We start from the raw sequence: 57,671 nt of genomic DNA on the forward strand, positions 1-57,671 counted from the left end.
TTGGTGATTTCGTTCAGCTTTTCCATCTTCTGTACGAAATCCCCTTTGAGTTGATTACGGATGGCGGTCAGGTTGTCGAGGGTCTCCTGCAGGCTGTCGGGGAGGATTTCTTCCAGCACTTCGCGGAATCGCTTGGCGAAGGTGGGCGATTTGCCGTTTGTCGAGATGGCAATTTTGAGGTCGCCTTTTTTCACGACCGAGCTCAGGTAAAAGTCGCAGAGGTCCGGGGTATCGGCTACGTTGACCAGAATACGCCGGGCTTTACAATCGGCCTGCACCTGGCGGTTTACGGCCTTGTCGTTGGTGCCGACAATAACGAGGTCCTTATCATCGAGATGAGCGGGCGTGTACGGCTCCTCAACGAGCTGCACGTTGGGTGACTGCCGGGCTATATCCCGAATCTCATCGCGGATCTCGGGCGCTACCAGCGTAGTGCGGGTATCGGGGGCGTTACCGAGCAGGGCGGTCAGTTTCTCCAGCCCTACGTAGCCGCCCCCCACAATCAGGATATGCAGTTTCTCGGCCTTGACGAAAATAGGAAAGAGTGTGTTCATAAAAGCCGTAGTGGTTAGTCGATAGCGATTCGCTGCATTCCTGCAAACTTACCACTATTGACTAACCACTACCGGAATAAAGGCTGATTTTTAAAACTTAAAGCCCAGGTTTACGCCCAGCACCCTGCGCTTGGTGTTCGTAACGTCTTTCAGCACATCGGCAAAGCCGTAGTGGTACACGAAATCGATGAACAGCGGCCCCGCATCGAAGCCCAGGTTAGCCAGTCCGTTAACGGTAGCCGCCCGGAAGTCCCGCTGTTGAAAGTTAAATTCGTTGTCACCCACACCCAGCGGAGTGGCGTATTCAGCGCCGATCTGCAACCGAACGGCCGATACTCCCCGCTCCGACTGCGCCAGCTTTACGCCAATGTAGGCCGGAATGTGCAGGTACTTCTGATCAACGTTCGACGTGATATCTTCGATACTACCCACCTGTCCGTCGCCGGCGCGGTAGAAGTCCGAACTCGACGTTAGGTATTCGGCGCCGATCTGTCCGTATACGCGACCACCACCCCGCACGAAGATACCCAGTTGGTACCCCAGCCGACCGGCCAGGTCATTACCGCCTACGTCTTCGCCCTCGAACCGGGTCGAGTTAGCACCACCATACAGCCCAAACGTAAAATTCTTGTAGTTCTCCCGGCGCTCCTGACGCTCGGCCACCTCCACACTGCGCTGTCCGTCTTCGAAGCCTTCGTCATAGGCCTTACTCAGGTCGCGTTCGTCGTACCGGTTTTCGTTCCGGTTGCCCCGGTCCAGCCGCTCTTCGTAGCGATTGTCATACCGCCGGTCTTCATCATTCCGGCGCATAAACTCACGGCGCTCGTCGAAGCGGTCGTTCATGCGCCGATCTTCCATCCGCTCGTCCCGACGCGACGGGCGATCGTATCGATCATCATTGCGGTAGCGATCGTCGTACGAGTTTCGCTGCGCATACACGAGTCCTGTACTGCACACCCCCGCTACGAGCAAGGCTGTTTTTGCAAAAGTTTTCATAACGTGTTGAGTTGAGTATATTGACTGCTACCAATCAACGGGTAAACCCCTCCCTGACCGGAATGTTTGCATAACTAATCGTAGACAGAACGAAGCAGGCACAAAAAAAGGGCCGCTTCGTTTGAAACGGCCCCCGCTGTTGATGAAGAACGGCGGTTTAGAATCGGAAACCAAGGTTCAGCGCCAGGATGTTACGCTTGGTATCGTTGGTATCGAATACGTTCTGCAGACCGTGGTTATAAACGGCATCCAGCGTCAGCGGGCCGAGGTTGATACCAGCACCCACCAGTCCGTTCAGGATGGTCCGGTTGAAATCATCTTCGCCAATGCCAAAGCGGTTGTTCGGGTTCACGACCAGAGCCGACAGCTCGGCACCCGCCTGGATGCGCAGACCCAGCGCGCTACCGATTCGCAGACCTACATAGGCCGGGATGGCAACGAAATGCTGGTTGATCTGACCGCTGACATTGCCCGGCGTTGGGGTTGGCTGACCAGCACCCGACCGAACCAGGTTGGTGGTCGAGTTCCGGTATTCCAGACCGATCTGACCGAAAACGGTACCGCCCGTACGACCGTAGATACCAGCCTGCCAGCCGGCGCGGTAAGCACCATCCGGAATCGGCTCGTTCACGAAGCGCGAGAAGTTCACCCCGGCGTATACGCCAAATTTACCTTCTTTGCCCCAGGCTTTGTCATCACCATCCTGACGGGTGGTCGTGGCGGTGTTGGCGTCGGCATTGTAGGTGGTCGTCGTCGTGGTGGTCGTGCCGTAAGCCGGAGCCGCCGTCGTGTTCGTCGTTGCGTTGCTGTTCATCATCGAACTGTTATTGTTCATGTTCGATGTGCTGGTGGCGGCATTGGTGGTGTCGGTCGTTGCCGGTGTCGCGTTGTAGGTCGATGTCGTCGTGGTCGACGAATAGGTATTGGAGTTGGTCTGGGCCGTTGCCATACCCATGCTAAACAGGCATAAAGCCAATAGTGAATGTTTACGTTTCATAACGTGAATGTGTTAATCGTTGAGTTGTACAAAAAAAGGGTGTAATCGAAATTACACCCCATTAACAGCCCATCGGCTAGTATTGTTTTTAACTATTCCAACCTGTCTGTATTTTACTACTCAGTTGAAATACCTATCCTAGAATTTAAAACCGACGCTGGCGCTCAGAATACGGCGCTGCGAACCGGCAAAGCCCGTGTTGTTCACGGCCTCGATCGAATTGCTGAAACCATGGTGGTACGTCAGGTCAATAAGCAGAGGACCAATGTCGAAGCCCAGCTGACCCAGGCCGTTGAACGTGCCGCTCTTGATCTCTGAATTAGACAGATTGAAGTCACCGCTGTTGGAGTTAATCCGGTTGGCGTACTCCAGACCCGCCTGCAGACGGATGGCCGAAATTCCCCGATCCGACTCCAATAATTTATACCCGATATAAACCGGAATCTGTACGTACTGGATGTTGATCTGATCGCGGATCGTTCCCGCCGAGGTGCCGTCTCCGGCCGTAAAATAGTTCGAGCTCGACGCAAAATACTCGGCTCCCAGCTGACCGTATAACCGACCGCCACCCCGCACAAAGAAACCGGCCTGGTAACCCAGTCGGCCGCTTAGCCGATCGCCGTTAACGTCTTCACCCGCGAAACGGGTTGAGTTGGCTCCGGCATATACACCGAAAACAAAGTTTTTGTAGTCTTTCGTATCCCTGGGCCGGGTCGAAGTGCTGTACGTATCCGTCGTGGTGGTCGTATACGTGGGCGATGCGGTGCTGTTGGTCGTCGTGTTGGTGCTGCCGTCGGTCGTGTTGTACGATGAAGACGGTGACGAGCTGTTGACGGCGTTGGTACTATCGGTCGTTACCGGCGATGTGCTGTAGGTCGAATTTCCGGACGTTGACGAATAACTATTCGTTGTCGTTTGGGCCTGGGCCAGCCCGAGTGAGGCAATCCCGATTGCCAACAGTGAGACATGACGTTTCATTGCGTTTTTCAGTTGTTAGTTGAGTAATAAAAAAATGGGCGCAACCGAAGTTACACCCACTTAACAGGTAGAATACGTATGTTGTTATTTATTAGCCGAACTATCGGGTTCGGGCTGTTGCTTTCCGGCGGTGCGGGCTCTTAGTGTCGCATCGCTTTGAAGGCATTCATCAGCCCATTGGTCGAACTATCGTGGGTCGACACGGGCGCATCGTCCTTTAGTTCGGGCAAAATCCGGCTGGCCAGCTGTTTGCCCAGTTCTACGCCCCACTGGTCGAAGCTGAAAATATTCCAGATTACCCCCTGCGTAAAGATTTTATGCTCGTAGAGGGCAATCAGGCGGCCCAGCGTACGGGGTGTAAGCTTTTTGAACAGGATGGAGTTGGTAGGCCGGTTGCCGGTGAACATCTTGAACGGCGCCAGAGCCGCAATCTCAGCCTCAGATTTACCGGCCTGGCGAAGCTCGTCGGCCGCTTCGGCTTCGGTTTTGCCGTTCATCAGTGCTTCGGTCTGCGCAAAATAATTGGCCATCAGAATGGTATGGTGTTCACCGATAGGCCGCTGGCTAATGGCCGGTGCCAGAAAATCGCACGGAATCAGCTTGGTACCCTGGTGGATGAGCTGGTAGAACGCGTGTTGACCGTTTGTTCCGGGCTCCCCCCAGATGATGGGCCCGGTCTGGTAATCGACGGGGTTTCCGTTGCGGTCAACTGATTTCCCGTTGCTTTCCATGTCGCCCTGCTGGAAATAGGCCGCAAACCGGTGCAGGTACTGATCGTAGGGCAGAATAGCCTCCGTCTGCGCCCCAAAGAAGTTGTTATACCAGATACCCAGCAGCGCCAGGATAACCGGCAGGTTCTGATCCAGGGGTGCATCGCGGAAGTGCAGATCCATATCGTGCCCACCGGCCAGCAACTCTTCGAACTGATCGAAGCCGATATACAGCGCAATAGACAGCCCGATGGCCGACCAGAGCGAATAGCGGCCCCCTACCCAATCCCAGAAACCGAACATATTGGCCGGGTCGATGCCGAATTTCTCCACGGCCGCCTGGTTGGTCGAGAGCGCGGCAAAGTGTTTGGCAATGTCGGCCTCCGAGCCGCCGTTGTCCAGGAACCACTGGCGGGCCGTCTGGGCATTGGTCATGGTCTCCTGCGTCGTAAAGGTCTTGGAGGCAATCAGGAACAGGGTTGTTTCGGGCCGAACGGTTTGCAGGGTTTCGTAGATATGAACGCCATCCACGTTCGATACGAAATGCACGCGCAGCTTCTGATCGTCGGCATAGGGTTTCAGGGCTTCGGTAACCATGACCGGGCCAAGGTCAGACCCACCGATGCCAATGTTGACGATATCGGTAATGCCCGCGCCGGTATAGCCCGTCCACTCGCCCGACCGAATCCGGCCGGTAAACGATTTCATCCGGTCGAGCACTTCGTTCACGTCGGGCATCACGTCTTTCCCGTCGACCAGGATCGGCGTGTTGGAGCGGTTGCGCAGCGCTACGTGCAGTACGGCGCGGTCTTCGGTCTGGTTGATCCGGTCGCCGGCAAACAGCTTGCCAATGGCGTCGGGTAGTGCGGCCTCTCCGGCCAGTTGCAGCAGCAGGTTGAGGGTGTCGGTGGTGATCCGGTTCTTCGAAAAGTCGAGCAGGATATCGTCAAACCGACGGGTGAACGTGTCGAATCGGGTCGCGTCTTCGGCAAACAAATCCCGAAGGTGCCGGTCTTTCAGCAGGTCGTAATGCGCTTGCAGCTGGGCGTAGGCCGGCAGATCGGTAAAGCGATGGTTGGCGAGCATAAACAGGTTCTGGTTTTTGGTTTTCAGTGCGTAGCCTTCGGTTTACCGGCCATGTTGGCAACGGGCAAACCGAACACCGGAAGCAGGCACCGGTTGTCGGCGCGAATATCGGCAATCCCCGCAATCTTTTTTTCGGCTAATTTTGCGGGCTGGTATTACGATGAGATCAATCGTCTTATCGGCTAACTACTTCGGGTTGATGAATCAAAAACTATTTTATTCGCTACTGCTGGCTGGTTTAGGCGCCTTGTTCTTCCTGCCCTTTCTGGGGGGCGTCCGGTTGTTCGACTGGGACGAAATCAATTTTGCCGAAGCCGCACGGGAGATGGTTACGCTGGGCGACTACCTGCGTGTTCACATTGATTATCAACCGTTTTACGAGAAACCGCCTTTCTTTTTCTGGTGCCAGTCGCTTTTTATGAACCTCTTTGGCGTCGACGAGTTTACGGCCCGGCTCCCGAATGCGTTCTGCGGCATCGCCACCCTGATTTACCTCTATCACCTTGGCAAAAAACTACACGGTCACCGGTTCGGCCTGCTCTGGTCACTGGCCTACCTGGGCTCGGTAACGCCCCATCTGTATTTCCGGTCGGGCATCATCGACCCCGTTTTCAACCTGTTTATTTTCGTTGGCCTGGTCAATTTAATCTTCGCATCCTGGAAACGGGAGCGGCTGAGCAGTGCGCTGCTGGTGCCCAAAAGCGAGTGGACGTACCTGCTTATCGGCGGTTTCTCGCTGGGGCTGGCCATACTGACCAAAGGACCGGTGGCACTGCTGATCCTGGGGCTGGTAGTGCTGACGTACTGGCTGCTGAGCCGGTTGCGGTGGTTCCTGTCGATCTGGCAGGGGCTGGTTTTTGTGCTGGCGGCCTCGGTGCTTCCGCTGGCGTGGGTCGGGCTGGAAACCTACCTCCACGGCCCGGTTTTTGTCAGCGAGTTTCTGACCTACAACATCCGGCTCTTCAGCACACCCGATGCGGGTCATGGCGGCTTTCCGGGTTATCACGTCATCGTCCTGCTGGTGGGCTGTTTTCCGTCATCCATTTTTGCACTGCGAGCCTTTTCGCCCCTCTTCATCGAGCGCAACTACCAGCGTGAGTTCCGGCGCTGGATGCTGATGCTGTTCTGGGTGGTGCTGATCCTGTTCAGCATCGTGCAGTCGAAGATTGTGCATTATTCGTCGCTGTGCTACTTCCCCATCACCTACCTCGGCGCTCTTACTCTCTCTCAGCTCGAAGACCGAAAAATCCAGTTCAACGGCTGGCTGCGGGCGGGTTTGATCCTCGTTGGCGGCATTTTTATCGTGGCCACCATCGGAGCGCCCATACTGGCCCAGCGGATGGATATGGTGAAGTCGCTGGCCGACAAAGACCCGTTCACGCAGGGTAATCTCGATGCGGCCATCAACTGGACGGGTTGGGAAGCCCTGCCCGGCGTCTGGCTGCTGCTGCTGCTGGCGGTAACGATCTACTGGTTCAGCCACCGGCAAACGGCCCAGGCCGCGCTGGTTCTCTTTGTCGGCATGGCCGTATTCGTTACGCTCACGCTCTGGTTCTTCATCGGGCGTATCGAAGGAATCTCGCAGGATGCCGCCATGCGTTTTTTCGAGCGGTCGCAGGGGCAGGATGTGTACGTAAAGACCTACGGCTACCGCAGCTACGGCCCGTTCTTCTACACCCGCAAGCCGCCCGTCACCAACCCCAATTACTACAACGACGACTGGCTCATGCACGGCCGCATCGACAAAGACGTGTGGTTTATCCGCAAAGCCCAGGAAAACCCCACTCACCTCGACTCCCTGCCCGATGTCCGCCGAACCGGCGCCGAGAACGGTTTTATCTTCTACCTGCGAAAAGCCCGCTAGATTTCTGTACGACAAATCACCCCTGCTTGCCCCCCTGCCACCCGTTGCCGTGTCCCCACGGCAACCCATGCGTCAGCCCGACCAGCTGGTAAAGTGCCGCCTGCTGACCCCGGCAACGTCACGCCAACGGAGTAGCCGTCCAGCCCGATAGTCAGTAAAAAAAACTGTTCCCGGCAGAAACGGTTATGCTTGCATGAACCAGCCGCAGCCTCGTCATTTCGTCTCTTTCCGCCAGCTCGCCTTTACCATCGCCGTGATTACCAGTCTGGCGGCCTGCCGGGCGGGGGCCGGTTCGGGGAGCGCCCGACCCATGAAAGTAGCCGTTGGCGCCATCAAAGAGGTCACGATAACGGGCAAATCGGTGGTGGGTACGTCCGATAACCAGGAAGTGGTCGACGTAACGACGAAGCCCCTGTCATCGGCCGACAGCAGCGCCCGGTCGCAGGGCAAAGCCGTGGCCACCACCTTTCTGATCAAGGGGGTTACGGTAGGCGCAGCGCGGGTCGTCTTTGCCGAGCAGGCGGCCGACAGCTCGCCCGATGGCCGGGTTCGCCAGACCTATGCGGTACAGGTCGTGAGTCAGTAAAGCGCGCCCGGTTTCATTCCTTACGCCATACAGATCGGGATAATTAACGACCGGCCGGCTCTTTACGCCCTAAAACGCGTATCTTGCTTACGGTCAAACAACCCGTAATTCCTCACTCACCCCAACTGTATGAAGGTTAAACAGCTACCTGCCCTACTGGCGGCACTGGCCGGTCTCACTGTGTCGATTTCGCCCGTCGGGGCCCAGCAGATCGACGAGGTGTACAACCAGAAAATCCGCGAGTACACCACCGATCCGCGTTTCCTGCCCGCATCGGTCCTCAACCTGCCCGATGACCCCACGGTGCCCTCGCCCCGGAAACATTTCGGACAGATCATCGGCACCCCCGGCATCCTGCACCGTACGCCCGAGATTTACGGTTACTTCAAAAAACTGGCCGACACTTCGCCCAACGTCAGTATGGAGCCGGTCATGACCAGCGAAGAAGGGCGCCCCATCAACCTGATCATCATCGGCAACGAAGACGCCCAGAAACGACTCGACCACTACAAACGACAGCTGGCCCTGCTGGCCGACCCGCGCCAGGTAAACCCCCAGAACCTGAACACCATTCTGGGCGATACCAAACTGGTTTATTACCTCAACGGCGGCATGCACTCGCCCGAAATGGGATCGCCCGAGATGCTGATGGAACTGGCCTACCGGCTCGCTACCGGCCAGACCGAAGAAATCCGCACCATCCGCGATAACATTATCGTGATCATCAACCCCGTCTCGGAACCCGACGGCTGGGACAAGCAGGTCGACTGGTACTACCGCTATTCCAAAAACCGAAAAGACTTTAACGACGGCTTCCCTGGCGTACCGTACTGGGGCAAATACGTTTTCCACGACAACAACCGCGACGGCCTTCAGAACTCGCAGGCCATTACCAAAAGCCTCTACAAGATCTACTACGACTGGCACCCCGTAGCTTCCCTCGACCTGCACGAGTCCGTACCGCTGCTCTACATCTCGACCGGCACCGGCCCCTATAACGAAACCATCGACCCCATCACCATCGGCGAATGGCAGATCATGGCCCACCACGACATTACCTCGCTGGCGGCTCAGGGCCTGCCCGGCGTCTTTACCTGGGCGTTCTACGACGGCTGGTATCCCGGCTATGGCCTCTGGATTTCCAACAACCACAACTCGGTCGGGCGGTTTTACGAAACCTTCGGCAACGCCGGCGCCAGCACCTACCTCCGTGACCTGGCCGAGCAGAAATACGCCGGCGACCCCGCCACCAGCAAGGAATGGTACCGGCCCGTACCGCCCACCGAAAAAGTATACTGGTCGTACCGCAACAACATCAACTACATGCAGGCCGGGGTGCTGGCGTCGCTCTCCTACGGGGCCACCAACAGCCGGCTGATGCTGAAGAATTTCTACCAGAAAGGGCTGAACAACATCCGGAAAGGCACCGAAGAAACGCCCCGCGCGTTCGTAATCCGGAAAGATCAGCGCGACCCGGCTATGGCGGCCTACCTCGTCAACCAGCTACGGGCCCAGGCCATCGAAGTGCACAAAGCCGAAACCGGCAAAAACGCGGGCGATTATGTGGTGCTGCTCAACCAGCCCTACCGCAATCTGGCCATCTCGCTGCTGTCGAAACAGAACTACCCCAAAGAAGCCAAATTTCCGCCCTACGACGACATTGCCTGGACCCTCGGCTACCTCTACGGCGTTGACGTGAAAGCGCAGGACAGCGTGGCCTACGCCCCCACCGACCTCAGGATGCTGACCAGCGATATTCAGTATGCAGGCAACCTGACCGGCGAAGGCACCAGCTACGTCCTGAACTACAAAGCGCAGAACACCGTGCTGCCCGCCCTCTACTGGGCCAGAGCGCAGAGCAAAACCGCCAGGGCCACCGTCCTCGACGAGCGGGTGGCGCTCGACAAAGACACCCTCCAGGCCGGTTCGGTCGTGTTCAGCGGCCTCTCGCCCGAGCAGGTGCGGAAACTATCGACCCAGTTCGGGCTCGACCTGCAGGCCGTTAAAACCCTGCCCAACGGCAAACAGCACGACATAACCCTGCCCCGCGTGGCTATCTATCACAACTGGTACAGCACCCAGGACGAAGGCTGGGCCCGCTACACCTTCGACCAGCGCGGCATTCCCTACACCTCCATCGACAAAGACGACCTGAAAGGGGGCGACCTGCGCAAACGGTTCGACGTAATCCTGATGCCCCGTTCGCGGGGAACAGCGGCCGATTTCATTCACGAGATCGACAAAAAATACAGCCCGATGCCGTTTACCAAAACCGCTGAGTTTCCGGCCCACGGCCTGCCCGACGCTACGCCCGACATGACCGGCGGACCGGGTTTCGACGGGGTCAACCACCTGAAAGCGTTCGTGGAAGCGGGCGGCCTGCTCGTCACCCTCGACAACACCTCCATGCAGGTAGCCGAAGCCGGGGTCGTGCGTGAACTGCGCACCAATACCAGCGCCCAGGCAGCCGGTCTGTTCCACCCCGGCTCGGTCGTTATGGCGAAGGGCCGCAAAACATCGAGTCCGCTGCTGTACGGCTACCCCGAGAGCTTCCCCATTTTCCGGGGTATCGCGCCCCTGCTGCAGACCGAGAAGTACAATCGGGACCTGATGGTATTGCAGTATGGCAGCAAGCCGCTCAAAGACGAAGAAGAGTACAAAGGGCTGATTATGGGTATGCCCGACCGGAAGCCCATCAAAGAGCCCGAGACCAAAACCCCGAAGAAAGAGGAGCCTTATGTCCTGTCGGGTATGGTGCGCAACGAGCAGGCCATCATTGGCCACGGCGCCCTCTTCAACGTGCCGGTCGGCGCCGGTCGGGTCGTCGCGTTTACCTTCGACCCGCTGCACCGCTACCTGAATCACCACGACGCCCCACTGGTCTGGAACGCCCTCATCAACTGGAACCACCTCGGCCCCGACGCCAAGCCAGCCGCCGTATCGGCCCTGGGCAACGGCCCCAAAGCCAAAACCGGCGGTCAGTAAGTCCGTCGTATAAGAAGACTCGTTACCGAACCCGCCACAGCCTTTCTGGTTGTGGCGGGTTTCTTTATGGGTAATTCACAGTCTAAGCAATAGGACTGATACATAGAATACTATCAACTTGACAAACACAACCCAGCTTTGTTGACCGTATTGGTCGACACTGAAGAAGTAATTCGGATAGCTATTAATGTCCCCAAACCGAACTATCGAAGCTTGCTCAACTAAATACTTGCTTATTGTGTAAAAATATTAAAAAAATACGAATACTTACTTTCAAGTAAGTATTCTTTCTGTTTACTTTGGCCAAAGGTAACAGCATACTGAGCAAGTTATACTCAACAATCGTCGCGAAACTATAAGTAGCCAATTATGTGCAACTTATAGTTTCGCGACTTTGCGTACAACCCTAAGTTGATGCAGCGTACAGGCTTTTACTCGTTTTACTCGTAAGACGGGGCAGCGCGACTGCCGCCCTAAACGCCGAACAAATCAGCCTTTGAGTTAGCCCAAAACGCCAGTCTTGGATTTAGTTCAAGTGAGCTGATCAACGCTGCTCATTCGAAGCATGTATGTGCTATCATAACCTAAAACGTGTCCATCTATTAATATTTTACCTTCTTGATTTGTGAAAAGCAACAGTTGTATTATGTGGGGTACGCTGGTTCTGCTGGCAGGGTTTGGCCAGGCGCGGGGACAGAATCTGATTATCACCGGGCCAACCACCAATCTACCCAGTGAAAGCAGTCTAAATGTTATTCTAAACCCGTCTTGGACGAATCCCGGTTTAGGTGGTGGTAACAACACATTCGTTGGTCACGACGCGGGTAATAAACTAACGGATAGTTTCTCAAATACATTTATCGGAAAATCGGCAGGTGGAAACGCTACGACGGGTAGTTCGAACAACTTCGTTGGCTATTTGGCAGGTAACGGTACCACGACTGGATCAGGCAATGTGATGATGGGAAGCTTTACTGGCTGGCAAAACAACGGTGACAACAATGTCTTTGTAGGCGGTGGTGCAGGTTTAAGCAGTAAAGCTGCCAATTATAACACGTTCATTGGTATGCGCAGTGGCTTTGGTAATGTTAACGGATACAGTAACGTCTACGTGGGAATTTCCAGCGGAGGTAGTAACCAAAACGGCTCGAACAATGTGATGATCGGCGACTCGGCGGGATATTATAATACTGAGTCCAGGAATGTATTCATTGGCAGCAAAGCGGGTTTCGCCAATGACCTTGGCAGAAATAACACGTTCATTGGATCAAATTCCGGTTTTGCCAACGTGTCAGGTAACAGCAATACGTACATTGGGCAGCAAGCCGGAGGAAATAATATAGGTGGAACCTATAACGTCGCCGTTGGTACGAATGCAGGAAGATCCAACGTCCAAGGTGCTGCTAATACAATGATCGGCACGTATGCGGGCTTCAGTAACACCAGTGAATTTAATACATTTGTAGGCTACAATTGCGGCTACCGCAACTCAACTGGCCAATTCAACACGTTTTTAGGTAGTAGCGCGGGCATTGCTAATAAAACGGGTAGTATGAGTACATATCTCGGTAATGGAGCTGGGGCACAGGCACTCTCAGATTCCAATACGTTTGTTGGCTACCAATCCGGCTACAATACCACAACGGGCCGCAACAACACATTCTTCGGTGTTGCCTCCGGGCGGGGAAACACCACGGGGAGCCGCAATACGTTTGTGGGCAACGGCGCGGGACCGGCGGGCAGCAACGGCGACGATAATGTGTATATCGGCTTTACCACAGGTAACCGCGACGGTGGCTCGCGTAATACCTTCATTGGTACCGGGGCCGACGCCCTGGCGCAGAACCTGACCAACGCAACGGCTATTGGCGCCGGGGCGGGCGTGTCCATAAGCGATGCAGTTGTGCTAGGCAACCGGGTCAACGTAGGCATCGGTACCAGCGCACCCACCGCCCGCCTGCACGTTGTGAGCGACCAGCCCGACGACTCCGGTTTGCGGCTGGAGAATCTGACCATCAACAGCCCGGCCCTGACCCAAACCGACAAGGTACTGAGTGTAGACGAGAAGGGCGAAGTCATTCTGGCGCGACCAACGGCAGGCAAATTGCGCGTAAGTAGTGCCGTCAACTGGGCTGACCGCGTGTTTGAACCGGATTATGCACTTCGCCCGCTAAGCGAGGTAGCGCAATTCGTAAAAACGCACCAGCACCTTCCTAACGTACCATCGGCGGCCGACGTGGTCAGCAACGGCTACGACGCGGCCACGATGGACGCGCGACTGCTCGAAAAAGTTGAAGAGACGATGCTGTATGTAATTCAGATCAAGCAGGAAGTAGAGCAACTCCGAAAACAAAATCGACGGTTACAGCGGAACTTGAAACAGTTGAGAAAACGCTGAACATACTTACGGCAGGGCTGACTCCACATTTTGTGCAATGCATGAAGTTTTTCGCGTTTCATAAGTTTAACACCATTGTGGAGCGGGTTGAGTTCGATTACCCTAACCTGCCTAAAATCTACGCCATCGCCCTTTTAGCGAAAAGCATTTTACCAAAGGCTCATTTTCATACCGTTGCCAATCTACGGAGTGAAACGGGTGAAATCATTGATAATCAAATGACATTTATCACCGTAGAATTGGCTAAGTTTAACAAGCAAGTAGCTGAGATAGAGACTGACTTAGAGAAACTGGTGTACACCATGAAGACGCTTCACACAACCGAACCCACGCAATACCCCGCTTTCTGGAATGAGGAATGGCTGAAGCGGGCCATTGACGAGTTGGACACGCGCAAGATGCCCCCGGAAGAACGGGCGTACTTTGCTCGTGTGACAGCCGCCAACGCCGAAGCTGTTAAGGCTGAAAAGAAGCGGATTGAAGAAGCTGAAGAGCGCAGAGAAAACTTAGTAAAAACTGAAACTGTCAAAAATGCCCTTCAGATGGGTTTGACGGCTGAACAAGCGGCTAAATTGGCAAATGTATCGACTGAGTTTGTAGCTCAAGTTCAGAGCCAACTATCTGTCAATTAATATTCAGCGTCTCCGGCGACAGGCAGCGCGTCCCTTCTCAAGGTCCGACACCCCAACCGTCCATGTGCGTCAAAGCTCCTTACGTCGCCAGCGACACATGGGATCGTTGGGTGCGGGTCCATGCAATGAGTCAAGGCGGGTTACCGGCGACAGGCAAGCTTTGGGCTCGTTGGGTAGCTCCCGGTCGATAGGACTAGCGCCTGAGTTAGTCAACTTTGACAAACGTAGGCGGGTCGCGGTCGACAGGCCAACCACCCCGGCATTGAAGCTTGAGTAAAAGCTACAATAGAGGGCTAAATCAATGCCAAGGTTGTTGTAATATTGTGTTATACGCTACAATAGAATGAAAACACTGACTGTCAACGACAAGGATTACGCCAAAGCTCTAAAGCTGTTAATTGACAATGGCATTCAAACTGAGCCAGAACCCGAAGTTATGATTCCACTCCTACGCAAGAGTAACGCTAAATCTGGTGAGACTCCTGCCGCTTTCGGTGGTATTTGGGCTAGTGATGAACGTACTATGGCATCAATCCGGGCGAAAGCATGGCCAAAAAGAAGATAATCCTGTGCGATTCTAACGTATTGTTTGACTATTTTCGAGGAGTGCCCGTGATGGTTCAGGAATTGGATGAGCTTGGTTTTGACCGTCTGTTTCTGAGTGTAATTTCAGAAGCGGAAATGTATGTGGGTATGAAACGTAGCGCAAAACGGTCGAAACTATCAACAAGTTTAACGTGATTGGTTTGGACGCTGAAATCTCGCGTCGACTACTCAATCTGACTTGGGAGCATTATGCGAAACGACCGGGCATAGCCGACATGATTATCGCAGCAACCGCGTTAACATATCCGGTTGAATTGTTCACCTTTAACAAAAAAGATTTCGATTTTGTGGAGGGCATCACTTTTTACCCTCCCAAGTACAAACATCAATACGGACCTGAATCTGCGTAAATCAGCTCTCCGGCGACAGGAAGCACGTCCCAAAGTCTAGGTTCAGCAGCCCAACCTTCCGTGTGTGTAAAGATGTGAGTACGTGTGTTCAGTGGCGTTTCGCGCTCACCATCAACACCTGCGGGCGATGTGTATAAAGGCTCCCTACGGTCGCCAGCGACACATGGGATCGTTGGGTGCATTATACAAAAAGCGCTTACAAGGCAGGTTACCTGTTACAAATCACACGTCTCATCAGATAAGATTGGGGCTGGTCAGGCGGGTTGCAGTTGACAGGGTGAAGCCATTAAAAAGCAGGTCTCTACCCAATTTCAAGTTATCTGCAACAACGTAAACGCTTTGCCAGGGCTAAATCTTTTTGAGGGATGAACATTGAACACGCCTTAAATGACTTTTACGAGCAGCATGGCTATGGTGTAGGAGGAGGCATCAACAAAAAGTGGGACATGATTAAGTTTGGCCCCATTGCCTTGCCACTGCCCAATTTAGAATCCCGACGTAAAAACATTTATTTGCACGATATCAACCACCTAGTGACAGGATACGACACAACTTGGAAGGGCGAAAGTTCGGTTACTAGTTGGGAGATAGCCACTGGCGGATGGGGTAAGATATATTTTGCCTGGTGGCTTACCCTTTGGGGCATGGCTGTAGGGGTGATGCTATATCCTAAGCACAGTTATGATGCCTTTCAAGCTGGCTTGAGCATGAAGAGTGCCTTTACCAGTGGTCTGACAAAGCAAGAAATGTACTCTTTAACGATAGACCAGTTAAGAAGCCGACTGTCCCTACCCCAAGCCCACATAGTGACCCGCAGTTATTATGCGTGGGCAAGTTTAAGTTTGCTGGTTTGGTTTGGACCATTCTTACTAGGGATTGCCCTTTATTATGCATTATAATTTCGCTCCTGGCGGGCAAAACAGCACGTCCTGAAGTCGGGTTTGCAGCCCATCTAAACGAGGGTGTGAAGGACAGGTACGTGTGTTGAGTCAAGTTATGCGCTCACCATCAACACTCATAATCGTTGGGTGAACAGCAAAAAGGCCGACAACGTAGTGATTGACTTCGGTCGAGAGGTAGCACGTCTCGGCCGGGTAGGTTTTGGGCTTTCATTTCCGCGTTTCGTGCGGCACAGGAATGCCTTAATGATCTAGGTTAACACGTGTTAAATGGAGATTGAAACACAACATCACTGCCCAGTATGTGGAAGACCTAAGCATACTGATCCACGATATCCAAAGCATGTGTGTGGAGCCTGCGCGGAAAGAACCACTGATAAAGCTGGGCGACCAGTGAAATATTGCAACACCAATTTAGGGGGCGGATGTCAGGGAAGGTATTTGAATGGTGAAAAGGAGTTGTACCTTTCTGATATCTGCTACATTGATAACATTAGATGCGTGGCTGAGGAAGCCCGGTTCGGTGGTATTGCTATTCAAGTTGACGAGTTGGGTACTACAATAACTGAGTCAAATCCTCAGAAGATTAATCTACCAAAGCCAAGAGGATAGTGGATTGTGTTTCATCGCTGGCGGTCGTAGGGCAATAGATTTTCGTTCAGCGTGGTCGTTCTTGGAGTGACAGGACGCACAGTCCAACTCGAACAGGTGTGTAAAGAGTATGACTACCTCGTGTCCAGTTGAGTAACTCGCTCACCATCAACACCCGTTGGCGTTGGGTGGACACGACAGCCAATGACGAACTGGTCGGGCTTCGATCAACGAAGGGCATGACTCGACTAGCAACCGCCTTTGCGAGGGACACGTTTATACATTAGTTTACCATCCCGTTCTACATAATCGCCCGATAGTATTGGATAGTCATACTTGGGCGCGTGCGATACAGTATGGCTCCTTATAATTAGTCGGTCGTTCACTTTCAGGCTATGCAACGGCCGAAATTCGTTGGTCAGGTTTCCCGAACTTTTGTCAGTCTTCTCCGGTCCAAAACTAAGAATATAATCGTCATCGTTAATCCTGACCATCAGGCCGAAACCTAGTCGTGAGCCTGGCGGAAGAGAAAGAGAAGTGACAACGGCTTCCATAGTGGTAAAAGCATTTAGATGCTTCCTTATGTTAGCTTCACCGGCATATACTTTTTTACCTTCGGGCGACGCTTCCCATTTTTTGTACGCTATACCATCGGGGGTAGCCTCCCATCTTTTCAAGGCAGCTTTCCGTTCAGCAGCAGAGAGTGGTTTTGAGGCTGCCTTTTTAGACGCTTCGTGTTTACTTTCACGATCGGCAAATACCAGTCCGCTTACCACAATCAGCGGTACGATCAGCGCATAAATTATTTTTTTCATATGCTTTGTCGGTTTAAGAAATAAATCTGTATTCTGATACGATCAGGTCCATTTAAGGATTTCATCAAAGCTAAACGTTTCTGTTCCGCCGTCTGTCACTGATTAGTAAAAGAATGTTAACGACATGTAAAAGTTGCTTTTTACAGACTGATCTACATGTTAGCCTCTACGCAGCTGGCTATACTGTACTCGACAAATCAGGCTTACGTTTTAGGAATGCCCCCCTGCCAAGACGAAAGTTTCTGTAAGCAGGACTCGACATAAATACCGTTGCACAAACTACGCATTTCGCATTAGCATATTGAAAATGAGGCAATTGTCGAGTCAGCAGCCGTTTTATGATGCCACTCCAGGCCGATAATCTCAACTGATTTTCGTTCAGAAAGCTTGCGAAACCGAATGGTTGCGCATACATTTGCAACCATTCGGTTTCACGAAAAACCATATATGGCATGAGACGAGATATTTTTCAGGCAATAGCCGACCCCACAAGACGGGCCATCATCACCCTGATTGCCCTGCAGGCCATGACCCCGAACGCCATTGCAGAGAACTTCAATACGACCCGACAATCGGTTTCCAAACACCTCCGCATCCTCACCGAATGCGAACTGGTGAAACAGGAGCAGCAGGGCAGGGAGATCTACTACTCCCTCGAAGTCGAGAAAATAAAAGAGGTTGATCAGTGGGTGAGCCAGTTCCGGAAACTGTGGGAGACCCGTTTCAATCAACTGGACGATGTATTATCAACCCTTAAACAACAACAAAAATGAACGACTTCACCGTTGACAAAACAACAAAAACGGTAACCTTCTCCAGAGAGTTTGATGCCGACCTTTCGCTGGTATGGGATGCTTATACGAAGCCGGAAATCCTTGATCAATGGTGGGCTCCCAAACCCTGGACGTCAAAAACAAAATTTATGGATTTTGCCGTTGGCGGCCGACGGTTTTACGCAATGGTAAGCCCCGAAGGCGACGAGCGCTGGTCCATTCAAACATACACGTCCATTAGCCCGAAAACCAATTTCAAATTGCTGAATGCTTTCGCCGACAAAGATGAAAACCCAGAGTTGCCCGGTTCTGAGTGGGATTTGACGTTCAGCGAGCAAAACGGGAAGACGACCGTACGTGTCAGTATTTACAATGAATCGCTTGCCCGCCTGGAGAAAATGCTTGAGATGGGCTTCCGGGAAGGCACGGCTATGAACCTGAAAAACCTGGACGAATTATTGGCCACTTTATCGCAACAAAAAGGATAAATTGCCTTAAATCGACACTGGCAACAACCGAAAGGCCGGTTGTTGCCAGTGGTCAATCCCGACCCTGATCTTATGGTAAATGAAATCAACTTGATAATCCTGCTGCAAAACCCGGTTGATGGCCTCGTGTATGGACTACAGAAAGGCAAAGGCGTTCAGAACGAGATCGTACAGGTACAAATGGGCAAGGGGCAGGATCTGACCTTTCGGTTTGTTGTACACCTGAAGCAGCCCAACGAGTCGGGTCTTTCATTTACGGGTCCGTTCGTGCAGGGCCCGCCGGGAAACCGCTTTGTGTACATTACCATAGGCGGCTATGCCGGACAGGCCGGCACCACGTCTAATGGCCGACTGAAAGTTCCTCTTCCCGAAGGTGACTTCGAGGACGCGTTAGCGAGAGGCAGCGCGTATGGCTGGTCCTGCAAAGTCCCGGGCAGCACTAAAGATGGAAAGCCTGTTTTTGCCACTGTGAAGCCTTTTGGCGGATGGGTCATGGAAAAGCTCTCTGACCAGGCCGGCACATAGCCTACTAGTGCCCCAGGCAAGACTGACGGGCTGCCGATAGACTGACGAATACGCTGTAAACGACTTATCTTTACTCGGCTTCGGGCCTGCCAATCGCCTGCCTGACAATACGACTCGAACGTTGCAGAAGAGCAGCTACTTCCCGTTTCGCCTGACTACCACATGAACTATATGTTACTCGGCCTGCTGATTAGCCTTTCGTCACTGACCACTGCCCAGGACAAAATCTCTTTTTCGGGAAGCCGTTGTCTGGTGGTCGACAGTAAAAATAACGTGCTTGTGGGCATCAGGGATAAACTGGTCAAGGTGTCGAAGGTATGGTAGCAACGTTCATAAAGTAACGACCCCGGGCGACAGGAGACAGGTCGTAAAAAAAGAGCACGGCCTACGCCCTCTTTATTGCCTAAGCAACAGCAGGTAACCTTACCTGTCTGACACCTTTACCATATACCATTAAACCCTATACTCATGAAAATTAAGCTCCTGATCGTTTTAGTAGTTTTTGGCGCGTGCTTTTCCACATTGGCTCAACAAACGAGCGGCTCTGCATCCGGGAACAAAGCAGGTATTGCTGAAAAAGGCTTGATGAAAGTGTCGGTCATGTACCCCTACGCAGACGGCAAAACGTTCGACATGGATTACTACGAAAAAAGCCATATGCCCTTTGTTGCCGGGTTGTTGGGATCTAATCTGGTGCGCTATACCATAGAGAAGGGCGTTTCAGCTGGAATGCCCAACGCTCCGCTACCCTATATGGCTATCGGCACTTTTTACATCAAAAGTTTACCTGATTATCAGGCGGCTATCGCTCCGCACAGAGACGCCATACGGGCCGATTTCCCGAAATACACCAACATCAGTCCCGTGATCCTGATCAGTGAAGTAATCAGGTAGTTTCGCCTTTCCGAAACGCGCCTGTAGCCGGGTTATGACGATCGGGGCCAGGGTACGCTCATCCATTTTTTGTCAGAATTTGCCTAACAAGCCACACACCGGTGTGTTATAGGGTAAGGAGCCGGCCGATTCTGCATCGATGGCGCAAACGACCTCATCAGGCCGGCGCAAAACGGCTATATCTGTAACGAGACAGGCTGTACCATGACCGAGAACAACAAAGCCCTGTTGCTGAAGGGCAACGCAGCGATTGCCGAGGGTAACTATGAAGGCTTTCTGGCGCTCTGCACCGACGATACAGAATGGACATTTGTCGGTGACACCGTCCTCAAAGGCAAAGAAGCCGTGCGCCAGTGGATGGCCACGAACTATACCGAACCACCCATCGTCACGGTCGACGACTTACTTGCGGAGGGCGACTTCCTCGTAGCGGTTGGCAACGTAACCATGAAGGACGAGAGCGGAAACCCCACTCATTACGCCTACAGCGACGTATGGCGTTTTCGAGACGGCAAACTTGCCGAATTACGGGCGTTCGTTATCAACATCGAGCCTGACGAGTTGTAGTTGAGACCTTGGTCGTTGGGTGTAACTAATAACGGTAAGCGCCCATTATTTAACAGGCATCAAACATGGCTAAACACCTGTTATTTATTCAGGGAGGGGGCGACGAGGGTTACCAGGCCGACACAACATTAGTGGCCTCTCTGCAGGAATTGCTGGGTAACGAATACGACGTAAACTACCCTGAATTAACGTCAAACGAATCGGCATCTGATTTCGGGTGGATTGAACAGATAGGCAGGAAAATTTCTGAAGCTCCGGGCGATGTCATTCTCGCAGGCCATTCGTTGGGGGCGTCGATGCTACTAAAGTATCTTTCCGAGAATCCGGTAAGCAAAACGATCAAGGGAGTCTTTCTAATCGCTACGCCATTCTGGGAGGGCCATGAAGACTGGAAAGCAGGGTTAAAACTTCAGGAAAACGTGGCGGATAGGTTGCCAAAGGGCATCCCGTTTTTTTTCTATCATTGCCAGGACGACGATGAAGTTCCTTTTTCTCACCTGGCACTCTATCAACAAAACCTGCCTCAGGCTACTTTTCGCGAACTGAACCGGGGTGGACATCAGCTCGATAACGCATTAAATGCAGTAGCGGCCGATATGAAATCTTTGTGAAGCGATCTATTCAGAACTTATCGACCGAGCCGACTTTCTACCATCAACCCTGGCGAAGGTTAGATTCAGGTCTGAAAATGCCTGTAGCTAGCGGGCGACATACGTGTAGAGACAGGTCGGCTTTAGAAAGACGCGTTAATCCCATATGGTGTAACCACCGTTACCCAGCCAATATATACACCTGGTATTCAGTTATTTATTCAGAAACCATTTTAACCCAAATAGCTCATGGCAACTGCATGGTTTATATCAGGTATAGTGTTTGCATGGTACTGCTCTAAGGCTATTAGCGCCAACTCTGACAGACCCAATTGGCAAAAAGCTGTCGCGGCCGCTGCTCTGTGGCCGTTTTCCTTGCTTTTCAAACGATTCAGGCGATTCTAGTTAGTGCCGATGGCGGTAATTCATTTATCTCGCGTGAAGTGGCGCACCTCCCTCAACACTTGCTGGCGTTGGGCAAACCGATTGTACAGTGCTAAGTCTGGCGACAGGCCTACACGTTTTGTGCCTCGTCAGGCGGCTTGCCCCGTTAAAACCTGATTGAGATGTTGTATCCTGACATAGCACGCGAGTTGATCGAACGACGCAGGCATGACTTCAGCGTCAGGCAACGGCTCATCACCGAAGGTAGGCTTTTCAGTGGCTATAACCCCGAGATGGAAGCGGTACATCTCGATAATGCCCGCTGGCTTCAGGCACTAATCAGCCAGATTGGCTGGCCTGCCCGGGAACAGGTGGGCGAAGAAGCCAGCCAGGCAGCCTGGTTGATTGTTCAGCACGCCATTAGCTTACCTTCGTTCATGAAAAGCGCGCTGGCCCTCATGAACGAGCAGCAAAAGACGAGAACCATCGATCCCGTCAGTATGGCTTTCCTGTCGGACCGGATTGCCCTGTACGAGGATCGGCCCCAGTCGTATGGCACTCAGTTTGTAGATGACGAACAGGGTCAGCTGGTGCCCCATCGACTCGACGATTCTGTCGAGCAGGTGAATCAGCGTCGCCAGTCGCTGGGGTTAAACACCATCCAGGAGCGCCTGGCCGAACTGACCGCCCAGCTGAACGCTGAACAGACAACCCAGCTCACGGCCAGCGAAAGGCAATCGAAGCAGGCCGAGTATGATGCCTGGCGCAGGAGAGTCGGGTGGCTTACCAGCTGATGAGTCAGGTTAGTAAAAACAATGAAAAGCGTGCGGCAGCACAGACGTTCAACCCAACAAGATGTAAATGAAGAACCGGGTAAAAGGAGCCTTGATGGGAGCAGCGGTTGCCGATGCGCTGGGCGTGCCTGTCGAATTCAAGTCACGGGAGTACCTGACCCAGCAGCCCGTCACCGATTATACGGGCTACGGCACCTGGAACCAGCCGCCGGGTACGTTCTCCGACGACAGCTCGATGTTGCTCTGTACGGCCGAAAGCCTCTGCCGGGGCCTCGACCTCAACGACATAGCCAGTCTGTTTTCGCGCTGGCTACAGCAGGGGCACTGGAGCGCCCGGGGTCAGGTCTTCGATATCGGGAACGCCACCCACATGGCTATTCAGCAGCTCATGCTGGGGGTGTCGCCACTCGACTCGGGCGGCCGTTCAGAACACAGCAATGGAAATGGGTCACTGATGCGTATTCTGCCCCTGGCCATTTCGCTCCGCACAGAACCGGACAGGGCCGCCCGCTACGAAACGGTTCGGCAGGTTTCCGGCATTACCCACGCCCACGTCAGGTCTGTACTGGCTTGCTTCATCTATGTCGAGTTCGCGATAGCCCTGCTGAACGGGGAGTCGAAACAGGCTGCGTATGCCCAGACCCAACAGCAGATTACTTCGTTTCTGGACGGACAGCCGATCGATAGCCACGAGATCAGCCTGTTTGACCGCACCCTGAAGGCAGACCTGACCGCCCTCGACGTATCCCGGATTCGCAGTTCGGGCTATGTGATCGATACGCTGGAAAGCAGCCTGTGGTGCTTCCTGCACTCGTCTACCTACAGCGAATCGGTGCTGACAGCGGTTAACCTTGGCGAAGACACCGACACAACTGCCTGTGTGACGGGCGGCCTGGCGGGCATCTATTACGGCTATGAGGCTATACCAGCCCATTGGATAAACGGCCTGGCCCGGCATACGGATATTATCGATCTGGCCGACCTGCTGGCCGCGCGCTACCCATAAACCGGCCGCCAGGCATCCGCCCCCTTACCTTAGTCTTGATTAAGCGGGTAGATTAATAGTAGTACTTTTGGTTAGTTTGTAGTTGAGAATAGTCACAACCTCTTAGCCCTTTCGGGGACGAAGGCCTGACTTACGCCATGATCTATTTCACCCAGCTTATTTACATCAACGAAGGGCAGGAAGACGCCTTTCATGCGTTCGAAGCGGTGGCTATTCCGCTCATCGCCACCTACAACGGTCGGTTGCTGGCCCGCATTCGCCCTACCGACGACGCCTATATCGAGTCGCAGATTGACAAACCCTACGAAATACACCTGGTCGAGTTTGACAACGAGTCTGACTTTACCGCCTTCATGCAGGACGAAAGCCGTAAACAGTTTCTACACCTGAAAGAACAGTCTGTCAGGACGTCGGTGCTGATCAAAGGGGTAAAACTATAGGGCGGGGAGTTGGGCCAGACAGGAATGGTCGATGTTCGGGTTGGTGAAAACGGTTTTATCAGCCCGGCAGTTGTAGTCAGCAACAACCAACGACCGATACCATGACCAAATCCATTGCGGCCAAAATGGGCATCAGACCCGGCGGACGGGCCCTGTTCATCGACGCCCCCGCCGAAACCATAAGCGGCCTCGAACTGCCGCTCCTGGACGTTTCGACGACACCCGACGGTTTGTTTGATTACATCTTCCTGTTCATCACCAGTCAGCAGCAGATGCATGCTCAGTTTGCCGCTTTAAAAGAACATCTGAACATTGGCGGCATGCTTTGGGTGTCGTGGCCCAAAGGGCGGCAGCTGGGAACAGACCTCACCCTGCCGAAGGTAATCGAGATCGGCTACACCTACGGGCTTGTTGAAAGCAAATCGCTTAGCCTGGACCCGGTCTGGTCGGCGCTGAAATTCACCCACCCCATTCCGGGCAAAACGTACGCGAACAGCTTCGGTAAACTCAACCTATAAATCAACTCGTAAGTACAAATGACGGCTGATCAGTCAGTACGACCCGCTTAACTCAATCATTCAGGTAGATGAAGAAGCCTGGTACGCTGGTTTAGGCTAACTTGCCCGCCAGTCACCACCAGGCGCTGGCTGGCGCCAAACAATGGACCAATTCACTATGCCGAACTTTCGAATGAACCGGGCTACCCTGACAATACTAACCGTCACGGCGCTCTGCAGCTGTCAGACGAAACAAGCCGACATACCCCTCGCAGGCACCTGGGAGCTGGTTTCGGCCACCACGATTGAGAAAGACAGCTCGTTTTCTACCTTCGATCCGACCCACAAAATGATCAAAATTCTCAACGCAACCCATTTTGCGTTCCTGAATCACGCCGTCAATGTCCCTGCCGATTCGTCCCACGCCTTTACTGCCGGTGGCGGTACGTACACCCTCACCGACAGCACCTACACCGAAAACCTGGCGTATTTCTCGGATAAAAAGTGGGAAAACAACGCCTTCAAATTTACCGTCCGCATCGTTGGCGATACGTTGATCCAGAAAGGAGTAGAAAAAATCGAGAAGCTCGGCATCGACCACGTCATCATCGAAAAATACAAACGGGTCGGCAACTAGGCCTTGACAACGGTCTGCCAGCACCCTGCCTGATGCTGGCAGACCGTTATGAACGGAGGTTAACAACAGAGGTTTGCAACGAAAGTTTATCCAGCTGGTTACTGCGGAGCGCGGACCATACCAGTGCCGATATCGAACGGATCGAAGCCGACCGCCAGGTTGGTCGTAACCCCCGATGCTACCAGCCGAGCGGTCAGCGAGTTGGGGGTTAACATGCCGTTGGTTTTCAGCTGCTCAGCCCACAGAGCCGCAACCCCCGCTACGTGTGGCGTAGCCATGCTGGTACCGCTCATGTTGACGAGTCCGCCCCCGGCTTTGGCCGACGTAACGGCTACGCCCGGCCCCGACACAATGGCCCCGGTATTGGAGAAAGGCGCTACCGAAAACGTCGATCCGTTCTGCCCCAGAGCCGCTACCGAGATAAACCCATCCGATACGGCAGGCGGGCTAACGGCGATCTCGAATCGGGGGCGCTGGCTTTCGTTACCAGCGGCTGCCACCAGCAGGGTTGTCTGGAAAAAGCCGCTGCTGGCCCGAACGAGCTGGGCCATTTTCTCGAACAGCTGTACGTTGGCCCGGTAGCCTTCCAGCGCCTGCGAGGTAGCCAGTTCGGCCGGCATACCCTGATCGATGAGCTGGCCAACCAGACCGGGGAAGTCGATCCCCAGCGACATGGATATCACGTTGGCACCGCTCTGAAGGGCCCACTGCATGGCGTTGATGATGCCCGCGCTGCTGCCGCCCTCGTTGCCGATCACCTTGCCGATGATCGCCTTCTGCACACCCGGAGCCACACCGATACGGGTACCGTTTACCGCCCGGCCAAAGATCGTTCCGGCGCAGTGGGTGCCGTGGCCGTCCTGGTCGCCATCGCCTTCGCCGGTGAAGTCCTGCTGCACCAGGGTTACGCCCGCAAACGCCGGGTGGGTAGCATCGATACCCGTATCCAGCACCGCCACAACGATGCCATTGCCCGTAAACGGCGATGTGTCAGCGCCCACAGCCTGTATTCCCCAGGCGACCGACGTGGCCGTTGGCTGCAGCACCTCCTGCACCTCGAACGGTTTGATCAGCTTCATGGGAATGTTGGCCGCTACCGCTACCACGTCAGGGCTGCGGGTAAGGTCGGCCAGGTCGCGCCGGTCGATGTTCTGCACCTCAACGGTGAGTCCGGCAGCGGCCGATTCCAGGGTTTCGAAAGGGGTTCGGATGGTCGGGCGGCCCGAAAAAATGTCGCGGGTAGATACGGAGGGAGCGCGGAGGATGATGTGTTCTTCGTTCATGGGGAAGTCGGGTTAGCTGACCAGATAGTTACGCAGAACATACTCCGGATGAGCCACAAATTGATTGATCGGCCATTAAACTTAGTGTCTATCAGCCCGTAACCTAATCTCAATACCTACCGGAGCACCAGTAATGGGATTGGGCGTTAACAGCGGCTGCTTCGTGCGAAATCCGTCGTAAATCGCTTATCTTGAGCGGGCAATACAATCTACATACACATGAAGAACAAACTACTGCTTTTGATCGGTCTGGTAACGGCCGGTTGTTCAGTACGGGCGCAGCCCGCTAACCCACCCAACAGCATTGCGGCCGCTACCGCCGGTATGGAGCGCAACCCCGGCTTCCTGACCTTTTACTGGGATGCCAAAAAAGGCAAGGTCTGGCTCGAAATCGACAAGTTCGATACCGAGCTGCTTTACTACCCTACCCTGGCCCAGGGCATCGGTTCCAACGACATCGGCCTGGACCGCGGGCGGCTCGGTCAGGAACACGTGGTCAAATTTCAGCGCAGCGGCAATAAGGTGCTGATGATCGAACCCAACTATGCCTACCGCGCCATCAGTAACGACCCGCTCGAACGCCGGGCGGTAGAAGAATCGTTTGCCAAATCGGTTCATGCCGGTTTCGACATCGCGGCCGAAGAGAACGGGAAAGTACTCGTCGATCTGACGTCTTTTCTGATGCAGGATGCCGTAGGAGCGGCCCAGGCCATTGCCCGCACCCGGCAGGGCACCTACCGGCTCGACGCCACGCGCAGTGCTATGTACATGCCCCGCAGCAAAGCCTTTCCGCAGAATACCGAATTTGAGACGATCATTACCCTCACCGGCGATTCGCCCGGCGAGTACCTGCGCGAGGTGGTCCCGACTCCCTCGACCGTTACCATGCACCAGCACCATTCGTTTGTGGAGCTGCCCCCGCTGAGCGGTCCGGATGCGTACAAACCACGCCTGTTCGATCCCCGCATCGGCTACGGCGGCATCGAATTCTTCGACTACGCCACGCCCGTCAGCCAGCCCATAACCAAACGGTACATCTCGCGGCACCGGCTGGTCAAGAAAGACCCATCGGCCGCGGTCAGCGAAGCGGTTAAACCCATCGTGTACTACATGGACCCCGGTGCGCCGGAACCCATCCGGTCGGCACTCATGGAAGGTACAGCCTGGTGGAATCAGGCCTTCGAAGCGGCCGGTTTCCGCAACGCCTTTCAGGTTAAGCTGCTGCCACCCGATGCCGACCCGATGGATATCCGGTATAACCTCATCCAGTGGGTTCACCGCTCCACGCGTGGGTGGAGCTACGGTGCCAGCATCATCGATCCCCGCACTGGCGAGATTCTGAAAGGAAAAGTAACCCTCGGCTCGCTGCGCGTACGCCAGGATTACCTGATTGCGCAGGGCCTGGTTGGTCAGTTCGATACCGACAGCTCGCACGTCAACGAACTGATGCAGATGTCGCTCGATAGGCTCCGGCAGCTGGCCGCCCACGAAGTGGGTCATACGCTTGGCCTGCCCCACAACTACATAGCCAGTACGCAGGGCGGTGGCGAGTTTGGCCGGGCCTCGGTAATGGACTACCCCACCATGGTAGCGAAGCTGAAAGGCGCTAAAATTGACCTTTCCGACGCCTATGCCAAAGGAATCGGCAGTTACGACAAATGGAGCATCCGCTATGGCTATGAGCAGTTTGCGGCCGGCACCAGCGAAAAACAGGCGCTGAACAAACTGGTGCAGGATATGCAGGCAACCGGCCTGTCGTTTCTGACCGATCAGGATGCGCGCCCCGAAGGCTCGGTACACCCCGCCACGCACCTGTGGGACAACGGCGCCAACGCGGTCGATGAACTCCAGCGGGTCATGGGCGTTCGCCAGGCTGCGCTCAGCAACTTTACCGACAAGAAAATTCCGGCGGGTATGCCCATGGCTACCCTCGAAGAGGTGCTGGTGCCGATGTATCTCTTCCATCGGTATCAGGTAGAATCGGTCGCGAAAGTCGTCGGCGGGCAGACCTATACCAACGCCCTGCGGGGCGATGGCCAGGCGGTACTGTCTGTGGTGCCGGCCGCCGAGCAGAACCGGGCCCTCAATGCGCTGATGACAACCCTCGACCCGGCTACCCTGGCCGTTCCGTCGACCATACTGGCCATGATTCCGCCCCGTCCGTTCCGCTACGACCCCAACACGCGGGAAGTATTCAAACGCCGTACGGGACTCGCCTTCGATGCCCTTAGCCCCCCCGAAACGGCCGCTGGCATGACCTTACGGATGCTGCTCAACCCCGAGCGCTGCGCCCGGCTGGTCCGTCAGAAAGCCCTGAGTCCGGCGCTGCCCGGCCTGAACGATGTTCTCGACAAACTCCGCGATGCTATCGTCAAATCGCCGTTCATCAATCAGGATGGGTACAAAGGCGAGATTGCCCGCCAGACCGAGCGGCTTTATCTGGATCAGCTGATCAAGCTGGCCACCAGCAAAGAAGCCGACGGCAGTGTACGCGCTACCGTCCACGAGGCCCTCATGCGGATCAACGCCCTGTATGCGGGGAGTAAAACCACATCGCCCTACCGCTATGACTACCACCGCTGGCTGATTGAGCAGTATCGCGACTCGCCCGACCGGGTGGTCAGCGTAGCGGCCCAGGCCCCACCCGATGGAGCGCCCATCGACCCCGGTCAGGAGTGGTTACCCGACTGCGACTGGCAGCCCTGACCTGGGCGGGTATCCTCATCGATCCGTACCTACCAGCTGGTATGTTTTTTACTTGCAGTTCAGCCAACCGCACGGCCTTTTACCAGCCGTGCGGTTTTATTGGTGCCGTACATAGCCCGTCATAAACAAACGCACCGCTACAGGTCTACTGCCGGGTAGACTCGGGGGCGCAGTTCGCTCCGGCCGGCCGCCGTGGCCAGTTGGTGCTCCAGCACCAGGTGTTCATTCAACCATTTTTCACCAACATAAAAAACCCCGCCAGATGTAATTCCGGCGGGGTTTTTCAGGCAGGGATACGTCCGTTTATTTACTATCCAGCGCTTCCTGGCAGTTGTCTACTGTCATATCGGCCATATTGCGTTTCGCCGTGTTCTCGGTTACTTCCGACAGTTCGAGCCGGGTGCGCATCAGGCTGCTTTTCACATCGCCCTGCACGAAGTACTTTTTACCAGCCTCTACGTCGAGGTCGATACCGGTCTCCCGTTTAAACACTTCAATACCACCCCGCTGGGCTGTCAGCGACAGTTTGCCAGGCTTGGCTTTGTATTCGATGTAGCGATTGTTGCTCAGCTTACAGATTTTCTCGCCGTTGGCAAAAATGCTGTAGTTCAGCCCCAGCGCAAACGCCTGCCCGCCCCGATAGATAATAACCGTGGCGTAATCAGCGCCAGCCGGCGCCAAACGACTATCGCTCCGGAAGGCCGTTGCAGTCAGCAACAGAAGGCCCAGGAATCCACAAACGAACGTTTTCATAGGATTGCTTACAGGCTTAGTGTGCTCAGCACATTGTTCATGCTCCGAACGGCATCGGCCGACTTGTTGAAAGCCGCCTGCTCGTCGTCGTTCAGTTTGTAATCGATGATTTCTTCCCAGCCATTGCGGCCCAGCACTACGGGTACGCCCAGGCAGATGTCCGACTGACCGTATTCGCCTTCCAGCAACACGCAGGATGGGATCACGCGCTTCTGATCACGTACGATGGCTTCGACCATATAGGCGCCGGCCGCACCCGGTGCGTACCAGGCCGACGTGCCGATCAGACCGGTCAGCGTAGCCCCCCCTACCATGGTATCGGCGGCTACTTTCTTTAGCGTCTCTTCGTCCAGGAACTGGCTTACGGGCACCCCTGCTTTGGTAGCCAGACGGGTCAGCGGGATCATGGTCGTATCGCCGTGACCACCGATTACGCTAGCCTGCAGGTCGTTGGGTGAGCAGTTGAGCGCCAGCGACAGGTAGGTTTTGAAACGAGCCGAGTCCAGCGCTCCGCCCAGGCCGATTACCCGATTCTTGGGCAGTCCCGACGATTTCAGCGCCAGATACGTCATCGTATCCATCGGATTCGATATGATAATGAAGATCGCATCGGGCGAATGCTTCAGGATATTCTCGGTAACCCCTTTGACAATACCAGCGTTGATACCAATCAGGTCTTCGCGGGTCATGCCCGGCTTGCGCGGTAACCCCGAGGTAATAACGACCACATCGGAACCAGCCGTCTTGGCGTAATCATTGGTCGATCCGGTGATTTTCACGTCGCAGTCGAGCAAGGTCGATGCCTGAAGCATATCGAGCGATTTACCTTCGCTGATGCCTTCTTTGATATCCAGGAGCACCACTTCCTGAGCGAGTTCCCGGCGGGCAATGTTGTCGGCACAGGTAGCCCCAACGGCTCCTGCTCCTACTACGGTCACTTTCATAGCGTATTCGGAATTAAAGGGTTAACAACAGGGCGCAAAAGTACAGTTGCGGCCCCGCACAAACCAACAAAATAACCCACAAGTTTAGGCTGGGGACCAGCGAGCGGGCCAGGAACTGCCTGCGGTGCCAGACTGCTTGATGAATGACCATTTTGCCAGCGCCCACTCTCGTATGATCAGCACCGTTCATCCGGTCTATCGTCCACAACCGCGGCCTTTCAGTCGAATTATGGACAATTCTGGTAAAAATATTGTTATACGCTCAGACCGAATGGCGTCGTTAGCGTTCAGTCGATCTTTTGACAACTATTTACCAATGGCAAACAAAAGTCTCATAACCCGAATCCTAAGTTCTATCTTTTTCAAGCGGGCAAACCTCGGTGCGGTCCGCTACGCCCGCAATACCCGTAGTTTGTACCAGCTGATCCGCGACGCCCTGAACAAAAGTGGCGGTCTGTCGGGCAAAAACATCGCGGCTTTTCGCGAACAGCTGGGTATTGTTACCCGCCTGCTTAAAGCCTATGCATCGGGCGAATACCGGCAGCTGCCCTGGAAAACCCTGATCCGGGTGATTGCGGTGCTGATCTATTTCGTATCGCCGATCGATATCCTGCCCGACTTTCTGCCGATCGTGGGGCTGACCGATGATATTGCTCTAATGCTCTGGCTGTTCAGCGGCATGAAAGACGATATCGACAAATTCCGGCAGTGGGAAATGACGGCCACTACCCCGCAGGACGAGGCCCCTCGTCGGCCCGAAACGATTAGAATTGGTTAATTACGGCGTTTAGTAAGGCAGAAGCCAGCCAGGCCGATCAGGCTTCGGATGTGGCTTCTGCCTCCTATTACGAACGGGGAAACAAACTAATCGCTCTGTTTCTGCGTAAGTTTCACCAGGTTTTAATCGATAGTCCACTAGAGTTTTCTATTTTTGCATACATTCAAATCCCAGTAATCATGATTTCCGCAAACGTATTGGCATTTATGGGTTTGGGCGGTCAGGAGATGGTTTTCATTTTCCTGGCGTTGCTCCTGTTGTTCGGCGCGAAAAAAATTCCCGAACTGGCACGGGGTCTTGGCAAAGGCATTCGCGAGTTCAAGGACGCTACCAAAGACGTCCGTGAGAATATCGAAGATGGTCTGAAAGAATCAGATCCAACGAAATAAAGTTTTCCGTTCAGAAGCAGACAACTGAGCCGCCCCACTACTGGAGCCGCTCAGTTGTCTGCTTTTAATTTATCAGCCCGGAGCCGGCCTGCGCTCCAGACTGACAAACGTGCCTTCCTGTGACCGTATACCGTAGCTTTACCTCCGTTCAGGCTGATCTTAAAACCGGGGCCGTCACCTGCCGCCAACTGGTTGAGCACTACCTTACCCGCATTGCCGACCATCAGCACCTCAACGTATTTACCGACGTATACGCCGACGAAGCCCGTCAGCAAGCCGATGCCGTTGATCAGAAACTAGCCAGCGGTACCGCCGGTCGACTGGCCGGTATGGTCATTGGCCTTAAAGATGTTCTCTGTTATGCCGGCCACGGCGTTCGGGCCGGCAGCCGGATTCTGGATGGGTTTACGGCCCAGTTCACCGCCACCGCCGTAGAGCGGCTCCTTAGCGAAGATGCCATTATTATCGGTCGCCAGAACTGCGACGAATTCGCCATGGGGTCCTCGAACGAGAACTCCGCTTTCGGTCCGGTACGCAATGCCGCCGATCCTGAGCGGGTGCCGGGCGGAAGTAGTGGCGGGTCGGCGGTAGCCGTACAGGCCGGTTTATGCCTGGCCAGCATTGGCTCCGACACCGGCGGTTCGGTACGCCAGCCCGCTGCGTTCTGCGGGGTAGTCGGTCTTAAGCCAACATACGGCCGTGTCAGCCGCTGGGGCCTGATTGCCTATGCGTCTTCGTTCGATTGTATTGGCCCCATTGCCAACAACCCCGACGATGCCGCGCTGCTGCTGGAGGTGATGGCCGGCGCCGATGAATTTGACAGTACCGTATCGAGCCAACCCGTATCGGCCTATGCCAGCGCGCAACTGCCGGAGCGTCCCCTCCGGATTGCCTATCTCCGCGACGGAATCGAGAGCACTGGCGTTGATGCCAGCATCCGGGAAGCGACCCAACAAACGATCGATGCGCTGCGCGGAGCAGGCCATACGGTCGAGCCGGTCGAGCTGTCGCTGCTCAACTCGCTCCTGCCTACCTATTATATCCTGACTACCGCCGAAGCGTCGTCGAACCTGTCGCGCTTCGACGGCGTACGATATGGGTTCCGCGATACATCAGTAACGGACCTTTTGTCGTTGTACAAAAAAAGTCGAACGGCGGGCTTCGGTGCCGAAGTACGCCGACGGATTCTGCTCGGTACGTTTGCCCTGAGCGCCAGTTATTACGACGCTTATTATACCAAAGCCCAGCAGGTACGGCGACTGATTCGCGACGAGACCGAGCGCGTGTTTGCTGAGTACGATTTCCTGCTGTCGCCCACCACACCCACAACAGCCTTTAAGCTGGGAGAAAAAACGGAAGACTCGCTGCAGATGTATCTGGCTGATATCTTTACGGTTCAGGCCAATGTGGTAGGGTATCCGGCCCTCTCTATTCCGAATGGAACCGACCCGGCGGGTTTACCCATCGGTCTGCAACTGATGGCTCCCCCCTTTCAGGAAGGAGCGCTGGTGGCGCTGGGCAGACATTTGTGTGACAGGGTTTAATACTGCATCATTTTTGTAGCTATCGTTCTGGTAGGCGGTGCCGGCAGGCCCGCGCTAGTAAATATGAATTAACCTAACCTGATTAACGCATGACGCTATTGAACCGTAGCTTGTTGATGGTGGGAGTACTGAGTGTGGCGCTGGGATTGACAAGTATATCGGCCCAGGCCACCACTACGTTTCAGGCCGACTCGCTGAGTCCCAAAAAAGACACGATTGCGGTGGTGCCAACCGTACGCGACAGCCTGCTGATGGAACGACTGGCAAAGCTGCAGAAAACCATTCCGCTGCCATACCATTCGGTCGTACAGAGTTACGTCGACTATTTCGTGTTTCGCAAGCCGAGCTACACCCGCACCATGCTCGAGCGTATGCCGCTCTTCTTCCCGCTTTACGAAAAAATGCTGGCGCAGTATGATCTGCCCGATGAACTCAAATTTCTGTCGATCGTCGAATCGGCCCTGAATCCCCGGGCGGTTTCGCACGCGGGTGCCGGTGGTCTCTGGCAGTTCATGCCCGGTACCGGCCGCGACATGCGCCTGTATCAGGACGATTATGTAGACGAGCGGATGGACCCCGTCAAAGCCACGGAAGCCGCCTGTAAGTACCTCCGCGATCTGTATAACATCTTCGGCGACTGGCATATGGCCCTTGCAGCCTACAACAGCGGCCCCGGTACGGTAAAACGGGCCATGCGCCGGTCGGGGGGCGATTCGTTCTGGACCATCTACAACCACCTGCCCAAAGAGACCCGCGCCTATGTGCCGCAGTTTATCGCCATCACGTACCTGATGCATTACGCCAACGATCACGGCATCTTCGGCGAGAAGTTCGAATACCCCATTCCGAACGACACCATCCAGATCTCGGGTTATTTCAACCTCGAGAGCTTCGCCAGGCATAGCAATATCCCGCTGGCTAACCTCCAGAAGCTGAATCCGGCGGTTACGACAACCATGCTGCCCGAGTACACCCAACGGTATCCGCTGCGGGTGCCGCGCGAGCAGTTCGCTTATTTTTCGAGCCGTCGCCGGGCTATTATGGACTCGGCCAGCCGGCTCCCGGTAGCCATGCCGCACGTCCTGCTGGCTCATGCCGAAGCGATTCAGTACGGTACCGACTCCATGACGAACTGGGCCAGCCTGGGAGGTAATCCCCTGGCCGGCATGCGGCTGGGCGATGAGCTGGACGAGGCTAAGGTGGCTAAAGTAGCCGCCCAGCTGACCGATGCCGAGCCCGTCAATGAGTCAGACGAAGATCTGGAAACGGTCGTTCTGCGAAAACCGAAGAAACAGACCTATACCGTACAGCGGGGCGACAACCTAATCAGTATCGCCAATCGGCACCATGTGGAGGTATATGACCTCAAACGCTGGAACCACCTGCGGTCGTCAACGCTGCAGCGCGGTCAGCGGCTGGTCATCCTGAAAGAAGTGTCCGAAACCCGCGCCGAACGCCTGGCCGACCAGGGTACCGAAAAGGCCCGCCGGAAAGCCGAAGTGACGGCCAAAACCAAACGGTACAAGCCCCGCTACCACCGCGTTCAGAATGGCGATACCCTCTGGAATATCGTTCAGCGGTACGATGGACTGACCATCGACCGGCTCAAGAAGATGAACAACATGCGCAGCAATGCGTTGCGGCCGGGCCAGAAACTAATCGTTGGCTAAGCGCTCTCCATACCGAATCTAACCCGCGGCTTACCTGGTAAAAGCCGCGGGTTTTTCGTATCTTTACTAGTTACAAATACCTCAAAAACAAGCTATTTCAACCGGAATGATTGCTTATCTAGACGGGCTGCTCTCCTATAAAGAACCAACCAGCGCCATCATCGACGTACATGGTGTTGGCTATGCCGTACATATCTCGCTGCAAACCTACGCTACGCTGCCGGGCGGGGGTGATCGGGTCAAACTGTTTATCCACCACCTCTTCCGTGAAGACCTGCAGGCGTTGTACGGGTTTGCCTCGGCCGATGAAAAATCGCTGTTCCTCGACCTGATTGCGGTATCGGGTGTTGGGCCTAATACGGCGCTGGGAATGCTCTCGGCCATGCAGCCGGCCGACCTCCGGCTGGCCATTCTGGGCGAAAACGTTCGGGCCGTTCAGGCCATCAAAGGCATCGGCGCCAAAACCGCGCAGCGCATTATTCTGGAGCTGCGCGACAAGATGAAACGGGCGGGCGTTGTTCCCGACGGTCCCTCGTACCGGCAGCAGCCAGCCGCCAACCCGGTTCGGGAAGAGTCGCTGGCCGCTCTGGTAGCCCTGGGTTTCCCCAAGCCTACGGCGGAGAAAAGCGTGGACGATGCGCTCAAAGCCGACCCCGACCTGACCGTTGAAGAAGTGATCCGGCGCGCGCTTCGTTAACAGACATAAAAAAAGGATCGTTGATAGCGATCCTTTTTTTATGTGGTCTGCCTGGCTGGTTAATTCACCGCTCCGCTCCGCAGGTTAGCCTCCAGATAGCTGGTGTACTGCTGATATAATAGCAGGTAGCTGGCCGAGTTGTACGACACGCCATGCGCGCCCGGCGGATAGATGCGCAGATCGGCATCTTTACCAGCATCTTCGAGGGCGTTCATCAGCTGGAAGGTGTTGCGAACGTGTACGTTCTCGTCCATAGTCGAGTGCGCAATGAACATCTTTCCAGCCAGGTTCTTGGCGTAAGGGGATACCGCGCTGACCTTATATTTCTCTTCGTTTTCCGGCAGCAGCCCCATGTACCGCTCGGTATAGATGCTGTCGTAGAGCCGCCAGTCTGTTACGGGCGCCCCGACCAGCGCCACTTTGAACACGCCGGGGTGTGTCAGCATGGTATAGCTGCTCATGAACCCGCCGTAGCTGTGGCCCCGGATCGCCAGTCGGGTGCCGTCTACATACGGCAGCGTGGCCATATAGCGGGCCGTTTCTACAAAATCCTGGCTTTCGTATTTGCCCAGCTTCTCGTAAACGATTTTCTCGAAGTCACGCCCGTAGCCACCGCTACCCCGGTTGTTGACGCTCACCACGACATAGCCCGTCTGGGCCAGCCACTGATGCCAGCCCGTATTCGACCATTCGTTATACACCGACTGAGCACCCGGTCCGCCGTAAATGTCGAGCACCAGCGGGTATTTCTGATTCGGGTTGAAGTTGATCGGTTTGATGATCGAGATATCCAGCCGCTGCCCGTCTGAGGTGGTAAAGCTGGCCAGCTCTTTGGGCGCGTAGACGTGCGAGGCTACGTACTCCGTCACTTTCGCATTGGTCTCCAGCGCTTTGATCAGTTTGCCGTTCACGTCGCGCAGTTCGACCTGGGTGGGTGTCTGCACGTTGGAGTAGCGATCGATAAAGTACTGCCCGTTGGGTGAGAAGTTGACCGTATGCCGGCCCGCTACCGTTGTCAGCCGCTGTTTGTTTTTCCCGTCAATGTCGATCGCGTACAGCTGCCGTTCGGTGGGAGCGGCTTCGGTGGCGGTATAGAAAACTTTGCGGGTTTTGGGGTCGATGTGGTGTACGTAGGTGACCTCCCATGCCCCTTTCGTGACCTGGTTCAGCAGCTTGCCCGTATAGTCGTAGCGGTACAGGTGCGCAAACCCGCCCCGATCCGATACCCAGTAAAATTCCTTCACACCGCCCGGGAAGTAAAGCAGATGGTTGATACCCGCAAAGAAGTCGAAGATGTCGACCCAGGTTGTAGACGTTTCTTCCATGATCTGGCGCGCATCGCCGGTACGGGCATTGGCCATGAACAGGCGCATATGGTTCTGCTTGCGGTTCAGATGCATCAGGGCCAGCTGGCCGGGCTGCGACGTCCAGTAGATCCGCGGAATGTACCCATCGCCCAGGGCCACATTCATCCAGGCTTTGGCTTTGGTAACCACGTCAACGGTACCGATGCGAACCGTAGGGTTCTTGTCGCCGGCGCGCGGGTAGGGCAGCGAGTCGTAGGTTTCGTCGAAGCCTTTATAATCGGTCATTTTATAGATCGGAACCTGCCGTTCGTCGGACTGCCAGAACGCAATCATCTTGCTGTCGGGCGACCATTCCCAGGCCTGAGCCAGGCCGAATTCTTCTTCGTAGGCCCAGCCGAAGCGGCCATTGTAGAAAGCGGGTTTGGCATCGCTGGTCAGCTGGGTTTCTTTCTGGGTGGCAAAATCAAATACGAACAGGTTACCCCCGCGCTCGTACCCGATCCGGCTACCGTCCGGAGCCAGCTCCGCGGTTTGGGCATCTTTGGCCACCAGCTTCAGGCTCTTGTCGGCCAGCGAGTATACGTAGTAGTCGGAGATACCCGAACGCCGGTATACGGGTCGGAAATTGGTCTGGAACAAAATGTTTCGGGCATCTTTCGACCACTGAAACGACCCGTAGGCGAATGGTTTGTCGGTGCCGGGAAATTTTAGCTGACTCCCATCGAAAACGACCGTTTCGGTCTGGTCTTTAGGCGAAACGACCTTGATCGTGCTGGCACCGCTGGTGTACGAAAAGCGATTACCGCCTTCTATCCAGTTTACCGACCGCGGTCCCGACGAGCCGCTGAGCTGGCTACCCGAGTATAAAGCCTGCTGAAGCGCCGGATACATCTGTTTTGCCGGTGAACCTGCAGAAGTCTGAGCGTTTGCCTGTTGGGTAAGCAGACAAACGCTCAAAAGGCCGATTAGGAAACGGCTGTTTGTCATAGAGAAGTATGCTTAGAGAGTAACAAATCTACCAAAAAATGAATTGTCGTACACAGACTTCGTTTTGGCATCAATTCTGCTACGATCTTTTACCCAAAAAACATCGTTTGCCTTGACCACTTATACCGTAACACAGCCAATCTTACCCGTATGTACGCACCTGTCACTATGGTACAATTAAGTATTAGTACGTGGTAATTTTGTACGTATATTTCCGCTTCCAAAGACGGGATTTCTTTAATTCACCTACCAATAATCACCTTTTATGATGAATAGGTACTCATCTGGTGGCCGACCTATCTGCCTGTCGTGGCTCGTTGGCTTCACCCTTTTGCTCTGCAATACTGTTATGGCCCAGAGCACCCGATATACACTCAGAGGACGCGTAACCGATGCCGCAGGTTCGGGTATTCCCGGCGTTACGGTACTGGTTCGGGGAACATCGCTCGGTACAACCTCCGTGGCCGACGGCACCTACACGCTGGGCATCACCATGGCCCCCGGCTCTTATTCCCTGACATTCTCGTCCATTGGCTACAGTGCGGCCGACCGGCCCGTTACGCTCGGCAACCAGGAAACCGTTACAACCGACGTAACCCTGGCCGAAGAAAACCAAACCCTGGACGAAGTGGTGGTAGCAGCGGCAACGCTGTCGGGTCCCCGGCGTCAGTTTGGTAATGCCATCACCACCCTGAAAGGCCAGGAACTGACCCAGGCCGGTACGGGCGGCTTCATCAATGCCCTCCAGGGTAAAGTGCCGGGTGCTCAGATTACCCAGAACTCCGGCGATCCGGCGGGGGGTATCAGCATCCGCCTGCGGGGGGTCAAGTCGCTGTCGGGCTCCTCGGACCCGCTCTACGTCATTGACGGGGTTATTGTCAGCAACGCCAGCGACAACGTATCGCAGCTGGCAACGGGCAGCCAGATCGGCAACGCCAATGCGGCTCAGAACCGCCTGGCCGACCTCAACCCCAACGACATTGCCACCATCAACGTAGTCAACGGTGCGGCTGCGGCTGCCCAGTACGGCTCACGCGCGGCCAACGGCGTGGTGCTGATCACCACCAAACGCGGCCAGACGGGCGCGCCCCGCGTCTCCTTCACGACCAGCTTCAACGTGAACGAACTGCGCAAGAGCGTTCCGCTCGGCACACTGAACAAACAGTTTGGTTTTGCGGGCCTGCGGCTCCACCCCATCGGCGGTATCTCGGCGGCTCAGATTGCGGCCAACCCCGGCGTAACGACCATCAACGTAGTCCGCGACGGCGCCACTACAGCACTGGCTACCAACCTCGTCGATGTGACCCGCTATAATTACTTCGATCAGATTTTCCGGACGGGCTACGGCACCGACAACTCGCTGTCGGTGTCGGGCGGCACCAACAACACGAACTATTTCGTTTCGTTCGGTTACCTGAAAAACGAAGGGATCATCAAAGGAACCGACTTCACCCGGTACAACTTCCGCGCCCGGCTCGATCAGCGCCTGGCCAGCTGGGCCAAGCTGTCGGCCGGTCTGAGCTACTCCAACAGCTTCTCGAACGAAAAAGCCAACGGCAACGTCTTCTACAGCCCCATCAACTCGGTTAGCATCACGAACAACATCTGGGACATTAACCAGCGCGACGCAGCGGGCAACCTTCAGGCCGTTGAGCCCACCCGGGTCAACCCCCTGTCGACGATCGAAGACATGCGTTTTACCCAGTCGGTCAACCGTACCATCAGCGATTTGCAACTGAACCTGACTCCGCTGAAGGGGCTGAGCGTTGACTGGGTACTGGGCGTAGACACCTACGGCCAGTTTGGCAAGAACTACATCCGGCCTTACCCCTATCAGTCGGTAGCGGGTCTGCCCCTGGAGCGGTATCCGTTCGGGTATGCCGCTACGGCCGTCAACCAGGCCCTGCTCCTCAACTCCGACGTAACGGTAGGCTACGAGCGCAACCTGACCAATGACCTGAAAATGAACCTGATTGCCGGCTACAACTACCAGTTTAGCCAGACCGATTTCAGCCGGAACGAAGGGCAGAACCTGGCGCCGTTTATCGAAACGGTGAGCGGAGCCTCCAGCACCACGTTTGGGTTGGGTTACGGCCTCGATCGCTTCAACCTGAGCGGTTATTTTGGCCAGGCTACCTTCGCCTACCGCAACCTCGCCTTCCTGACGGGCGCGCTCCGGCGCGATGCGTCGTCCAAGTTCTCGCCTTCCGAAACCAACCAGCTTTATCCCAAGCTGAGCGGCTCGCTGGTGCTGTCGGATCTGGATTTCTGGAAAGAGTCGGGGCTGAATACTGTCTGGAACGACCTGAAGCTGCGGGCCAGCTACGGCGAGTCGGGTAACCTGTCGGGTATTGGCTCGTACAGCCGGTTCTGGCAGTTCCAGCCGATTCCGTTCCTGGGCCGCAACACCATTATCCCCTCGTCTACGCTGGCCAACCCCGCCGTACGTCCCGAGCGGATGGCGGAGTTTGAGTTTGGCGCCGACCTGTCGTTCCTGAACAATCGCATCAACCTGAGCGCTACGGGCTATAACCAGCAGATCAAAGACCTGGTGGTGAACCGCACGCTGGCCCCGTCGACGGGTGGTACGGGCATTGTCAACAACGTAGGCACGATGGAGAACCGGGGTATCGAACTGATGCTCGACGTAACGCCGGTAAAAACCAAAAACCTCTCGTGGGAGGCTACGTTTATCTTCAACCGCAACCGCAACAAGATCCTGAGCCTGGGCAGCCCGCGCATTGAAATTGCCACGGTATCGGGCGCGCCGGTCTTCCTGCTCGAAGGCGAGGCCGCCAGTGTTTTCTATGAGTTTCCCTACGCCCGCAACCCCGACGGGTCGCTGCTGCTGACGGCCCAGGGCTTCCCGCAGCGGGAGCGCGGCACCCAGGTGGGCAACTCCTACGAAATACGGCCCGAGAACCGGGTCAATGGCCAGCCCGCCGGCGCTTTTGTCCGGACAATCATCGGCGACCCCAACCCGAAATGGACGGGCTCGTTTGCGTCGAACCTGACCTATAAGAACCTGTCGTTCCGCTTCCTGCTCGATGCCGTACAGGGCAACCAGGTGTTCAACGCCGACAAGCGCACCCGCGAGAACGTAGGTATCGGTACGCTGACCGAACAGGAGATGAACGGCACGCTGCAACGGGGTTATATCTTCGCCATTGGACCAATTGGTGAGTTCCGGGTCGATGACGGGTCGTTCGTAAAACTCCGCGAGGTGGCGCTGAATTACCGGCTGCCCAACTTCGTGAAGGGCATGAGCAACTTCAATATTGCCCTGATCGGCCGCAACCTGATCTCGTGGGACAACTATAACGGCTTCGATCCCGAAACCAACTCGGGCGGTAACTCCGACCTGGTACGGGGTGTCGACTTCGGCAACGTCCCGATCCCGCGTACGTATCAGCTTCAACTCTCGGCCACATTCTAGGAACCCGTTTCCCGTGTTCTGCTGCGGCTAACCCGAACACGGTGAACTCAAACAAGACATCGACCAATGAAAAAATATAGTCTATTTATCTCCCTGCTGGCGTTGCTGCTGACCCAGAACGCCTGCAACCAGGAGTATCTGAACCCCAGCGCAGCCAGCGAACAGCAGGTCGTCAACTCGCCCGACGGGCTGGTTACGCTGGTCAACGGCCTCCAGTACCGGTACACCTTCGGCCGAACGGGCGTTATCTACAACGGCGTGGCAGCCAGTGGGCTGGCCACTCGTGAGCTACGGGTGCTGAACGCCGGTAATACCGACGAGCTATTCCTGGAGCAGGGCTTCGCCAGCGTTCAGGGGTCGAACGCCGTGATCCGGAACCTCTGGACCAGCGCGCAACTAACCCGCTCTACTGCGGATATCGTTCTGTCCAATGCCAACCGGGTTATTACCGATGCCGGTCTGCGGTCGGGCGTCGTAGCGTATGCGTCGATTTTCAAGGCTCTTTCGCTCGGTACGATGGCTCAGTTCTTCCAACAGGCGCCAGTGGCCACGGGTACCAACGCGGCCTTTGTCAGCCGCGAGCAGCTGCTCCGCGATGCGATTTCCACGCTGGAGTCGGCGGCTACGCTCATCGGCACCACGCCCCCATCGGCGGCATTCCTGAGTCGCATCCCAACCGGTATCGACATTACCAACACCATCCAGGCCCTGATTGCCCGGTATGCGCTGTTTGTGGGTGATTACGATAAGGCCATCGCGGCAGCGGGCCGGGTCAATCTGGCTACCCGCTCTTCGTTCTCGTTTGACGATAACTCCCGCAATCCGGTGTTCGAAACGGCGTTCAGCAACACCAACGTATTTGCGCCCACCAATACCAATTTCGGTCTGCCGGCAACGCTGGCTCCCGACGCTGCCGACCGGCGCATAGCTTTCTACACCCGCTCGGGCGCCACCGCCACGCAGAACCTCGGTACGGGTTTTTATACGGCCAATACCGCCCCGGTGCCCGTTTACCTGCCGGGCGAAATGCTGTTGATCCGGGCCGAAGCGTATGCGCGTAAGAACGATGTAGCCAACGCCGTAACGGAACTGAACAAGGTGCTGACCAAAACAGCCGCTCAGGACGCCTGGGGTGTTGGAGCAGGTTTACCAGCCTACAGCGGTGCACAGACAGGCCCCGCCGTACTGACCGAAATCTACCGGAACCGGCAGATCGAACTGGCGTTCCAGGGCTTCCGGCTCGAGGATAGCCGCCGGTTCAGCCGCCCCGGCCCCGAGACGACCCCGCAGGCCAACGCCGAACGGACACGCAATTTTCTGCCCTATCCGTTTACGGAGCGCGATAACAACAGCGCCACCCCGGCCGATCCGACCAACTAGGCCGGACAGGCTCTATCTGGGATACAAAAAAACCGACGCATCCGTGCGTCGGTTTTTTTGTGCCCACTGGTGGTGTATCAACGCCTTTTCTCGTGTGGCTTTTCAGCGACCCCTGCATCGTCAGCTCCAGCAGACGATGCCCGGCATTGGTTACCGCTGAATCAGCAGCCGTAACGTAGCGGGCAGTTGCCCGGCCGGCGTAAGCCTGATCAGGTACAGACCGTTGGGCAGGTGGCTGGTATCGACCCGGTACGGCTCTGCTGGAACAACCTCCAGCTGCTGCTGCTGTAGTGAGCGACCGAGCAGATCAGTCAGCTGCATATCTACAGACTGGTTACCAGCGGCCGAGAGGTTAATGAGCACGTGATCACGAGCGGGGTTAGGCCACAGGCTGAACGCCACGTCTGTTTTTTCAGCACCGACTCTGCCCGCGGCTGGACAGCTTCTCTCTTCGATGCGCCACTGCTGATGCTGCCCCGCACCCAGCGGCTGCTGGCTGATCAGCGCCCCCTCGGGCACGCTCGCGTCCCGCACCGTCAGGGCCTTGGTCGAGTTGCGGTTGCGGATACTATAAAACCCCTCCCCGTTACGCTCCACCAGCCACTGCTGATGGTACCCGCCCCAGTACGTCCACTGCTCCACCAAGGCATCATCGGCCACCGACGAGTTGGCCACCTGCAGCCCTTTCTGGGTGTGCAGCACCGTGATGTTGTAGTAATTACCCTCGGGGGTGAAGCGCCAGCCCTGCGCCAGCAGATTGGCATCGGTGCGCTGGCGCAGGGGGGTCCCATCGGCCTGACCGTTGGCATCGATGCCGATGACCTTGCCACTGAGCCGCGAGACCAGCCGGTAGCATTTGGCGGGGTCAATGGCCGAAACGGAATTGCGCAGTGAAACCAGCAACAGCTGACTGGTAGCGACACCTCCTCGGTTATCCCTTACCACCAGCCTAACGCTGTAGCTAAGTTGGGGTACCCCCTGCGCACCCGGTCGAATGGTAAAGGTTTTGACCGGGTTGGCCTCGGTAGAAAAAGGGCTGCCATCGCCGAAGTCCCACTCGTAGGTAATGGGGTCACCGTCGGGGTCGGAGGAGGCACTGCCGGTAAAGGTCACGCTCAGGGGTGAGGTGCCCGTTAGCGAGGTCGCGGTGGCTACGGCCACGGGTGGTCGGTTGCCCGATGCTGGGGTCGCGTTAACGGCTACGCCACCTGTCCAGCCCCTGCCTTTGCGCGTGTATACCCGGAAGTAGTACGTTTGTCCCACCGCCAGATCGGTTACCGTTACCGACGTGCCAGTCCCCTGATAGAGCACTTTGCCGCCGTAAAAATCGGAGCCATTGCCCGTAAAGCTGGTGTTAGCCGTATAGGCCGGTTCGAGGGGAATCTCGCCGATACCCGCCCCCGCTTTACCGACTACCAGCACATCGTCGAAGGATATGGCAGGGTTGGTCCAGTTCAGCCGCACCGTGCTGACGTTCGTAAAGGGAGTGGCCGTCAGGTTGGTTACCGACAGCCTGGGTGAATTACAATCGGGATTGATCCTGACAGAATCCTGACCCGTAAGCCCGTTAAAGTCGGTCACTTTCACCGTTATCAGGTAGTAGGCATCCTCCCCTTCGCAACCCACCGGCGAGATGTTGATAACCGGATTGGCACCGGACGCGGTTGTTACCAGCTGCTCGCGGTTATTCTTTCGCAGCTTCACCTCCCAGATCTGGGACCTCAGGCTATTTCCGGTGACCGAAGCCGCCAACGAATAGCTGGTGACATTGTCGAGGGCGTAGCTGGTTCCATTGACGGGGTTGGTGATGCGCACCGTTGGGGCATTGTTGGCGAGGGACACATACAGAGTCTGAACCGCGCTGCGCTGCCCTTTATTGTCGATGACGGTAAGCCGAACGGTATAGTTGAGAACCAGACCGATGCCCTGGCTGGCGGGTTTAGCCGTAAATACCTTCACCGGATTGGCCTCGGCAGAAAAGGAGCTGCCATCGCCAAAGTCCCACTCGTAGGTAATGGGGTCACCGTCGGGGTCGGCGGAAGCACTACCGGTAAAGGTCACGCTCAGGGGTGAGGTGCCCGTTAGCGAGGTCGCGGTGGCTACGGCTATGGGTGCCCGGTTGGTGGTGGGCAGGGGGGTGGTGGTGCAGCTTCTCTCTTCGATGCGCCACTGCTGATGCTGACCTGTGCCCAGCGGCTGCTGGCTGATCAGCGCCCCCTCGGCCACACTCGCGTCCCGCACCGTCAGGGCCTTGGTCGAGTTGCGGTTGCGGATACTATAAAACCCCTCCCCGTTACGCTCCACCAGCCACTGCTGATGGTACCCGCCCCAGTACGTCCACTGCTCCACCAAGGCATCATCGGCCACCGACGAGTTGGCCACCTGCAGCCCTTTCTGGGTGTGCAGCACCGTGATGTTGTAGTAATTACCCTCGGGGGTGAAGCGCCAGCCCTGCGCCAGCAGATTGGCATCGGTGCGCTGGCGCAGGGGGGTCCCGTCGGCCTGACCGTTGGCGTCGATGCCGATGACCTTGCCACTGAGCCGCGAGACCAGCCGGTAGCATTTGGCAGGATCGATAGCCGAAACGGAGCTGGTTCCCGACAGGCTGACAAAGGGCGGATTGGTCGATACCCGCGCGGGTTCATCGCGCTTACTACTTTTTGCGGTTTCGCTGATCTTGTTACTATACGTCGTTGAGGGTAAGCCCAATACACCCATATGGCTCGCTAGCCAACACAGGAGGCCAAGGCAAAAACGGTATCTGCCAGAACAGGTAAAGAAAATGGTCATAAACTTGACGTTTTGAGTTTTGGTTAGAGGATGGACCGAACGGTTTATTGCAGGCAGTAAGGCTAAAGGTCAGGATACTAAATAGGCTTTCTAGACTGATAACCCACTTGTTGTGTAGACCAAAAAAAGCCCGGCCCGTCATCTTTCGTCATGCATCGTCAACCGGGTAACTTTCCCGAGCTGTATCAGGCCCGTCGCTGGTGGTCTGAACCAATCGTCGGTCAATAGAAGATAACGAACTTCGTACTTGCCCGAGCTGAACGAGTTGAGGTGCTGGTATTGTATGACAGTATCCAATGAATGAAGCCGACCAGCCCATGAATAGGCGCTAGTCGGCTTCGTTCTGTATTGCCGTAATTAACCCATTTTTACAACCTGCCCGGTTCGGGTCGATTCGTAGATAGCCTGGAAAAGCGCAACCACCTTACGGCCGTCTTCGCCCGTGACCAGGGGTGCCCTGTTTTCGTTGATCGCGTCGCGGAAGTCGGCAATTTGCAGCCCGAAGTAATACGACGTGGCATCGATTTGATTGAAAAAAGCGGTATCGTCGGCTACGAACTGCGCCAGCTGCGTTTCCTGCCCCGGAATGGTCCAGGTATCGTTGACGGGTGGTTCGGCAATACTCGACCGACCGGCAATGAACATGGCCCCGCCATCGGTCTGCACACCTACCGACGCGCCATTCTGGCCATGGATATGAACTTTGCCGTACAGACCCGGCTGCTGGCTATTGCTGACCACGATGTTGCCCAGTCCACCGTTTTTGAACTGCACAATAGCCAGCGCCGTATCGTCGACTTCGATATACGGGTGGTTGATGTTACGCCAGACCCCGTAAACCGATTCTACCTCGCCCATGTACCACAACAGCAGATCGAGCTGGTGCGGAGCCTGGTTGACCAGCACGCCCCCGCCCTCTCCGGCCCAGGTACCGCGCCAGGGGTCGCTGCGGTAGTAGGCCTCGTCGCGCCAGCCGTACATCTGCACTACCCCCAGCGCGGGGGTGCCAATCTGGCCGGCATCAATCGCCTGCCGAATCCGCTGGCAGGGCGCGTAGAACCGACGCTGGCTGATTACGCCCAGCTGCTTCCCATTGCGCCGGGCGGCTTCGAGCATGGCATCACTATCGGCCAGCGACGAAGCCAGGGGTTTCTCAACCAGCACGTGCGCCCCCGCATCGAGCGCGGCTACGGTAGGGTCGCGGTGGGCCGGGTGGGGTGTACAGACCAGACAGAGATCGATATTTTCGCGGTCGACCATGTCATAGATGTCCGAATAACCCGGTATGCCGTAGTGGTCGGCAAAGGCACGGGTTTTGGCGGGGGTGCGGCCGTAAATGGCGCATAATGTCGTATCGGGCGTTTGCAACACAGCTTTGGCGTGCAGATGGGCAACTTTACCCGGGCCAATAATGGCGATGCGAAGCGGATTAGGCATAGACTTATGAATACGTATGACCATGAAACGAGACGGTATCGGGTCATCTACTCAAAACCAGACAACAAACGACCCACCAGCCCCGCTTTCGAGCTAGCCAGGGCCGTGCCAGCCAGCCGCTCGCGCCGGCCCCGGGTCAGAAGCGAAGCCCGAACCGAATGTCGAAGCCCTCGGCCACGTTCAGTTTCGCTTTGAGGCCAACCCCCAGCAGATACCGGTTTTGCAGGGTATAGAGCAGCTGGTACCGCTGAAACACCCGCCCGTCCGGTATAGTAGCGGGCTGTACCAGGTTCCAGCCGAGGTGGGTAGCGAATGTATACTGCCCCAGCCAGAGTTCGTACCCGCCCAGCACGGCCAGCTGCCAGCTCTCCGGCCGGTCACCCGCCCGGCGGGCCTGCTGACGTACGTACCCGTCGTGAACCACCTCTACCCCACCCGACAGCGCGTTGAAGCGGCTAAGCCGGTAACCAGCGGTACCGGTCAGCCCCCAGAGCCAGGTGGCCTGTTCCGGAAAACGGATGGTTTGCGGCAGCGTGCGGACCGAGGCAAAGGGGGTTAGCCGCCCGGCGAACCGGCGGGTCAGCACCGGCCGACTCCATTGGCGCACGTCGGGGTACGGAAGCGGCTGCGGGGTGTACAGCATCCCGATGGCCAGGGTAGGAAAATTCATCCCCCGGTTGGGTTGCCGGGTTCCGCCGTTGGATATATGATTATAGCCAGCCGTTACGGACAGCGCCACCTGCGGCCCCAGCCGTCCGTACGCACTGGCCGACAGGGCCAGCAGGCCATTCAGCGGGGCGCCGAAGAAGGTGTTGCGGGGATTGCGGTCGGCGTCGTAGTAACGTGTTAACCAGGCCAGGCCGGCCGTAGCCCGTACGGAAAAAGAAAGCGGCTTCCCATACCGGATCTGCGGCTCGAAAAAAGCACCGGCGCCGTAGGTTCGTCCCAGCTCGGCCGGATTGCTGAACGTGACGTAGTTGGCATAGGCCCCCACCCGGGCAAAACAGTTACAGCGCTCGAAGGCGGCTCGTTGCAGGGCCGTTCGGCTGTAGGTGATCTCGACCCCCACCGGTCGCGTTTGGGCGATAGGCCGAAGGTCGGGGGCATGGGGAATAATAAATCCGGTATACAACTGAACGCCGATCTGTTTCTGTACCGAATCGGCGGGTGAGCTGGCCAAGAGGTGGCTTATCAACAGCAGAGCGTTCATAGGCTGTCAGTAACTTGACAATACGGGCTTGTCTGCCGGGTTACCCTCTGATCAGTCAGTATAACCGGCAGTATGTGAGGCCAAAGTAAAGGCAATTGCCGAACGACAGCAATCTGTTGATGACGTTTTTAGGGCGTAACCCGTCAGTAAACAGACGCAGCGGGTAGCTGCTCAGCCCTGGAGAAGGCCAGTCGATAGGTGGCTTCGAGTTGCGGTAGTTCGGCGCGCTTTCCCTGACGGCTCAGGGCCTGATGAAGGCCAACCAGCGACCAGCCGTTACCCGGATGATGAGCCAGGTCCTGCCGATAAACGGCTTCGGCTTCCGCCGGCTTGCGCATGCTGAGCAAATAAGCCCCTAAATACTGCCGGGCGGGCAGGGGCCAGTCACTGGGTTCGGTATAAATAAGCTGGTCTTCCCGTTCAATCGCCTGCCGGAGGCTGGCCACCGCCTGCTCAGAGCGGGCATCGGCAACGAGCAGGCTGGCCTCCAGGATATGATCCGCAATCTGCGCCACGGGCAGCGGAGCATTGAACGGGATACGTCGTCGGGTAAGCAGTGGGTCGGTTAGTCGCTCGCCCAGGGCCTGCCGTTCTTTGCGGGCTTCGGCGAGCTGACCGGTAGCCACCAGGGCCATACCCCGGGCAAAGTGATCCAGCAGACGGGCGTAGGCCCAGTCGGTATTGGGTCGGTCGGTGGCCAGTATCTCCTTCCATTTACCCAGCCTGACCAGCGTCAACGAAGGGAGCATGTACAGATACTGATCATAGGCATTCTGAGGAGTTGGCGAAACAGACTGGCGGCAGCGGAGGGCATCGCGCAGCCCGGTTTTATACATCCCCCCGGTCAGGGCGCAGTAGGTTTGTACGGCAAAATAATGGGGCGAATGTTTCACCAGACCCAGGTGTCTGGCCAACGAATCATACGTAATCAGGTTATCGTCGGCCAGGTCGTTGACGACGACACCCTGCTCAAAAAGCCCATTGCGCTGGTATTCATGACTGGCCATGTGCACCATGTGAGCTACGCCGGGAAGCTGGGTTTTGAGCCGCTCAGCACTGGCAAGGGCTACCTCCGGCTGGCGCGACGCTTCGGTAAGATGAATGTAATAATGCAGGGCAGCCGGATGATTCGGGTGTTTCTGGAGTACGTTCTGGGTAATGGCTATCACGTCAGGCGTCCAGGCTTTTGGCTCGCCCTGAGGAGTCCAGAAATCCCAGGCATGAATCAGCATGACCGCATCTACATATAGCATCGCCAGGTCAGGATCGTCGAACTCCGTCATGAGCTGCCGACTGGCCGATGCATAGGCCTGATTGAGCTGCTGACGCCGGGCATCGGTCGGGTCGGCCGAATAGCGGGTGTTCATCACCTCGATCATCCGCTTTTCTTTCGGATTGGCCCGGGTCGCCAGCTCGTTCATCCGGGCCAGCACCGAAGCCATGTCGGGCGGAACGGTATAGGTGTGGGCGGCATTGTAATAGGGACCTCCTGCCAGCGCCTGCCCCCACCAGGCCATCGGGCAGGCGGGGTCCAGCCGAGCCACCTCTTTGAACGAAGCCATGGCCTCCTTCATATGGTAACTATAATACATCGTCAGGCCCTGATCGAAGTAAAACTGCGCGCTATCTGTCCGTGTAGAAATCGGATACGAGTAGTTTCCCCAACCCGGCAGCGCCACCACGAACTTTCCGTTTGCCATCCGGTCGATACGGCTCCCTGCCGTGGCTCCGCAAAGGGCTATAGGGCTAACCTCTGCAGGAGAGCTATATCGCGGTGTGGTAAGACTGCCAAGCGCAGTTACCAGGAGTAACAGGGTCAGAATGAGCAAACCGGTTTTCATTGTTTCGATCAGTAAAGTGGATAAACCTCCGTACCCGCCCCGGTTGCCGGTCAGGCAAGCCCTCCGGGGTTTCCCAAAAGTGATAGTGATTGACTCATGTGCGACAGGTTTATGAACCGATTCGGGCGACCTTTGATCCGTGCATGATGGCAGGCCCGGTCCGGTTCACCCCTGCCAACGCTCCTCTCCCCCGTTCGTTGTTTCGCCCTACGCCCAGCCCGTTTACGGGTTAAATGAATCGCATGTCCCGTGTTTTTCCTCTTAACAACTACTTCGCCATGAAAACCATCTCTTTGCTCGCCGGCTGCCTGAGTCTCTTCAGCTCAATAGCCACCGCCCAGCTACCGGACCCGGTGCTATCGGCTGCTGCCGACAACGTAACTGCCGTCATGTCTCCCATGCCAGAGCCTGTACCGTATTCGCAATCGATGTCGCCATCGACCGACGAGTTCGTGCCTGTAACCAACGAACCGTTTTTCCCGGGCGGGCATCAGGCTCTGGAAGCGTACTTCCAGAATCCGGCGTTTTATCCGCATCAGGCCCAGCAGGCGGGTATCGAAGGAACGGTCCATGTCCGGTTTCGGGTAACGTCCACGGGTCATCTGACTGATCTCAAGGTCGTCAAATCACGCGGCTCCCTGCTGGACAGTGCCGCTCTTGAAGCCGTAGCGCTGATGCCCCGCTGGTATCCGGCCCATCGGTCAGGAATAGCCGTCTCCAGTGTTTATGTACTCCCGGTTACCTTTCGTGCTCAATGACGGGCGAAACGATCCGGTCAGCAAGGCCTCATCGGCGCCCGGCAACTAGGGCTTCAGCACGACCTTGATCAGTCCTTTCTCTTTGGCATATAACCGCCGGAACCAGTCGGCCCCTTCGGCGAGCGGTACTTCGGCGCTCAGAATAGCGTCGACGTTGATACGACCCGACGAAATCAGCGAAAGCGAGGCTTCGTACTCGCCATTGATGGCGCAGGAGCCCTGAAGCCGCAGCTGGCGCGTCACAACGGCCTGCAACGGAATCTCGACCGTGGGAGCCAGGTTACCGACGAGCGTAACCGTAGCGCCTTTGCGAACGCAGTCGATCGCCGTTTTTACGGTTGGGCCCGCCCCGACCACTTCAAACGACACATCGGCCCCGCGCCCGTTCGTCAGCGCCTGTACCTGCTGAGGTACGTCGGCCGATCTGGCATTTATGGTATGCGTAGCCCCGAGCGATTTGGCCAGCGCCAGCCGGTCGTCGTCCAGGTCGATGGCTATAATGGCCCCGCAGCCCGCCAGCCGGAGCGCCTGAATGACGAACAGCCCGATCATACCGGCGCCCACCACCACCGCCGAGTCGTTCACCTGAACGGGTGTCAGGCTCAGCGCATGGAGCGCGACGGCTACCGGCTCGACCAGCGCGGCCTGGGTGAAGGTAACGTTCTCTGGAATGGCGTACAGAATATGCTGCGGTACCGTCACGTACTCCGCAAAGGCACCCTGCCGCTTGAACTCGGGCGTCGACACCCCTACCACTTCTCGGCCATCGCTGAGGTTATACATGCCGCGTCGGCTGTACCAGTCGTCGAGGGCATATACGGTCGAGTCGAAGGTAACCCGGTCGCCGGTGGCCCAGCCGCGTACGTCGGCGCCCACTTCGGCAATGATGCCGCTGGCTTCGTGGCCCATCACGATGGGCGGAATCCGACGGCCGCTGCTGCCATCCATACCGTGTACATCGGACCCGCAGATGCCGACGGCCTGTACCCGAACAAGTACTTCGCTGGCACCGGGTGTTGGTTTAGCCACATCCTGTAGCTCAAACTGATTGTATTCTGTAAGAACGAGCGCGCGCATATTTGTCTTTGTTTACAGAGACGCAACCGCAGGCAGATCGGCCCTCACGTCTCCCCATCTGAATGTTTCTATAGCAATCTGCCGGCGACGGTTTTGTAATCCGCAGGTATTGTTTTCCCGAGCCGTACAGCCGCTGTTTTATTTCTGATAAATCTTCACGAAGGCCTCAGCCGGTATCTGATCAAACGAACCACTGGCCAGATTCGGGTTGATTTCGTAGGTTATAACATCGTCCATCGTATCGGGGGTTTCGCCGAACAGTTTACCGGCACTGGCATTGGTGTATTTTTTCTTTACCCAGACCAGCCGGTGTTCAGGCTCTTTACCCCAGGCTGGATTGTCGCCCAGAACGAGCTGAATTTTGGCCCAGTCGCTGAAAAAATATTCCTGCAACAGCGGTATGATCCGGTCGCGGAACGCACTACATAACCCGGCCAGCGTTTCGACACCGGTCAGATAGGCATGTCCAATTTGATGATCGCGATCGAGCAGGTATTCGATTCGCTCGTTGATAGTACGCAGCAGCTGCGCTAGATCGACCCCGTCCACGACCGATAATACGGCCGGATCGGGCAACATCTCCCGGAACGCGAACCGACGGCGCAGCGCAATGTCGAGCAGCGCAATGGACCGGTCGGTGGTGTTCATCGTACCGATGATGTACAGATTGAGCGGCACGCCAAACCGCTCCTGCGAGTAGGGCAGCGTGAGCCACAGTTCCTGGTCCGCGCCGAGCCGTTTGTCGGTCTCGAGCAGCGTGATCAGATCCCCGAACACGCTGGCTACATTGGCCCGGTTCACCTCATCGATGAGCAGATAATGGGCCGGGGCCCGTTGCAGGCGCTGCCGACGGTTGTCGGGCGTATCGTTCAGGCAGTCGGCCAGCGTAGCGTAGCCAGCCTGCTGAATAGCCGACAGACAGGCTTTGTAAAAAATACCCTTCCGGATCCGGTAGCTGATCTGCGAACCAACAATTTCGGGCCGGATACCTTCGATGAACTCTTCGTAGCTGTACGACGGATGAAAGGTGATCAGGCTCGACGTCCCCCTCTCCAGATACGGTTGCAGGGCAAACGTTTTGCCGGTGCCGGGCGGACCGAATAGAATCAGGTTATGGGGCTGGCGGCTGCGCTGATCATCCGGTTCATAAGCCGGTTCCGGCTCTTCGACCGCCTGGCCATTCAGCATCCGTTCGCCCAGGGTCGGGTCGTCGGCCAGCCGGAGCAGGTCGCTGAGCTGCGCTTCGTCTTCGGCCGCGATGTAGATGTCGGGATTGTGCCGAACGGCGTGGGGGCCGCGTTTGCTGGTTTCAACGAGTTCGAGCAGGCAGTCTTCCCAGCAGGTCCGCAACGTCGGGTTAGTAATCAGGTGTACGTTAGACTGCCCGATAAGTACGGCCAGGTAATCCGACTTTTCGGTCAGCGGCTCAAACACCAGCTCTTCGATGCGTTTGAGCCGGTCGCGACACGATTTCTTAACGGTCAGGTGGTACTCGACCTCACCCCGGCGGGGTTTCTGGATGCGCAGTGCCTGAAAAAAGTTAACGTCGGCCGAGATAGCCGCCTTCTCGCGCCGAACCGAAAAAGCCAGTCGCGCATCGCCATTGGGCAGGTTGACAATATCGATCAGGTCCTTCAGCAACCCGAAGAACCGACGTACGGCTTCGGGATGCCCGATGTCGCGGATGCGGTCAATAAGGGCCTGCTGTTGGGTTTCGGCGATCATATGCGGTCAGAATTGCGAAACTACGACTTTTCAACGTGTCAATATTGATTAACCTATGTGTTCAATGTACTTTTACCTACGCTTTTCCAACGAAATATGCCTCCTAAATCTATACAAACCCTGGTTTGCCTGCTCGGTTTACTCATCGGGCTTTTGGCCTGTAAAAAAGACCCTTCTCCCCAGTCCGAAACCTGCCGCCTGACCAGCACTAGTGACCAGCTCCTGGAAAGCAACGGCACCCTGACCGACCTGGTGTCGCGCACCTTTGCTTATACCAACGGCACCCTGACCGAAATAACCGAACAGTCGACCACCGTACAGGGCCGTTTTCTGCTGGAACGGAGCAACAGCCGGGTCGAGCGCGTCAGCCGGGATACTAACGACGAACTGGTGCTGACCTATGCAGCAACGGCTACGCAACCGCTCAGCGCCACGTTCAGCCGCAATGGGGTATCTTATTCAACCTTCGACATGACGTATACGGGAGCGGGTATGATGGCGAGTATTACCGAGCGCCGGCAGGTGTTGCCCAACAATTCGCTCACCCTCGAACGGAGCTATACCTTCACCTACGATCAGGCCGGCAACCTGATTACGGAACGCAACCGCTCTACGCTGGTTGGCGGGGCTACGCCTGAGCAGGAAACAGACTATACAACCGGCCCCAATGCGTCGCCCTATCATTACCTCCCCGAACGGGCGGTGCTGACGCTCATCGCCATGACGCTGGGTGCCGACTCGGCACCGGGTCGGTTCTGGCACCTGAAAACACCGGCAGAATACAAGCTGTACAGCCTGACCAACGGCGTTCGGGGTAGTCTGCGCGAATCGGCTACCAATGCACCCACCTACGATAACGCGGGCAAGCTCCTGGTGCAGGAACAAACGTCGCTGCTGTACCAGGCCAGCAACCCGAACCCGATTACCCGAAAAAACCGCCAGGCCTACACCTACGCCTGCGAGTAGACAGCTTCAGGCCAGATAACTTCCGATACTGACCACGTCGGCGAAGACGCCAGCAGCCGTCACTCGTGAACGATAAAGTCTTCGTTTGTTAGTTCAATGAACGTGTGCTGCGCAAACAAGGTATCTATTGCCGCTATTGTTTGCCGAAAGAGGTCGAGCAACTTCCGATTCTTTATATTACCGGTGGTTACCAACAGCAGTTGGGGCGGCTTTTTGAAGAGCAAATAACTATCCTGAAAGTCGGTGTCTTTCGTGATTACAATTCGATTTTGGCGAGTTGCCAGTTCACGAATGACGCTATCGCTGGTTTCATCTTTATCAGGCAGATCGTCTGTATGAATCACATCGTAGCCTTTCTCCCGCAGCACGTCGGCCAGCAAATACGGCAGTTGCGCATCTACCAGATAGATCATGCCAGCACTCGATGAATGCTCTTGATGCGTGTCAGCCGGCTTGCGTATACTAAGCACGCCCGAATATCGTCTTCTTCCAGCGATGGATAATCAGCCAGAATTTCGGACTGAGTCATGCCCGCCGACAGCAGGTCCAGAATCAGCTCAACAGGATACCGTTTGTTACGGATCGTTGGCTTTCCATGACAAATCTCCGGATTGAGCGTTATTCGCTGAAGCAGCTCATTTTCCATGCTATCTTTTTTTATCGATAACGCAAGTTACGCCAAATAGCTTCCGATACTGACCACATCGGCGAAGACGCCCGCAGCCGTCACTTCGGCGCCGGCACCGGGGCCTTTTACGACCAGCGGCCGCTCTTTGTAGCGCTCGGTGGTGAACGATACAATATTGTCGGCGCCGGTCAGCTGATAGAACGGATGCTCCGGCCCTACCGACCGCAGCTCGATAACGGCTTTATTGTTCTCGAAGGCCGCCACGAAACGCAGTTTCTCGCCCCGCGCTTCGGCCTGGGTCAGCAGGTTTTCGAAATAGTCGTTGTTGCGCTCCAGCTCCTCGAAAAAGGCCGGAATGGTAGGCGCATCCAGGCAGGCTTTCGGCAGCAGGTTGTTGATCGTAACGTCGTCGGGTTCCAGCGGAAAACCGGCCTCCCGGGCCAGGATCAGGATTTTCCGGGCTACGTCCTGCCCGCTCAGATCGTCGCGGGGGTCGGGTTCGGTATAGCCTTTCTCTTTCGCTTCGCGCACCACATCGGCAAACGACAACCCGGGCCGGAAGGTGTTGAAAATAAACGACAGCGTACCCGACAGGATGGCTTCGATTTTCAAAAACCGGTCACCGGCCGTCATCAGCCCCTGAACGGTGTTGATGATGGGCAGACCCGCGCCAACATTGGTTTCGTAGAGAAACTTCACGCCCCGGTTCAGGGCCGTGCGCTGGAGCCGCCGGTACTCGCTATACGGCCCCGAGTTGGCCACTTTATTGGGCGTTACGACCGATATGTTGGCGTCGAGCAGCGATTCGTAGTGCTGAACAATGTCTTTGTCTGAGGTGCAGTCGATGAAGACCGAGTTGGGGAGGTTGTAATCCTTTATTTTCTCGATGAAGGCGGGCAGTGAGGTCGTTACGCCGTCGGTAAGCTGCCGTTCGTGCCACTCGTCGAGCTCGAGTCCTTTGACGTCGAGCAGCATCTTCTTGGTATTGGCCACGCCAACGACGCAGATGCGGAGCAGTTTCTCCTGCCTCAGGTAATCGGTCTGCGCGTGAATCTGGTTCAGCAGCGCTTTCCCGATCAGGCCCGTGCCGACCATGAACAAGTTCAGCATGCGGGCTTCGGACTGGAAGAAAATGTTGTGCAGGGCGTTGAGGGCTTTGGACAGGTTGTTCTTGTTGATCACGACCGAAATATTGATCTCCGACGATCCCTGCGCTACGGCCACGATATTGACCCCGTTTTTACCCAGCACCGAAAAAAGCTTACCCGCAATACCCGACGACTTCCGCATTCCTTCACCCACGGTGGCGATAACCGACAGCTCGCGCTCGATCGCGATGCTGTCGATATGGCCGTGCGCAATCTCGGTGGCAAATTCAGTGTCCAGAATCTGTTTGACCTGCTCGGCTCCGCGCGGGTCGATGGCGAAGCAGATCGAGTGTTCCGACGAGGCCTGCGAAATCAGAATAACGCTGATCTTATGGGTGGCCAGAATCCCGAACAGCTTGGCCGATACACCCGCCACGCCAATCATGCCCGAGCCCTGTACGTTGACCAGCGCAATATCATCGATGCTCGAGATACCCGTAATGGTGTACTGACGCCGTTCGGCCGTGCGACTGACCACCGTGCCTTCGTGCTCGGGATTAAACGTGTTGAGCACCCGGATCGGGATGTTGCGCGCAAAAGCCGGTTGCAGGCTGGGCGGATAAATCACCTTGGCCCCGAAATGGCTCAGCTCCATGGCTTCGGCGTAGGTGATGGTGGGTATGTTGAACGCGTTCGGCACCTTGCGCGGGTCGGCGGTCATCATGCCGTCAACGTCGGTCCAGATATCGATGAGGATGGCGTTCAGCGCGGCTCCGATGATGCTGGCCGTATAGTCAGACCCGCCCCGGCCCAGCGTGGTGGTTTCGTTTTTCTCCGTCGACCCGATAAAGCCGGTAACCAGCTGAATGTCGGTGGTTTTGGCGAAGTGATCCTGAATGAGCTGGTTGGTCAGCGTGTAGTTTACCTCGGCCTGGCCAAACTGCGCGTCGGTTTTGATGACCGTGCGGGCGTCCAGAAACTGCGCCGGTACCCCGCGGCTTTTCAGCGCTTCGGCAATGACGGTGGTCGACAGACGCTCGCCAAAACTGGTGATCAGGTCGTGCGTCCGCAGCGTCAGTTCCCGAATCAGCGAAACGCCCCGCAGCAGATCTTCCAGCTCATTGATGATACCGCGAACATGGGCAAACACTTTACCCTGTTCCTTAACTGGAATCAGCGCTTTCACTACATTGAAATGCCGGTCTTCGATGCGCCGAACCAGCTCCATATAGTCCGTATCGCCGGTAGTGGCCATCCGGCCAATCTCGATAAGCTGGTTGGTGACACCCCCCATAGCCGAGAAGACAACCGCAATCGAATTGCCCTGCTGGCGGTGCTGTTCAATAATCTGAAGAACCTGTTTGATGCTCTCGACCGAGCCAACCGACGTACCGCCGAACTTGAGAACCTGCATTTTTTACAATGAGCGATTAAGTGATTGAGCGACTGAGCGATTCTGAGTATCGCTGCTCACTAATTTCTGGAAGCCGTTGATGAGGGTAATTGGGGGAGCAAATATAAGCAAAACTCCGGGCGGGCGGGTTGCCCAGCCGTGTACATGCAAAAACCCGGCCTGTTTTCGTAGAGGCCGGGCTTATTGGCTCGTGGAGTCAGGCGCGGGCGGGCTGCATGGCC

Annotated in this window: 50 protein-coding genes (2 of these 50 cut by a window edge); 30 read left to right on the forward strand and 20 right to left on the reverse strand. The window is 56.0% G+C overall.

Annotated elements, in window-relative coordinates:
* The 5 genes from B1C80_RS12470 to pgi all read right to left on the reverse strand — a co-directional run.
* A protein-coding gene (locus B1C80_RS12470; RefSeq protein ID WP_077921422.1) for a bifunctional precorrin-2 dehydrogenase/sirohydrochlorin ferrochelatase crosses the window boundary here: on the reverse strand, positions 1-554 show its 5' portion. 13 nt of this gene lie to the left of the window's left edge; 554 of the gene's 567 nt are visible here — the first part of the coding sequence; the start codon lies at positions 552-554; its stop codon lies off the left edge, out of view.
* Between the two features lie 90 nt (positions 555-644).
* Positions 645-1,550: a hypothetical protein gene (locus tag B1C80_RS12475; protein ID WP_077921423.1), complete on the reverse strand. Its 906-nt coding sequence runs from the start codon at positions 1,548-1,550 to the stop codon at positions 645-647.
* A 157-nt stretch (positions 1,551-1,707) separates the two neighbouring features.
* Entirely contained in the window at positions 1,708-2,547 is an 840-nt protein-coding gene (locus tag B1C80_RS12480) for a PorT family protein (protein ID WP_236648744.1), read from the reverse strand.
* A gap of 138 nt (positions 2,548-2,685) precedes the next feature.
* A complete protein-coding gene (locus tag B1C80_RS12485) occupies positions 2,686-3,525 on the reverse strand; it encodes an outer membrane beta-barrel protein (protein WP_077921424.1) in 840 nt (279 codons plus the stop codon).
* A gap of 140 nt (positions 3,526-3,665) precedes the next feature.
* Positions 3,666-5,321 carry a glucose-6-phosphate isomerase gene (gene pgi, locus B1C80_RS12490; RefSeq protein WP_077921425.1) on the reverse strand — a complete coding sequence of 552 codons (1,656 nt, stop codon included), beginning with the start codon at positions 5,319-5,321 and terminating at the stop codon, positions 3,666-3,668.
* A 199-nt stretch (positions 5,322-5,520) separates the two neighbouring features.
* Between pgi and B1C80_RS12500 the strand changes: the two genes are divergently transcribed.
* The 8 genes from B1C80_RS12500 (at position 5,521) to B1C80_RS12540 (ending at position 15,641) form a co-directional block, all read left to right on the forward strand.
* On the forward strand, positions 5,521-7,185 hold the full coding sequence (locus tag B1C80_RS12500; protein WP_077921427.1) for a glycosyltransferase family 39 protein: 1,665 nt from the start codon (positions 5,521-5,523) through the stop codon (positions 7,183-7,185).
* Positions 7,186-7,378: 193 nt separating this feature from the next.
* A complete protein-coding gene (locus tag B1C80_RS12505) occupies positions 7,379-7,771 on the forward strand; it encodes a hypothetical protein (RefSeq protein ID WP_077921428.1) in 393 nt (130 codons plus the stop codon).
* 129 nt (positions 7,772-7,900) lie between these two features.
* Positions 7,901-10,756 carry a M14 family zinc carboxypeptidase gene (locus tag B1C80_RS12510; protein ID WP_077921429.1) on the forward strand — a complete coding sequence of 952 codons (2,856 nt, stop codon included), beginning with the start codon at positions 7,901-7,903 and terminating at the stop codon, positions 10,754-10,756.
* A gap of 625 nt (positions 10,757-11,381) precedes the next feature.
* On the forward strand, positions 11,382-13,154 hold the full coding sequence (locus B1C80_RS12515) for a hypothetical protein (RefSeq protein WP_139361646.1): 1,773 nt from the start codon (positions 11,382-11,384) through the stop codon (positions 13,152-13,154).
* Between the two features lie 41 nt (positions 13,155-13,195).
* Entirely contained in the window at positions 13,196-13,786 is a 591-nt protein-coding gene (locus B1C80_RS12520; RefSeq protein ID WP_077921431.1) for a PD-(D/E)XK nuclease family transposase, read from the forward strand.
* Positions 13,787-14,129: 343 nt separating this feature from the next.
* Positions 14,130-14,351 carry a hypothetical protein gene (locus B1C80_RS12525; RefSeq protein ID WP_218964765.1) on the forward strand — a complete coding sequence of 74 codons (222 nt, stop codon included), beginning with the start codon at positions 14,130-14,132 and terminating at the stop codon, positions 14,349-14,351.
* A 172-nt stretch (positions 14,352-14,523) separates the two neighbouring features.
* On the forward strand, positions 14,524-14,742 hold the full coding sequence (locus B1C80_RS28995; RefSeq protein WP_077921434.1) for a hypothetical protein: 219 nt from the start codon (positions 14,524-14,526) through the stop codon (positions 14,740-14,742).
* Positions 14,743-15,107: 365 nt separating this feature from the next.
* A complete protein-coding gene (locus B1C80_RS12540; RefSeq protein ID WP_077921435.1) occupies positions 15,108-15,641 on the forward strand; it encodes a hypothetical protein in 534 nt (177 codons plus the stop codon).
* 839 nt (positions 15,642-16,480) lie between these two features.
* On the opposite strand, the gene B1C80_RS12550 is transcribed toward B1C80_RS12540, so the two are convergent.
* Complete coding sequence (locus B1C80_RS12550) at positions 16,481-17,047, reverse strand: hypothetical protein (protein ID WP_077921436.1); 567 nt, start codon at positions 17,045-17,047, stop codon at positions 16,481-16,483.
* A 452-nt stretch (positions 17,048-17,499) separates the two neighbouring features.
* Between B1C80_RS12550 and B1C80_RS12555 the strand changes: the two genes are divergently transcribed.
* The 12 genes from B1C80_RS12555 to B1C80_RS12605 all read left to right on the forward strand — a co-directional run bounded on the left by B1C80_RS12555 (position 17,500) and on the right by B1C80_RS12605 (position 24,642).
* Positions 17,500-17,820: a helix-turn-helix transcriptional regulator gene (locus B1C80_RS12555; protein ID WP_077921437.1), complete on the forward strand. Its 321-nt coding sequence runs from the start codon at positions 17,500-17,502 to the stop codon at positions 17,818-17,820.
* Positions 17,817-18,308, forward strand: a complete 492-nt coding sequence (locus B1C80_RS12560; protein ID WP_077921438.1) for an SRPBCC domain-containing protein — start codon at positions 17,817-17,819, stop codon at positions 18,306-18,308. The genes B1C80_RS12555 and B1C80_RS12560 overlap by 4 nt, the downstream gene beginning before the upstream one ends.
* Positions 18,309-18,380: 72 nt before the next feature.
* A complete protein-coding gene (locus B1C80_RS12565; RefSeq protein ID WP_077921439.1) occupies positions 18,381-18,833 on the forward strand; it encodes a DUF5990 family protein in 453 nt (150 codons plus the stop codon).
* A 162-nt stretch (positions 18,834-18,995) separates the two neighbouring features.
* Complete coding sequence (locus B1C80_RS28405; RefSeq protein ID WP_161492753.1) at positions 18,996-19,157, forward strand: hypothetical protein; 162 nt, start codon at positions 18,996-18,998, stop codon at positions 19,155-19,157.
* Between the two features lie 144 nt (positions 19,158-19,301).
* Complete coding sequence (locus tag B1C80_RS12570; protein ID WP_077921440.1) at positions 19,302-19,727, forward strand: EthD family reductase; 426 nt, start codon at positions 19,302-19,304, stop codon at positions 19,725-19,727.
* 204 nt (positions 19,728-19,931) lie between these two features.
* A complete protein-coding gene (locus B1C80_RS12575; protein WP_077921441.1) occupies positions 19,932-20,294 on the forward strand; it encodes a nuclear transport factor 2 family protein in 363 nt (120 codons plus the stop codon).
* 65 nt (positions 20,295-20,359) lie between these two features.
* A complete protein-coding gene (locus B1C80_RS12580; RefSeq protein WP_077921442.1) occupies positions 20,360-20,905 on the forward strand; it encodes an alpha/beta hydrolase in 546 nt (181 codons plus the stop codon).
* 545 nt (positions 20,906-21,450) lie between these two features.
* A complete protein-coding gene (locus tag B1C80_RS12585; RefSeq protein WP_077921443.1) occupies positions 21,451-22,062 on the forward strand; it encodes a DUF6624 domain-containing protein in 612 nt (203 codons plus the stop codon).
* 67 nt (positions 22,063-22,129) lie between these two features.
* Complete coding sequence (locus B1C80_RS12590) at positions 22,130-23,068, forward strand: ADP-ribosylglycohydrolase family protein (RefSeq protein WP_077921444.1); 939 nt, start codon at positions 22,130-22,132, stop codon at positions 23,066-23,068.
* A gap of 137 nt (positions 23,069-23,205) precedes the next feature.
* A complete protein-coding gene (locus B1C80_RS12595) occupies positions 23,206-23,508 on the forward strand; it encodes a DUF1330 domain-containing protein (protein WP_077921445.1) in 303 nt (100 codons plus the stop codon).
* 101 nt (positions 23,509-23,609) lie between these two features.
* Positions 23,610-24,026, forward strand: coding sequence for a hypothetical protein (locus B1C80_RS12600; RefSeq protein ID WP_077921446.1), 417 nt, complete (start codon positions 23,610-23,612; stop codon positions 24,024-24,026).
* Between the two features lie 157 nt (positions 24,027-24,183).
* Positions 24,184-24,642: a hypothetical protein gene (locus tag B1C80_RS12605; RefSeq protein WP_236648746.1), complete on the forward strand. Its 459-nt coding sequence runs from the start codon at positions 24,184-24,186 to the stop codon at positions 24,640-24,642.
* A 98-nt stretch (positions 24,643-24,740) separates the two neighbouring features.
* Here B1C80_RS12605 and B1C80_RS12610 read toward each other — a convergent pair whose 3' ends face one another.
* A complete protein-coding gene (locus B1C80_RS12610; protein ID WP_077921448.1) occupies positions 24,741-25,925 on the reverse strand; it encodes a S8 family serine peptidase in 1,185 nt (394 codons plus the stop codon).
* Positions 25,926-26,144: 219 nt separating this feature from the next.
* Here B1C80_RS12610 and B1C80_RS12615 point away from each other — a divergent pair, with 219 nt between their 5' ends.
* On the forward strand, positions 26,145-28,631 hold the full coding sequence (locus B1C80_RS12615) for a zinc-dependent metalloprotease (RefSeq protein WP_077921449.1): 2,487 nt from the start codon (positions 26,145-26,147) through the stop codon (positions 28,629-28,631).
* Positions 28,632-28,934: 303 nt separating this feature from the next.
* Here B1C80_RS12615 and B1C80_RS12620 read toward each other — a convergent pair whose 3' ends face one another.
* Both B1C80_RS12620 and mdh read right to left on the reverse strand, forming a co-directional pair.
* The gene (locus tag B1C80_RS12620; protein WP_077921450.1) at positions 28,935-29,384 is read right to left on the reverse strand and encodes a DUF2846 domain-containing protein; all 450 of its coding nucleotides are present in this window, start codon (positions 29,382-29,384) and stop codon (positions 28,935-28,937) included.
* An 8-nt stretch (positions 29,385-29,392) separates the two neighbouring features.
* Positions 29,393-30,328: a malate dehydrogenase gene (gene mdh / locus B1C80_RS12625; RefSeq protein ID WP_077921451.1), complete on the reverse strand. Its 936-nt coding sequence runs from the start codon at positions 30,326-30,328 to the stop codon at positions 29,393-29,395.
* A 316-nt stretch (positions 30,329-30,644) separates the two neighbouring features.
* On the opposite strand from mdh, the gene B1C80_RS12630 reads away from it, so the two are divergent.
* From B1C80_RS12630 to ruvA, 5 genes are all read left to right on the forward strand, one after another.
* Positions 30,645-31,106 (forward strand): YkvA family protein, encoded by a 462-nt coding sequence (locus B1C80_RS12630; protein ID WP_077921452.1) that lies wholly within the window; start codon positions 30,645-30,647, stop codon positions 31,104-31,106.
* Between the two features lie 179 nt (positions 31,107-31,285).
* Positions 31,286-31,495, forward strand: coding sequence for a twin-arginine translocase TatA/TatE family subunit (locus tag B1C80_RS12635; protein ID WP_077921744.1), 210 nt, complete (start codon positions 31,286-31,288; stop codon positions 31,493-31,495).
* A gap of 119 nt (positions 31,496-31,614) precedes the next feature.
* Positions 31,615-33,039, forward strand: coding sequence for an Asp-tRNA(Asn)/Glu-tRNA(Gln) amidotransferase subunit GatA (gatA, locus tag B1C80_RS12640; RefSeq protein ID WP_077921453.1), 1,425 nt, complete (start codon positions 31,615-31,617; stop codon positions 33,037-33,039).
* An 89-nt stretch (positions 33,040-33,128) separates the two neighbouring features.
* A complete protein-coding gene (locus tag B1C80_RS12645; protein ID WP_077921454.1) occupies positions 33,129-34,709 on the forward strand; it encodes a lytic transglycosylase domain-containing protein in 1,581 nt (526 codons plus the stop codon).
* Between the two features lie 106 nt (positions 34,710-34,815).
* Positions 34,816-35,406, forward strand: coding sequence for a Holliday junction branch migration protein RuvA (gene ruvA / locus B1C80_RS12650; protein WP_077921455.1), 591 nt, complete (start codon positions 34,816-34,818; stop codon positions 35,404-35,406).
* A gap of 59 nt (positions 35,407-35,465) precedes the next feature.
* Here ruvA and B1C80_RS12655 read toward each other — a convergent pair whose 3' ends face one another.
* The gene (locus tag B1C80_RS12655) at positions 35,466-37,700 is read right to left on the reverse strand and encodes a S9 family peptidase (protein ID WP_077921456.1); all 2,235 of its coding nucleotides are present in this window, start codon (positions 37,698-37,700) and stop codon (positions 35,466-35,468) included.
* Positions 37,701-38,049: 349 nt separating this feature from the next.
* Between B1C80_RS12655 and B1C80_RS12660 the strand changes: the two genes are divergently transcribed.
* Complete coding sequence (locus B1C80_RS12660; protein ID WP_236648748.1) at positions 38,050-41,136, forward strand: SusC/RagA family TonB-linked outer membrane protein; 3,087 nt, start codon at positions 38,050-38,052, stop codon at positions 41,134-41,136.
* A 66-nt stretch (positions 41,137-41,202) separates the two neighbouring features.
* Positions 41,203-42,516: a RagB/SusD family nutrient uptake outer membrane protein gene (locus tag B1C80_RS12665; protein ID WP_077921460.1), complete on the forward strand. Its 1,314-nt coding sequence runs from the start codon at positions 41,203-41,205 to the stop codon at positions 42,514-42,516.
* A gap of 150 nt (positions 42,517-42,666) precedes the next feature.
* Here the strand turns inward: B1C80_RS12665 and B1C80_RS12670 are convergent, their stop codons facing one another.
* From B1C80_RS12670 to B1C80_RS12685, 4 genes are all read right to left on the reverse strand, one after another.
* The gene (locus B1C80_RS12670) at positions 42,667-45,234 is read right to left on the reverse strand and encodes an RICIN domain-containing protein (RefSeq protein WP_161492754.1); all 2,568 of its coding nucleotides are present in this window, start codon (positions 45,232-45,234) and stop codon (positions 42,667-42,669) included.
* A 429-nt stretch (positions 45,235-45,663) separates the two neighbouring features.
* Complete coding sequence (locus B1C80_RS12675) at positions 45,664-46,743, reverse strand: Gfo/Idh/MocA family protein (RefSeq protein WP_077921464.1); 1,080 nt, start codon at positions 46,741-46,743, stop codon at positions 45,664-45,666.
* 136 nt (positions 46,744-46,879) lie between these two features.
* Positions 46,880-47,953, reverse strand: coding sequence for an acyloxyacyl hydrolase (locus B1C80_RS12680; RefSeq protein ID WP_077921466.1), 1,074 nt, complete (start codon positions 47,951-47,953; stop codon positions 46,880-46,882).
* A gap of 143 nt (positions 47,954-48,096) precedes the next feature.
* On the reverse strand, positions 48,097-49,653 hold the full coding sequence (locus tag B1C80_RS12685) for a hypothetical protein (protein WP_236648749.1): 1,557 nt from the start codon (positions 49,651-49,653) through the stop codon (positions 48,097-48,099).
* A gap of 419 nt (positions 49,654-50,072) precedes the next feature.
* Between B1C80_RS12685 and B1C80_RS12690 the strand changes: the two genes are divergently transcribed.
* Positions 50,073-50,552, forward strand: a complete 480-nt coding sequence (locus B1C80_RS12690; protein ID WP_161492755.1) for an energy transducer TonB — start codon at positions 50,073-50,075, stop codon at positions 50,550-50,552.
* Between the two features lie 45 nt (positions 50,553-50,597).
* Here B1C80_RS12690 and B1C80_RS12695 read toward each other — a convergent pair whose 3' ends face one another.
* Positions 50,598-51,629 carry a galactitol-1-phosphate 5-dehydrogenase gene (locus B1C80_RS12695; RefSeq protein ID WP_077921470.1) on the reverse strand — a complete coding sequence of 344 codons (1,032 nt, stop codon included), beginning with the start codon at positions 51,627-51,629 and terminating at the stop codon, positions 50,598-50,600.
* 138 nt (positions 51,630-51,767) lie between these two features.
* Positions 51,768-53,354: an McrB family protein gene (locus B1C80_RS12700; RefSeq protein ID WP_077921471.1), complete on the reverse strand. Its 1,587-nt coding sequence runs from the start codon at positions 53,352-53,354 to the stop codon at positions 51,768-51,770.
* Positions 53,355-53,450: 96 nt separating this feature from the next.
* Here B1C80_RS12700 and B1C80_RS12705 point away from each other — a divergent pair, with 96 nt between their 5' ends.
* Positions 53,451-54,320: a hypothetical protein gene (locus tag B1C80_RS12705; RefSeq protein ID WP_139361647.1), complete on the forward strand. Its 870-nt coding sequence runs from the start codon at positions 53,451-53,453 to the stop codon at positions 54,318-54,320.
* A 59-nt stretch (positions 54,321-54,379) separates the two neighbouring features.
* On the opposite strand, the gene B1C80_RS12710 is transcribed toward B1C80_RS12705, so the two are convergent.
* From B1C80_RS12710 to B1C80_RS12725, 4 genes are all read right to left on the reverse strand, one after another.
* A complete protein-coding gene (locus B1C80_RS12710; protein ID WP_077921475.1) occupies positions 54,380-54,733 on the reverse strand; it encodes a DUF5615 family PIN-like protein in 354 nt (117 codons plus the stop codon).
* A complete protein-coding gene (locus tag B1C80_RS12715) occupies positions 54,730-54,966 on the reverse strand; it encodes a DUF433 domain-containing protein (protein WP_077921477.1) in 237 nt (78 codons plus the stop codon). Before B1C80_RS12715 ends, B1C80_RS12710 begins: the two co-directional genes overlap by 4 nt.
* Positions 54,967-54,993: 27 nt before the next feature.
* A complete protein-coding gene (gene thrA / locus B1C80_RS12720; protein WP_077921478.1) occupies positions 54,994-57,450 on the reverse strand; it encodes a bifunctional aspartate kinase/homoserine dehydrogenase I in 2,457 nt (818 codons plus the stop codon).
* 196 nt (positions 57,451-57,646) lie between these two features.
* Positions 57,647-57,671 carry the end of an MFS transporter gene (locus B1C80_RS12725; RefSeq protein WP_077921480.1) on the reverse strand. The gene runs 1,277 nt beyond the window's last position, so the window shows 25 of its 1,302 coding nt (coding positions 1,278-1,302); its start codon lies off the right edge, out of view — the gene reads right to left on this strand; it ends in the stop codon at positions 57,647-57,649.

It is taken from the genome of Spirosoma sp. 209, from assembly GCF_002006735.1.
In the GTDB taxonomy this organism is placed as follows: domain Bacteria; phylum Bacteroidota; class Bacteroidia; order Cytophagales; family Spirosomataceae; genus Spirosoma; species Spirosoma sordidisoli.

Bases quoted from the DNA above. Each gene is read 5' to 3' on its own strand.
- B1C80_RS12590 (WP_077921444.1), top strand. From the start codon at position 22,130: ATGAAGAACCGGGTAAAAGGAGCCTTGATGGGAGCAGCGGTTGCCGAT.
- B1C80_RS12510 (WP_077921429.1), top strand. From the start codon at position 7,901: ATGAAGGTTAAACAGCTACCTGCCCTACTGGCGGCACTGGCCGGTCTC.
- B1C80_RS12645 (WP_077921454.1), top strand. From the start codon at position 33,129: ATGACGCTATTGAACCGTAGCTTGTTGATGGTGGGAGTACTGAGTGTG.
- B1C80_RS12520 (WP_077921431.1), top strand. From the start codon at position 13,196: ATGAAGTTTTTCGCGTTTCATAAGTTTAACACCATTGTGGAGCGGGTT.
- B1C80_RS12595 (WP_077921445.1), top strand. From the start codon at position 23,206: ATGATCTATTTCACCCAGCTTATTTACATCAACGAAGGGCAGGAAGAC.
- B1C80_RS12710 (WP_077921475.1), bottom strand. From the start codon at position 54,733: ATGATCTATCTGGTAGATGCGCAACTGCCGTATTTGCTGGCCGACGTG.
- B1C80_RS12585 (WP_077921443.1), top strand. From the start codon at position 21,451: ATGTTGTATCCTGACATAGCACGCGAGTTGATCGAACGACGCAGGCAT.
- thrA (WP_077921478.1), bottom strand. From the start codon at position 57,450: ATGCAGGTTCTCAAGTTCGGCGGTACGTCGGTTGGCTCGGTCGAGAGC.
- B1C80_RS12485 (WP_077921424.1), bottom strand. From the start codon at position 3,525: ATGAAACGTCATGTCTCACTGTTGGCAATCGGGATTGCCTCACTCGGG.
- B1C80_RS12680 (WP_077921466.1), bottom strand. From the start codon at position 47,953: ATGAACGCTCTGCTGTTGATAAGCCACCTCTTGGCCAGCTCACCCGCC.
- B1C80_RS12555 (WP_077921437.1), top strand. From the start codon at position 17,500: ATGAGACGAGATATTTTTCAGGCAATAGCCGACCCCACAAGACGGGCC.
- B1C80_RS12715 (WP_077921477.1), bottom strand. From the start codon at position 54,966: ATGGAAAATGAGCTGCTTCAGCGAATAACGCTCAATCCGGAGATTTGT.
- B1C80_RS12635 (WP_077921744.1), top strand. From the start codon at position 31,286: ATGATTTCCGCAAACGTATTGGCATTTATGGGTTTGGGCGGTCAGGAG.
- B1C80_RS12480 (WP_236648744.1), bottom strand. From the start codon at position 2,547: ATGAAACGTAAACATTCACTATTGGCTTTATGCCTGTTTAGCATGGGT.
- ruvA (WP_077921455.1), top strand. From the start codon at position 34,816: ATGATTGCTTATCTAGACGGGCTGCTCTCCTATAAAGAACCAACCAGC.
- mdh (WP_077921451.1), bottom strand. From the start codon at position 30,328: ATGAAAGTGACCGTAGTAGGAGCAGGAGCCGTTGGGGCTACCTGTGCC.
- B1C80_RS12695 (WP_077921470.1), bottom strand. From the start codon at position 51,629: ATGCGCGCGCTCGTTCTTACAGAATACAATCAGTTTGAGCTACAGGAT.
- B1C80_RS12525 (WP_218964765.1), top strand. From the start codon at position 14,130: ATGAAAACACTGACTGTCAACGACAAGGATTACGCCAAAGCTCTAAAG.
- B1C80_RS12705 (WP_139361647.1), top strand. From the start codon at position 53,451: ATGCCTCCTAAATCTATACAAACCCTGGTTTGCCTGCTCGGTTTACTC.
- B1C80_RS12580 (WP_077921442.1), top strand. From the start codon at position 20,360: ATGGCTAAACACCTGTTATTTATTCAGGGAGGGGGCGACGAGGGTTAC.
- B1C80_RS12570 (WP_077921440.1), top strand. From the start codon at position 19,302: ATGAAAATTAAGCTCCTGATCGTTTTAGTAGTTTTTGGCGCGTGCTTT.
- B1C80_RS12615 (WP_077921449.1), top strand. From the start codon at position 26,145: ATGAAGAACAAACTACTGCTTTTGATCGGTCTGGTAACGGCCGGTTGT.
- B1C80_RS12500 (WP_077921427.1), top strand. From the start codon at position 5,521: ATGAATCAAAAACTATTTTATTCGCTACTGCTGGCTGGTTTAGGCGCC.
- B1C80_RS12675 (WP_077921464.1), bottom strand. From the start codon at position 46,743: ATGCCTAATCCGCTTCGCATCGCCATTATTGGCCCGGGTAAAGTTGCC.
- B1C80_RS12670 (WP_161492754.1), bottom strand. From the start codon at position 45,234: ATGGGTGTATTGGGCTTACCCTCAACGACGTATAGTAACAAGATCAGC.
- pgi (WP_077921425.1), bottom strand. From the start codon at position 5,321: ATGCTCGCCAACCATCGCTTTACCGATCTGCCGGCCTACGCCCAGCTG.
- B1C80_RS12620 (WP_077921450.1), bottom strand. From the start codon at position 29,384: ATGAAAACGTTCGTTTGTGGATTCCTGGGCCTTCTGTTGCTGACTGCA.
- B1C80_RS12600 (WP_077921446.1), top strand. From the start codon at position 23,610: ATGACCAAATCCATTGCGGCCAAAATGGGCATCAGACCCGGCGGACGG.
- B1C80_RS12565 (WP_077921439.1), top strand. From the start codon at position 18,381: ATGGTAAATGAAATCAACTTGATAATCCTGCTGCAAAACCCGGTTGAT.
- B1C80_RS12700 (WP_077921471.1), bottom strand. From the start codon at position 53,354: ATGATCGCCGAAACCCAACAGCAGGCCCTTATTGACCGCATCCGCGAC.
- B1C80_RS12475 (WP_077921423.1), bottom strand. From the start codon at position 1,550: ATGAAAACTTTTGCAAAAACAGCCTTGCTCGTAGCGGGGGTGTGCAGT.
- B1C80_RS12550 (WP_077921436.1), bottom strand. From the start codon at position 17,047: ATGAAAAAAATAATTTATGCGCTGATCGTACCGCTGATTGTGGTAAGC.
- B1C80_RS28405 (WP_161492753.1), top strand. From the start codon at position 18,996: ATGAACTATATGTTACTCGGCCTGCTGATTAGCCTTTCGTCACTGACC.
- B1C80_RS12690 (WP_161492755.1), top strand. From the start codon at position 50,073: ATGAAAACCATCTCTTTGCTCGCCGGCTGCCTGAGTCTCTTCAGCTCA.
- B1C80_RS12605 (WP_236648746.1), top strand. From the start codon at position 24,184: ATGCCGAACTTTCGAATGAACCGGGCTACCCTGACAATACTAACCGTC.
- B1C80_RS12560 (WP_077921438.1), top strand. From the start codon at position 17,817: ATGAACGACTTCACCGTTGACAAAACAACAAAAACGGTAACCTTCTCC.
- B1C80_RS12610 (WP_077921448.1), bottom strand. From the start codon at position 25,925: ATGAACGAAGAACACATCATCCTCCGCGCTCCCTCCGTATCTACCCGC.
- B1C80_RS12540 (WP_077921435.1), top strand. From the start codon at position 15,108: ATGAACATTGAACACGCCTTAAATGACTTTTACGAGCAGCATGGCTAT.
- B1C80_RS12660 (WP_236648748.1), top strand. From the start codon at position 38,050: ATGGCCCAGAGCACCCGATATACACTCAGAGGACGCGTAACCGATGCC.
- B1C80_RS12665 (WP_077921460.1), top strand. From the start codon at position 41,203: ATGAAAAAATATAGTCTATTTATCTCCCTGCTGGCGTTGCTGCTGACC.
- B1C80_RS12685 (WP_236648749.1), bottom strand. From the start codon at position 49,653: ATGGCAAACGGAAAGTTCGTGGTGGCGCTGCCGGGTTGGGGAAACTAC.
- B1C80_RS12655 (WP_077921456.1), bottom strand. From the start codon at position 37,700: ATGACAAACAGCCGTTTCCTAATCGGCCTTTTGAGCGTTTGTCTGCTT.
- B1C80_RS12575 (WP_077921441.1), top strand. From the start codon at position 19,932: ATGACCGAGAACAACAAAGCCCTGTTGCTGAAGGGCAACGCAGCGATT.
- B1C80_RS12505 (WP_077921428.1), top strand. From the start codon at position 7,379: ATGAACCAGCCGCAGCCTCGTCATTTCGTCTCTTTCCGCCAGCTCGCC.
- B1C80_RS12630 (WP_077921452.1), top strand. From the start codon at position 30,645: ATGGCAAACAAAAGTCTCATAACCCGAATCCTAAGTTCTATCTTTTTC.